Source organism: Allomuricauda sp. M10 (assembly GCF_020782875.1).
In the GTDB taxonomy this organism is placed as follows: Bacteria; Bacteroidota; Bacteroidia; order Flavobacteriales; family Flavobacteriaceae; genus Flagellimonas.
The window spans coordinates 288,131-345,801 of the sequence record NZ_JAJGBN010000004.1 but is presented as its reverse complement, the minus strand read 5'-3'; the positions used below and the strand labels follow the sequence as shown (position 1 = coordinate 345,801).

Annotated in this window: 48 protein-coding genes (2 of these 48 running past the window's edge); 41 read left to right on the top strand and 7 right to left on the bottom strand. The window is 40.5% G+C overall.

Annotated elements, in window-relative coordinates; all coding sequences use genetic code 11:
• Window positions 1-337, bottom strand: partial view of a putative LPS assembly protein LptD gene (locus tag LKX84_RS12770; protein ID WP_228237546.1) — the start only. It extends 2,357 nt beyond the left edge of the window; the window shows 337 of its 2,694 coding nt (coding positions 1-337); it begins with the start codon at window positions 335-337; its stop codon lies off the left edge, out of view.
• A 130-nt stretch (window positions 338-467) separates the two neighbouring features.
• Between LKX84_RS12770 and LKX84_RS12765 the strand changes: the two genes are divergently transcribed.
• The 12 genes from LKX84_RS12765 (at window position 468) to LKX84_RS12710 (ending at window position 15,499) form a co-directional block, all read left to right on the top strand.
• Entirely contained in the window at window positions 468-1,670 is a 1,203-nt protein-coding gene (locus LKX84_RS12765; protein ID WP_228237545.1) for an N-acetylmuramoyl-L-alanine amidase, read from the top strand.
• 66 nt (window positions 1,671-1,736) lie between these two features.
• Entirely contained in the window at window positions 1,737-2,705 is a 969-nt protein-coding gene (locus LKX84_RS12760; protein ID WP_228237544.1) for an MlaD family protein, read from the top strand.
• A complete protein-coding gene (locus LKX84_RS12755) occupies window positions 2,706-4,031 on the top strand; it encodes a (Fe-S)-binding protein (RefSeq protein ID WP_228237543.1) in 1,326 nt (441 codons plus the stop codon).
• A 10-nt stretch (window positions 4,032-4,041) separates the two neighbouring features.
• The gene (locus LKX84_RS12750) at window positions 4,042-4,827 is read left to right on the top strand and encodes a (Fe-S)-binding protein (protein WP_228237542.1); all 786 of its coding nucleotides are present in this window, start codon (window positions 4,042-4,044) and stop codon (window positions 4,825-4,827) included.
• A gap of 1 nt (window position 4,828) precedes the next feature.
• Window positions 4,829-5,311, top strand: coding sequence for an ABC transporter ATPase (locus LKX84_RS12745; protein ID WP_228237541.1), 483 nt, complete (start codon window positions 4,829-4,831; stop codon window positions 5,309-5,311).
• Between the two features lie 91 nt (window positions 5,312-5,402).
• The gene (locus LKX84_RS12740) at window positions 5,403-8,315 is read left to right on the top strand and encodes a glycoside hydrolase family 3 N-terminal domain-containing protein (RefSeq protein ID WP_228237540.1); all 2,913 of its coding nucleotides are present in this window, start codon (window positions 5,403-5,405) and stop codon (window positions 8,313-8,315) included.
• A gap of 29 nt (window positions 8,316-8,344) precedes the next feature.
• Window positions 8,345-9,487: an N-acetyl-alpha-D-glucosaminyl L-malate synthase BshA gene (gene bshA / locus LKX84_RS12735; RefSeq protein ID WP_228237539.1), complete on the top strand. Its 1,143-nt coding sequence runs from the start codon at window positions 8,345-8,347 to the stop codon at window positions 9,485-9,487.
• A 2-nt stretch (window positions 9,488-9,489) separates the two neighbouring features.
• Window positions 9,490-9,951 (top strand): hypothetical protein, encoded by a 462-nt coding sequence (locus tag LKX84_RS12730; RefSeq protein WP_228237538.1) that lies wholly within the window; start codon window positions 9,490-9,492, stop codon window positions 9,949-9,951.
• 114 nt (window positions 9,952-10,065) lie between these two features.
• On the top strand, window positions 10,066-11,238 hold the full coding sequence (locus LKX84_RS12725; protein WP_228237537.1) for an OmpA family protein: 1,173 nt from the start codon (window positions 10,066-10,068) through the stop codon (window positions 11,236-11,238).
• Window positions 11,239-11,376: 138 nt separating this feature from the next.
• Window positions 11,377-13,068, top strand: coding sequence for a carbamoyltransferase (locus LKX84_RS12720; RefSeq protein WP_228237536.1), 1,692 nt, complete (start codon window positions 11,377-11,379; stop codon window positions 13,066-13,068).
• A gap of 4 nt (window positions 13,069-13,072) precedes the next feature.
• Window positions 13,073-14,527 (top strand): MBOAT family O-acyltransferase, encoded by a 1,455-nt coding sequence (locus LKX84_RS12715; RefSeq protein WP_228237535.1) that lies wholly within the window; start codon window positions 13,073-13,075, stop codon window positions 14,525-14,527.
• Between the two features lie 3 nt (window positions 14,528-14,530).
• Window positions 14,531-15,499, top strand: a complete 969-nt coding sequence (locus LKX84_RS12710) for a hypothetical protein (protein WP_228237534.1) — start codon at window positions 14,531-14,533, stop codon at window positions 15,497-15,499.
• Window positions 15,500-15,515: 16 nt separating this feature from the next.
• On the opposite strand, the gene LKX84_RS12705 is transcribed toward LKX84_RS12710, so the two are convergent.
• On the bottom strand, window positions 15,516-16,574 hold the full coding sequence (locus LKX84_RS12705; RefSeq protein WP_228237533.1) for a GNAT family N-acetyltransferase: 1,059 nt from the start codon (window positions 16,572-16,574) through the stop codon (window positions 15,516-15,518).
• Window positions 16,575-16,693: 119 nt separating this feature from the next.
• The gene (locus LKX84_RS12700; protein ID WP_228237532.1) at window positions 16,694-17,305 is read right to left on the bottom strand and encodes a sugar transferase; all 612 of its coding nucleotides are present in this window, start codon (window positions 17,303-17,305) and stop codon (window positions 16,694-16,696) included.
• A gap of 525 nt (window positions 17,306-17,830) precedes the next feature.
• Between LKX84_RS12700 and LKX84_RS12695 the strand changes: the two genes are divergently transcribed.
• The 17 genes from LKX84_RS12695 (at window position 17,831) to LKX84_RS12610 (ending at window position 38,008) form a co-directional block, all read left to right on the top strand.
• On the top strand, window positions 17,831-19,861 hold the full coding sequence (locus LKX84_RS12695; protein ID WP_228237531.1) for a hypothetical protein: 2,031 nt from the start codon (window positions 17,831-17,833) through the stop codon (window positions 19,859-19,861).
• Between the two features lie 170 nt (window positions 19,862-20,031).
• Entirely contained in the window at window positions 20,032-21,147 is a 1,116-nt protein-coding gene (gmd, locus tag LKX84_RS12690; RefSeq protein ID WP_228237530.1) for a GDP-mannose 4,6-dehydratase, read from the top strand.
• A 1-nt stretch (window position 21,148) separates the two neighbouring features.
• A complete protein-coding gene (locus LKX84_RS12685) occupies window positions 21,149-22,237 on the top strand; it encodes a GDP-L-fucose synthase family protein (RefSeq protein WP_228237529.1) in 1,089 nt (362 codons plus the stop codon).
• A 40-nt stretch (window positions 22,238-22,277) separates the two neighbouring features.
• Complete coding sequence (locus LKX84_RS12680) at window positions 22,278-23,603, top strand: flippase (protein WP_228237528.1); 1,326 nt, start codon at window positions 22,278-22,280, stop codon at window positions 23,601-23,603.
• A gap of 120 nt (window positions 23,604-23,723) precedes the next feature.
• Window positions 23,724-25,577, top strand: a complete 1,854-nt coding sequence (gene asnB / locus LKX84_RS12675; protein WP_228237527.1) for an asparagine synthase (glutamine-hydrolyzing) — start codon at window positions 23,724-23,726, stop codon at window positions 25,575-25,577.
• A 171-nt stretch (window positions 25,578-25,748) separates the two neighbouring features.
• Window positions 25,749-26,321: a CatB-related O-acetyltransferase gene (locus tag LKX84_RS18030; protein WP_410548880.1), complete on the top strand. Its 573-nt coding sequence runs from the start codon at window positions 25,749-25,751 to the stop codon at window positions 26,319-26,321.
• Window positions 26,314-27,480: a glycosyltransferase gene (locus LKX84_RS12660; RefSeq protein WP_228237526.1), complete on the top strand. Its 1,167-nt coding sequence runs from the start codon at window positions 26,314-26,316 to the stop codon at window positions 27,478-27,480. Before LKX84_RS18030 ends, LKX84_RS12660 begins: the two co-directional genes overlap by 8 nt.
• 6 nt (window positions 27,481-27,486) lie before the next feature.
• Window positions 27,487-28,662 (top strand): O-antigen ligase family protein, encoded by a 1,176-nt coding sequence (locus LKX84_RS12655; RefSeq protein WP_228237525.1) that lies wholly within the window; start codon window positions 27,487-27,489, stop codon window positions 28,660-28,662.
• Window positions 28,663-28,753: 91 nt separating this feature from the next.
• The gene (locus tag LKX84_RS12650) at window positions 28,754-29,632 is read left to right on the top strand and encodes a glycosyltransferase family 2 protein (protein ID WP_228237524.1); all 879 of its coding nucleotides are present in this window, start codon (window positions 28,754-28,756) and stop codon (window positions 29,630-29,632) included.
• A 6-nt stretch (window positions 29,633-29,638) separates the two neighbouring features.
• Complete coding sequence (gene wecB / locus LKX84_RS12645) at window positions 29,639-30,757, top strand: non-hydrolyzing UDP-N-acetylglucosamine 2-epimerase (protein ID WP_228237599.1); 1,119 nt, start codon at window positions 29,639-29,641, stop codon at window positions 30,755-30,757.
• A 20-nt stretch (window positions 30,758-30,777) separates the two neighbouring features.
• On the top strand, window positions 30,778-31,971 hold the full coding sequence (gene wecC / locus LKX84_RS12640) for a UDP-N-acetyl-D-mannosamine dehydrogenase (protein ID WP_228237598.1): 1,194 nt from the start codon (window positions 30,778-30,780) through the stop codon (window positions 31,969-31,971).
• A gap of 20 nt (window positions 31,972-31,991) precedes the next feature.
• Window positions 31,992-33,050, top strand: a complete 1,059-nt coding sequence (locus tag LKX84_RS12635; protein ID WP_228237523.1) for a hypothetical protein — start codon at window positions 31,992-31,994, stop codon at window positions 33,048-33,050.
• 17 nt (window positions 33,051-33,067) lie between these two features.
• Entirely contained in the window at window positions 33,068-34,078 is a 1,011-nt protein-coding gene (locus LKX84_RS12630) for a polysaccharide biosynthesis protein (protein ID WP_228237522.1), read from the top strand.
• The gene (locus LKX84_RS12625) at window positions 34,071-34,499 is read left to right on the top strand and encodes a dTDP-6-deoxy-3,4-keto-hexulose isomerase (protein ID WP_228237521.1); all 429 of its coding nucleotides are present in this window, start codon (window positions 34,071-34,073) and stop codon (window positions 34,497-34,499) included. The genes LKX84_RS12630 and LKX84_RS12625 overlap by 8 nt, the downstream gene beginning before the upstream one ends.
• Before the next feature lie 5 nt (window positions 34,500-34,504).
• On the top strand, window positions 34,505-35,647 hold the full coding sequence (locus LKX84_RS12620) for an NAD-dependent epimerase/dehydratase family protein (protein ID WP_228237520.1): 1,143 nt from the start codon (window positions 34,505-34,507) through the stop codon (window positions 35,645-35,647).
• A gap of 19 nt (window positions 35,648-35,666) precedes the next feature.
• Complete coding sequence (wecB, locus tag LKX84_RS12615; RefSeq protein WP_228237519.1) at window positions 35,667-36,800, top strand: non-hydrolyzing UDP-N-acetylglucosamine 2-epimerase; 1,134 nt, start codon at window positions 35,667-35,669, stop codon at window positions 36,798-36,800.
• A 5-nt stretch (window positions 36,801-36,805) separates the two neighbouring features.
• Window positions 36,806-38,008: a glycosyltransferase family 4 protein gene (locus tag LKX84_RS12610; RefSeq protein ID WP_228237518.1), complete on the top strand. Its 1,203-nt coding sequence runs from the start codon at window positions 36,806-36,808 to the stop codon at window positions 38,006-38,008.
• A gap of 117 nt (window positions 38,009-38,125) precedes the next feature.
• Here LKX84_RS12610 and LKX84_RS12605 read toward each other — a convergent pair whose 3' ends face one another.
• Window positions 38,126-39,457 (bottom strand): UDP-glucose dehydrogenase family protein, encoded by a 1,332-nt coding sequence (locus LKX84_RS12605; protein WP_228237517.1) that lies wholly within the window; start codon window positions 39,455-39,457, stop codon window positions 38,126-38,128.
• Between the two features lie 157 nt (window positions 39,458-39,614).
• Complete coding sequence (locus LKX84_RS12600; RefSeq protein WP_228237516.1) at window positions 39,615-40,643, bottom strand: NAD-dependent epimerase/dehydratase family protein; 1,029 nt, start codon at window positions 40,641-40,643, stop codon at window positions 39,615-39,617.
• Between the two features lie 384 nt (window positions 40,644-41,027).
• Between LKX84_RS12600 and LKX84_RS12595 the strand changes: the two genes are divergently transcribed.
• The 4 genes from LKX84_RS12595 to LKX84_RS12580 are packed head-to-tail and all read left to right on the top strand — an operon-like array spanning window position 41,028 to window position 47,304.
• Window positions 41,028-42,161, top strand: coding sequence for a DegT/DnrJ/EryC1/StrS family aminotransferase (locus LKX84_RS12595; RefSeq protein ID WP_228237515.1), 1,134 nt, complete (start codon window positions 41,028-41,030; stop codon window positions 42,159-42,161).
• Complete coding sequence (locus tag LKX84_RS12590; RefSeq protein WP_228237514.1) at window positions 42,158-44,104, top strand: polysaccharide biosynthesis protein; 1,947 nt, start codon at window positions 42,158-42,160, stop codon at window positions 44,102-44,104. Before LKX84_RS12595 ends, LKX84_RS12590 begins: the two co-directional genes overlap by 4 nt.
• A 14-nt stretch (window positions 44,105-44,118) precedes the next feature.
• Window positions 44,119-44,886, top strand: a complete 768-nt coding sequence (locus LKX84_RS12585; protein ID WP_228237513.1) for a polysaccharide biosynthesis/export family protein — start codon at window positions 44,119-44,121, stop codon at window positions 44,884-44,886.
• Between the two features lie 42 nt (window positions 44,887-44,928).
• The gene (locus LKX84_RS12580; RefSeq protein WP_228237512.1) at window positions 44,929-47,304 is read left to right on the top strand and encodes a GumC family protein; all 2,376 of its coding nucleotides are present in this window, start codon (window positions 44,929-44,931) and stop codon (window positions 47,302-47,304) included.
• A gap of 6 nt (window positions 47,305-47,310) precedes the next feature.
• On the opposite strand, the gene LKX84_RS12575 is transcribed toward LKX84_RS12580, so the two are convergent.
• Complete coding sequence (locus tag LKX84_RS12575) at window positions 47,311-48,054, bottom strand: tyrosine-protein phosphatase (protein ID WP_228237511.1); 744 nt, start codon at window positions 48,052-48,054, stop codon at window positions 47,311-47,313.
• Window positions 48,055-48,322: 268 nt separating this feature from the next.
• Here LKX84_RS12575 and LKX84_RS12570 point away from each other — a divergent pair, with 268 nt between their 5' ends.
• From LKX84_RS12570 to LKX84_RS12545, 6 genes are all read left to right on the top strand, one after another.
• Entirely contained in the window at window positions 48,323-49,597 is a 1,275-nt protein-coding gene (locus LKX84_RS12570; RefSeq protein WP_228237510.1) for a sensor histidine kinase, read from the top strand.
• Window positions 49,590-50,291, top strand: a complete 702-nt coding sequence (locus LKX84_RS12565; RefSeq protein WP_228237509.1) for a response regulator transcription factor — start codon at window positions 49,590-49,592, stop codon at window positions 50,289-50,291. The genes LKX84_RS12570 and LKX84_RS12565 overlap by 8 nt, the downstream gene beginning before the upstream one ends.
• 61 nt (window positions 50,292-50,352) lie before the next feature.
• Complete coding sequence (locus tag LKX84_RS12560) at window positions 50,353-50,589, top strand: hypothetical protein (RefSeq protein ID WP_228237508.1); 237 nt, start codon at window positions 50,353-50,355, stop codon at window positions 50,587-50,589.
• A 317-nt stretch (window positions 50,590-50,906) separates the two neighbouring features.
• Window positions 50,907-51,518, top strand: a complete 612-nt coding sequence (locus tag LKX84_RS12555) for a hypothetical protein (RefSeq protein WP_228237507.1) — start codon at window positions 50,907-50,909, stop codon at window positions 51,516-51,518.
• 109 nt (window positions 51,519-51,627) lie between these two features.
• Window positions 51,628-52,392, top strand: coding sequence for a hypothetical protein (locus LKX84_RS12550; protein ID WP_228237506.1), 765 nt, complete (start codon window positions 51,628-51,630; stop codon window positions 52,390-52,392).
• A 92-nt stretch (window positions 52,393-52,484) separates the two neighbouring features.
• Window positions 52,485-55,037: a M1 family metallopeptidase gene (locus tag LKX84_RS12545; protein WP_228237505.1), complete on the top strand. Its 2,553-nt coding sequence runs from the start codon at window positions 52,485-52,487 to the stop codon at window positions 55,035-55,037.
• Between the two features lie 133 nt (window positions 55,038-55,170).
• Here LKX84_RS12545 and LKX84_RS12540 read toward each other — a convergent pair whose 3' ends face one another.
• A complete protein-coding gene (locus LKX84_RS12540) occupies window positions 55,171-55,989 on the bottom strand; it encodes an STING domain-containing protein (RefSeq protein WP_228237504.1) in 819 nt (272 codons plus the stop codon).
• Window positions 55,990-56,130: 141 nt separating this feature from the next.
• On the opposite strand from LKX84_RS12540, the gene LKX84_RS12535 reads away from it, so the two are divergent.
• Both LKX84_RS12535 and LKX84_RS12530 read left to right on the top strand, forming a co-directional pair.
• Window positions 56,131-56,796 (top strand): DUF6799 domain-containing protein, encoded by a 666-nt coding sequence (locus tag LKX84_RS12535; protein WP_228237503.1) that lies wholly within the window; start codon window positions 56,131-56,133, stop codon window positions 56,794-56,796.
• Between the two features lie 67 nt (window positions 56,797-56,863).
• On the top strand, window positions 56,864-57,671 hold the 5' portion of the coding sequence (locus LKX84_RS12530; protein ID WP_228237502.1) for a hypothetical protein. It continues 83 nt past the right edge of the window; the window shows 808 of its 891 coding nt (coding positions 1-808); the start codon lies at window positions 56,864-56,866; its stop codon lies off the right edge, out of view.

Genomic DNA, 57,671 nt, shown 5'->3' with positions numbered 1-57,671 from the left:
CAATAACACCTGCCTTCAACTCGGTATCTTGATAATAGATTTCAGCTTCATCATAAAGGTAAATTTTGTTCTCCTTCTGACTCATTTTTACATAATCCTTTGCCTTGTATTTGATTTTGTCCAATAGCAAAGGCTGTTTTTTGGGTACCGAATCCACTTCAACAGAATCGGTTTCTTTGGTTTTGTCAAAAATGTTTGAGGTAAGAATAGGGGCCTGAATGGTATCCTTTACCGCCTTTATGGGCAAAGGTGTAATCTGGTCTTCCTGAGCGCTTAAGGTCGCATAGCCGCATAGAAGAACAAATAGGAAAACTAGAAGATGTTTATTTGGTTGCAACGTGATAAATCCTATTTTTGTGCTAGTTTGGCCCAGTTTTTGGCCTCAAACTTACATATATTTTTTGGTCTACTTATGGGAGATTACCATATTTTTAACCAATACAGGGCACTATAATCAAGCAGTTCTTATGAATAAAAGTCGGTCAGCATTTTTAGTTTTTCTTCTCTTTGTCCTTCCGTTGACATCTTTTACGAAAATCGAAACCAAGATGCCACCGAAGGATCAATTTGTTGTTGTATTGGATGCAGGCCACGGCGGGCACGATCCAGGGAACCTCGGAAATGGCTATTTGGAGAAGGATATCGCCCTCGCCATTGTGCTTAAAGCGGGTGAAGAATTGGCAAAGGATCCTAATATTAAAGTAGTGTACACGAGGAATGATGACACTTTTGTGGACTTGTTTGTTCGTGGGCGAATTGCCAACGAGGCCAATGCCGATCTTTTTGTTTCGGTACACTGTGATTCCCATAATTCTGATGCCAATGGGGCAGGGACCTTTGTTTTGGGACTACATGCCAACCGACAAAACTTTGAGGTGGCTAAAAAGGAAAACTCCGTAATCTATTTGGAAGACGATTATGCCACCCGATATGCAGAGTATGATATCAATTCTCCCGAATCCATTATTGGGTTGACGATCATGCAGGAAGAATTTTTGGAACAAAGCATCCATTTAGGAAAAAAACTACAGGACAACTTTACCAATGGCCTCAATAGAAAGGATAGAAAAGTAAAACAAGCCGGGTTTATAGTGTTACACCAAACCTTTATGCCCAGCGTGTTGATAGAAACCGGTTTTTTGACGAATAAAAGTGAAGGAAGTTATCTCAACTCCAAAAAGGGCCAGCAAGAAATGGGTAAGGCCATTGCCGATGCTGTGCTGTCCTATAGGGAAGAATTGGGAACAGGAGTGGTTACCACACCACCTTCACAACGTATTGAAAATACAGAAGTCGCAGTGAATCTTCCAGAGGAAACCAAAAAGGAAGAAGCTCCGATTAAAGAGGAGCCGAAAACTGTTCCGGTCAAAGTGGAACCCAAGGTTGTGAAGGAAGAGGTCACCCCACCTTCAAGTACGGGAATTGTGTATAAGGTACAAATTATGGCCAGTGCCAAAAACATCCCGTTAAAAAGTGAAAACTTTAATGGATTGGACCAAATGACGAAGGAGCCCTACAAAAATCTATTTCGATATATGTATGGTAACGCCACCAACATGGACGAAGCCAAAAAGCTCAAGGCCAATGCGGATGCCAAGGGCTATAGTACATCATACATCGTTGCCTATAAAAATGGAAACAGGGTGCCATTGACCGATGCTTTGAAGTAGCCATCAGATCAATGGTCTCCTTGTAAAAAATATTCCTAATTTTGTTTAAACTGTAAACCGAATCTTTTGAAACTATCCAGGGAAATCAAGACCGGGATTATTGTAGTCGCAGGAATCGTGGCCTTTATCTTTGGGCTGAGCTACTTAAAATCCTCTCCTCTTTTCGATAATAACAAAACGTTTTATGCCGTATACGACAATGTTGGGGGGTTGCAACCCGGTACCCAAGTGTCCATCAACGGATATAATGTTGGCAATGTGACCAGTATCAAATTTAAGGATGGCTCCGGAAAATTGTTGGTAACGCTTTCCGTGAGCAATGAATTTCAATTTTCGGAAAACAGCATTGCTGAATTGTTCGATACTGGGATCATTGGTGGAAAAGGAGTGCAGATCGTACCCGTTTTTGATGATGCAGCAATGGCCAAGTCAGGTGATACCCTTCAATCCAAAATTAAACCGGGCATTACCGAACTGGTGCAACAAAAATTGACGCCTTTGCAAATGAAGGTTGAAGGAGCGGTCTCCAATGCGGATTCTCTTTTGATGAACTTTAATGAAATTTTGGACGATCCCACCAAAAAGGAACTGAAAGCGACCATTGTATCCTTGAATGAGCTGGTACAAGCTTTTAAAGGCAGTGCTGATAAAATGAACACCCTTTTGGAGAACAACAAAATGCAATTGGATTCTTCCTTGAAAAATGTGAGCCATATCACTTCCAATTTCTCAAAACTATCCGATTCCTTGGTCAATGCAGATTTAGGAAGTACCCTTGCCGAGTTCCAAGGTACGGTCAGCAAGCTCAACGGAATTTTGGCCAAAATTGAAGAAGGGGAAGGTTCTTTGGGCAAATTGCATAAAGATGATGCCCTTTACAATAATTTGGCAGCAGCCTCGAGGGAGCTAGATCTTCTGTTGCAGGATTTCAGGTTAAATCCAAAGCGCTACGTGAATGTTTCTGTTTTCGGGAAAAAGCAAAAGGATTATACCTTGCCTGAAAATGATCCGGCTGAACAAAAAGAAAATCAGTAGATGGAATACGTACCCAACATTCTCTTTGCCATAGCCCTAATTGCTGGGGTGGGTTTCTTTACCCGAAATGTGAAAAAGCTTTCCAGGAACATCAAATTGGGAAAAGATGTGGATGTGAGCGATAATAAGACGCAGCGTTGGAACAATATGATCCGAATTGCCTTGGGACAGACTAAAATGGTAGTGCGTCCGGTTGCTGGGATTATGCACATTTTTGTATATGTGGGGTTTATTATCATCAATTTAGAGGTGCTAGAGATTATTCTTGATGGTCTGTTGGGGACCCATAGATTGTTTTCCTCACTGGGTTCCGTCTATAATTTTTTGATCGGTTCCTTTGAAATTTTGGCCTTCTTGGTCATTGTGGCCGTGGTTGTATTTTGGATTAGAAGGAACATCATCCGATTGCAACGATTCATCAAACCAGAAATGAAGGGCTGGCCCAAAAAGGATGGGAACCTGATTTTGTATATCGAATTGGTGTTGATGACCCTCTTTTTGACGATGAATGCAGCGGATTCCCAATTACAGCAATTGGGAGCAGAACATTATGTTCAGGCAGGTTCATTTCCCATCAGTCAATTTTTGACTCCTTTAATGAGTGGCATGTCCGAATCTGGATTAATGGCCATTGAGCGAACAGCTTGGTGGATGCATATCTTGGGAATCTTGGCCTTTTTGAACTATTTGTACTATTCCAAACACCTTCATATTCTTTTGGCATTCCCGAACACTTATTTTGGCAAGGTGAAGCCGAAGGGACAACTCAACAACCTGCAATCCGTTACCAATGAGGTGAAGTTGATGATGGATCCCAATGCAGACCCTTTTGCCGCGCCAGCAACTTCTGATGCTGCGGTTCCCGAAAAATTTGGGGCTTCGGATGTGATGGATTTGAATTGGGTGCAATTGTTGAATGCCTATACCTGTACCGAATGTGGGCGATGCACCTCGGAATGTCCGGCTAACCAAACAGGAAAAAAATTGTCCCCACGAAAAATCATGATGGACACCCGTGACCGTTTGGAAGAAGTGGGCAAAAACATGGACGCCAACAAAGGCGAATTTGTTCCGGATGGAAAACAACTCTTGGACGATTATATCAGCAGGGAAGAGCTTTGGGCGTGTACCACCTGTAATGCTTGTGTACAGGCATGTCCTGTGAGTATTGATCCTTTATCTATCATTGTGGAAATGCGAAGGTACTTGGTCATGGAACAGTCCGCTGCTCCAATGGAATTGAACAATATGATGTCCAACATCGAGAACAACGGAGCTCCTTGGCCTTACAACCAAATGGATCGCTTAAACTGGGTAAACGAATAAATCGAGCACTATGGGTGAACAATTGAGGGTGAAAACCATGCAGGAGTTTATGGCCGAAGGCAAACAACCGGAAATTTTGTTTTGGGTAGGTTCGGCTGGAAGCTACGATGACAGGGCTAAAAAAATATCCAGGGCTTTTGTAAAGTTGTTGAACCAAGCCAATGTTGACTTTGCTGTGTTAGGTCAAGAGGAAAGCTCAACAGGCGATGTGGCCAAAAGGGCTGGGAATGAGTTTCTGTTCCAAATGCAGGCCATGATGAACATTGAACTGTTGAATGGTTATGAAATTAAAAGGATTGTGACCTGTGATCCCCATTCCTTCAATACCCTGAAAAATGAATACCCAGGTCTTGGTGGCACCTATGATGTTTTGCACCATACCCAATATTTGAAAGAACTTTTAGATCAGGGACGTCTGACCTTGCGAGGAGAAACTTATAAAGGCAAGCGTATCACTTTCCACGATCCCTGTTATTTGGGTCGGGCCAATTCAGTGTATGAAGCACCAAGGGAAATCTTGGCCAAAACCAACGCCGATTTGGTAGAAATGAAACGCCATAAAACTACCGCTTTGTGTTGTGGTGCCGGAGGGGCACAAATGTTCAAAGAACCAGAAAAAGGGAATATGGACATTAATGTTTTACGAACAAAGGACGCTTTGGAAACCAATCCCAACATCATTGCAACGGGTTGTCCGTATTGCAATACCATGATGACGGATGGCATCAAAGCACATGAAAAAGAAAACAGCGTTACGGTATTGGACGTAGCCGAACTATTAGCAAACTCCATTTGATATGTTGGTAGATTTTAACGAATTGCCCGATCATTCCCGAATTTGGATCTATCAATCCAATAGAAGTTTTTCAGAATCCGAGTTGTTGGAGATAGAGCAGAGTATGTCGGAATTTTTAAAGCAGTGGACCGCTCATGGGAGTGATCTGCATGCCGGTTTCGAGATCAAATACAACCGTTTCATTGTTGTTGGTCTGGATCAGACGAATGCAAGTGCATCTGGTTGTTCCATAGATGCTTCCGTACATTTTATCCAAATGTTGGAAAAGAAGTTTCAGGTGGAACTTTTGGATCGCATGAACGTTTCCTTCAAGCAAGGGGAGTTCATCGCATACAAACCTTTGATGGATTTTAAGAAAATGGCCAAGGCAAAGGCGGTATCGGCCAACACCATCGTTTTTAATAATTTGGTGGCTACCAAACAGGAATATCTTGAAAATTGGGAAGTGCCTGCAAGTGAAAGTTGGCATTCCAGATTTGTTTAGGAAGTTCTTAAATTATCTTAATTTCTGTGCATTCCTCGACCAAATGCAATATTTTTATCAGCAATAAGTTCATGTCTTAGACAAGGTATTTATGCGGATAAAGCTCTACTTCCTCCTAATCATATTCATTTGTTTTCAATCTTTTGGCCAAAAAGACCCTTTGGCCACCAAGGATTCTGTGGCACAACAGGCTTGGGTAGAAAACCAATACAATTCCATGTCCCTGCAAGAACGAGTGGGACAGTTGTTCATGGTCAGTATTGCCTCCAATCAGGATAAGGCCTCTACCGATAAAATCAAAAACCTGGTAAAACAAGCAGGGATTGGTGGCGTCATATTTTTGAGTGGAACACCCGTTGCACAGGCCAAACTGACCAATGCTTACCAAGCTGAATCCAAAGTGCCCTTACTGATCGGAATTGATGCTGAATGGGGCATGGCCATGCGCCTTGATTCTACCTATGCTTTTCCTTGGAACATGACCCTTGGAGCCATCCAGGACAGTACTATTGTGGAAAGGGTAGGGCATCAAATTGGAAGACATGCCAAACGTTTGGGCATTAATATCAATTTCGCTCCCGATTTGGATGTGAACAATAATCCACGAAATCCCATCATTGGAAATCGTTCTTTTGGAGAAGACCCGAAAAATGTTGCACAGAAAGGAATCGCCTTCCTAAAAGGATTGGAAGCCGCTGGGGTGTTGTCTTCTGGGAAGCATTTTCCTGGTCATGGTGATACAGAAACGGATTCCCACAAAGCGTTACCTATCATCGATTCGTTTAAGGAAGAACTGGATTCCATTGAGCTTTTTCCGTTTAAAAAAGCTATCGAAAACGGACTCAGTTCCATAATGATTGCGCATTTGAATGTTCCGGCCTTGGAAAGTAGGGAGGGGCATCCTTCCACCTTGTCCAAAGCCATTGTCACGGATTTGTTGCAAAAAGAATTGGGTTTTAAAGGGTTGATTTTTACCGATGCGTTGAACATGAAGGCAGTTTCGCAATTTGCTCCCGAAGGAGAAGTGGAACTGCAAGCATTTTTGGCTGGTAATGATGTACTTCTAATGCCCGAAAATGTGGACAAGGCCAAAGAAAAAATGATGCAAGCCTACAATTCCGGATTGATAACGGAAGAGCGATTGTCCCTTTCGGTAAAGAAAATATTGAAAGCAAAATACAAGGCGGGGTTGAACGATTACAAGCCCGTTCTTCTGGGAAACCTTTATGAAGACCTGAATTCCGTTGAAAATGATGTGCTTTATGAAGAAGCCATAGAAGGTGCCATCACGGTGGCCAAAAATAATTTTTCATTGATGCCCATCAAAAAACTGGATAATAAGAAAATTGCTTACTTACATTTTGGTGATGATTCGGGTTCGGTATTTCTGAAATCGTTGAATAAATATTATAAGGTGACCGAAATTGATGCCAAGAACATTTCGGAATACAAAACGGAACTGGCCAATTATAATTTGGTGATCATCGGCTTCCACAAAAGCAATGCAAGCCCATGGAAGGGTTATAAGTTTTCACAGAACGAACTGTATTGGCTGGAAGAAATATCACATTTACGAACCAGTAACACTATACTGACATTATTCACTAAACCATATGCCCTTTTGGATGTACCCAATATGGATGCCATAGATGGGGTGGTGGTGGCCTATCAAAATAGTGCCATTGCCCAAGAAAAGGCAGCGGAAGTTATTTTCGGCGCCGTTGGTGCAACAGGAAAACTACCGGTTTCTGCCCATACGGAATTCCCAGTGGGAACCGGTGTGGAGTTGAAATCCATTCAAAGGTTGGGCTACAGTATTCCGGAACGAGTTGGGATGAGCACTGAAGGTTTGGCCATGGTCGATTCTATGGTACAACAAGGCATCGATTCCTTGATGTTCCCTGGAGCCCAGGTTTTGGTGGCAAGAAAGGGCAAGATCATTTACAACAAGAGCTTTGGAAAGCCCACCTATGATTCCCAAGATAGCATTACCTCCGAATCTATTTATGATCTGGCCTCCCTGACCAAAATTTTGAGTACCCTGCCCATGATCATGAAAATGGAGGAAGAAGGGAAAATTGAGCTCAATGATACGTTCAAGGACTTAATGCCGGAGTATGCCAGCACTGAACTTAAAGATGTAACGGTTTTGAAGGCCTTGTCCCATTATGGTAGGTTACCTTCATGGATTGCCTTTTATTTGGATACACTGACCAAGGATAGAAAACCTTCAACGGAGTTTTACAGGAACAATCCTTCCGATGCATTTCCATATAAAGTGGCCGATCATTTATATCTCACAAGATCGTACAAGGACTCCATTTATAATCGGATAGGAAGACAGACTTTAAAGGCGAACCGTTATCGTTACAGCGATGTAGGATATTATGTTTTCAAGGAATATATTGAAAAGACCTATCAAAGACCAATTGATGAATTGGTGGATGAGTTTTTTTACAAACCTATGGGTTTACAGAGGACCACTTTCAATCCTTTGAAAAAATTTCAGGTTGATGAGATAGTTCCAACTGAAGAGGACGACTATTTCAGATATCAGCGGATACAGGGCTATGTGCACGATATGGGAGCGGCCATGCAGGGCGGTGTTGGCGGCCATGCAGGATTGTTCAGTACGGCGGAAGACGTGGCAAAGATCATGCAAATGTACCTGCAAGGAGGATATTATGGTGGGGAACAATTGTTGAACGAACGTACTGTCAAAAAATTCAACACCTGTTATTTCTGCAATAAGAATGTACGCAGGGGAGTAGGTTTTGATAAGCCCCAATTGGAGCAAAAGGGACCTACCTGTGGTTGTGTCTCGCGGAAAAGTTTTGGGCACAGCGGTTTCACGGGTACTTATACCTGGGCAGACCCAGATGCCGAACTGGTTTATGTATTTCTATCGAACAGGACATACCCAACTGCTGCCAATAACTTGTTGATTAATTCCGCATTGCGGACACGGATACAGCAGGTGATTTATGATTCCATTATTAACTAGGCTAAGATTAATGCCTTAGATTTGTTTTTATGAAAATTGCGATAGTTTGTTACCCAACATTTGGTGGTAGTGGAGTAGTGGCCACGGAATTGGGGATTGCCTTGGCAGCAAGGGGGCACGAAGTACATTTCGTTACCTATCGCCAACCGGTTCGTTTGGAACTTTTGGGAAACAATATCCATTTTCACGAGGTACACGTGCCAGAATATCCCCTGTTTCATTATCAGCCATACGAGTTGGCGCTTTCGAGTAAATTGGTGGATACCATCAAAATGCACGATATAGAACTATTACATGTTCATTATGCCATTCCTCACGCCTATGCGGGATACATGGCCAAGAAAATGCTTCAAGAGTCCGGTATTTTCATTCCTATGATCACTACTTTGCACGGAACTGATATTACCTTGGTGGGCAAGCATCCTTTCTATAAGCCTGCGGTTACGTTTAGCATCAACAAATCGGATGTGGTCACCTCTGTTTCCGAAGCGTTGAAGCAAAGCACGTTGGAGCTTTTCGATATAGAAAAGGAAATTGAAGTGGTGCCCAATTTCATCGAAATTTCCAAATACCGACCTGAGTATACGGATTGTCAACGATCCATGATGGCAAGGGAAAATGAACGGATTGTTACCCACATCAGTAATTTTAGGAAAGTAAAACGTATTCCTGATGTAATTCAGATTTTCAACAAAATCCAGAAAGCCGTGCCTGCCAAATTGATCATGGTAGGCGAAGGACCTGAAAAAGAAGGGGCCGAACAAATGTGTGAAGACCTTGGGATTAAAGATAAGGTACTGTTCTTGGGCAATAGTAACGAAATTGATAGGATTCTTTGTTTTTCCGATCTGTTCCTATTGCCTTCGGAATCTGAAAGTTTTGGTCTGGCCGCCTTGGAAGCCATGATCAACAATGTAGCCATTATTTCTAGCAATACAGGAGGTATCCCAGAAGTGAATATAGACGGGGTTTCAGGATATTTGGCCAATGTTGGGGATGTGGATACCATGGCAGAAAAGGCCATTGAAATTCTGAAGGATGATGTGGTACTTAAAAAATTCAAGGACAATGCTTTTAAAGTGGCCTCCAAGTTCGATATTGTAAATATTCTTCCGCTTTACGAAGAAATTTATGAAAAGGCCTATAAGTCCCGATTCAAGAATACCTTTTGATCATGGGAAGGATGTTGGTTTTAGGGCTGATCTGTTTTCTTTCGTGCAAGGCACAAAAAGACAATATTAAAGCGGCTGGGGAACCTATGCACGATTTGGTTTTGGTAGACCATGATGACTTCAGTACGATTGCCGATTATGAGGTAAGAATTATCCAAGACCAAAAAAGCCTTCAAAAATTCTACTCCAAAATCAACATGACCCGGAAACCCGGACTGCCGGTTCCCATGGTAGATTTTTCTAAAGATATGTTGATTTTGATATGCTTGGGAGAACAACAAAAAGTAGTGGAACCATTGTTGTCAAAACTTCAAGAAACGGCCGCAGGGATTACTGTTTCAGTACAATTGATTGAAAAACAGCAAATTGAAAATAATACGGTGCAGTCTATCCATTATCCCTTTTATCTGTATAAAATGCCGATAATCGATAAGAGTATCGATTTTCAAAAGGCTGAAAATTAAATACTTGAAAATCATTTTTACTTCTTATCGAAAATTAACGCACTTGGAAGTGCAAAATTCACCTATTGATATTGTTGGTATAGCTTTGTAATCGATAACCTCAAATCGCATACAATGAATATTTCAAAACCTACATTGGCAATCTTGTCATTATGCTTTATTTCTTCCGTTTTAGCGCAGGAAGTGGAACAACTTACCAAAAAGGACAGTATCGTGCAAAGTTATTGGTTGGTTACCTTGGGCACCAACATTGTTGATGATTCCGGAGATGAATTTGGTGAACTTTTTGATCTTAGCGAAGGTTGGAACATGGTGCCGTACCCATCTCGAATCAGTGTAGGCCGCTATTTTAAGAACGGTCTTGGACTGGAAGCGATCGGTACCTATAATAAATACAAGGAAGGAAAGATCATAGACAACGTTGTCAATACAGAAGACATTGATTATTGGGGTATGGACTTCAGGGTCAGCTATGATTTGAACATGATCCTTGGTGAAACCGGTTTTTTTGATCCATATATTGGAATCGGAGCAGGATATACCGATGCCAATAATCAGGGTAGGGGAACATACAATGCCGTACTAGGTTTTAGGACTTGGTTTTCAGATCACTGGGGCTTGGATTTCAGCTCTACCGGAAAATGGGCCATGAGTACTGAAAATGCCACGAACCATATTCAACATGGATTGGGATTGGCCTATCGCTTTGAGGTGGAAAAAGGACTTTCCCGCAAAGGGGAGGAGAAATTGGCCCTTTTGGAAGAATTGGAAAAAGAACAACAAAGGGTGCAAGATTCCATTGCGAAAGCAGAGGAGGAGGCCCGTTTGTTGGCAGAACGTCTACAAAGGGAAAAAGAAGCTGCTGAACTGGCTGCCGCAGAAAAAGCAAAGAAAGATGCAGAAGATGCAAGAAGGACAGCTTTGCAGAGCAAGATCAACGATTTGGGGAATGTGTATTTCAAATTGAATTCTTCTTATCTAACTTCACATGATAAGGAATTATTGGATCAACTGGTCGCAATTATGGAAAGTGAGCCCAATTTGAGCATCAAGATTAGTGCCCATACCGATTCAAGGGGGACAAAAGAATACAATCAATGGCTATCCGAAAGACGTGCCCAACGGACTGTGGAGTATGTAGTGTCCAAAGGCATTTCACAGGAAAGGATTTCCAATGAGGCATTTGGTGAAACACAGTTGACGAATGAATGTGGGGATGGGGTGAACTGTCCTGAGGAAAAGCATAGCAAGAACAGAAGATCCGAGTTTGTGATTGAGGAATATTGATTTTAGTGTGTTATCGATTAAAATTTAATTTTAACGACTATCTGAAGTTGGAACTGAAAAAGATTTTATTTTCAGCAACCAAAACAAAAAATCACTAACCAAAGGGTCTTCCCTTTCAACTAAACACAACACAATCATATGGTCATTTTAGGCTTAAACTATTATTTCCACGATTCTACTGCATGTATAGTCGTGGACGGCAAACTTATTGCGGCAATCGAGGAAGAACGGTTGAATAGAGACAAACACACAAGGGTATTTCCACAAATGGCGGTAGACCGCTGCCTCAAAATAGCAGGTTTAGCATATGAAGACATAGATCACATTGCGGTTTCTATCAAACCAACCCACAACCTAGGTAAAAAATTAGGTCATTTGATGGGTAATCTGAATAGGTTTAAGCCCTTTGTTAACCATGAGTTTGTGCATGCCTATAATAAACAGAAAGGATTTTGGAACTGGTTTAAGTATCACTGGGAAAGCAAGAAAAATGGACCCAAAGTTCATTTTATACCCCATCACTTCAGCCATGCACCGGGGTCTTTTTTTGTTTCCCCGTATGAAGAGGCCGCTCTATTGGGAATTGATGGTTCTGGAGAGTGGGCCACCACATGGTTAGGATATGGTAAAGGAAACAAGGTGGAATGTTTGGGAGAAAGTTTCTTTCCACATTCCTTAGGGTCTTTTTATGAAGCCGTTACTCAGTTTTGCGGGTTTAGGACCAGTTACGACGAAGGAAAAACCATGGGATTGGCCCCTATGGGTGACCCGGAAGTATATAAGGAAGAGGTTGGAAAAATGGTAAGCGTGGATAAGAACGGCCAACTACATTTTGACTTGAGCTACTTCAATTTTCAAAATATGCATTGGAGAAGGCTTTCTCCAAAATTCTACGACATTTTTGGCCCGGGCAGAAAACATGGTGAGCCATTTGAAAAACGCCATATGGATGTTGCCGCTGCTTTTCAAAGGATATTGGAGGACAGGGTGTTGGAGATTTGTGAGATACTTCACCAAAAAACAAAAGCTGATTATCTTGTGATATCCGGGGGTGTATCCCTTAATAGTGTGATGAACGGAAGAATTGTCCGTGAAAGCAAATTCAAGGATGTTTATGTGATGCCGGCAGCCGGTGATAACGGGACTGCCATTGGTGCTGCTTATTATCTTTATAATGGACTTTTGGAAAAAGAAAGAAACTTTGTTCACTTAGACCCTTATGTTGGGACAAGCTATACCAATGAAGAGATAGAAAAAGTGCTAAAAGGAGCAAAACTTCCCTACGAATACCATGAAGATATCTGTGAAAAAGCTGCTTCATTACTGCATGAAGGACAAATCATAGGGTGGTTCCAAGGCAAAATGGAAATTGGACCTAGGGCCCTTGGTAGTCGAAGCATCTTGGCCAACCCAGCCATAAAGGATATGAAGGATAAGATCAATGCAGAGGTAAAGTTTAGGGAAGCCTATAGGCCTTTTGCCCCTTCTGCCATTGTGGAGGCCAAGGATGATTTTTTCGATTTGGAAGTAGAAGCTCCCTTTATGCTAAAGGTTTGCAATGTTCTAAAGGAAAAACAATCCGTGATACCTGCAGTGACCCATGTTGATGGTAGTGCCCGCTTACAGACTGTACGTAAAGAATTGCACCCAAGATATTATGACGTCATTGACAAACTTGGCAAAAAAACAGGGGTGCCCGTAGTTTTGAACACAAGTTTTAACATTCAAGGAGAGCCGGTTGTAGAGTCGCCAGTTGATGCCATTAGATGTTTTTGGTCAACAGGATTGGACAGTTTGGTGATCGGTAATTATGTTCTGACCAAAAAATAAATACATGCTATTTAATTCACTGGATTTTTTCATATTCCTTCCCGTTGTTTTTTTCTTGTTTTGGATATTGGGTAAGGGAAAATCCAAAGTTCAGAATGCTATTCTCTTTATAGCAAGCTACATTTTTTATGGTTGGTGGGACTATCGCTTTTTGTCCCTGATCATATTGTCCACCCTGGTGGATTATTATGTAGGCAGGGCCATTTATGTGACCGATGATGAAAGGACCAAAAAAAAATGGCTCTGGGTAAGCATAATATTCAATATTGGTCTTCTTGGGTTTTTTAAATACTTCGATTTCTTTGTTGAATCTTTTATTGAATCCTTTTCATTTTTTGGAGGCCCGATAGAAAATGTTTGGACATTGAATGTGATATTGCCTGTCGGTATTTCTTTTTACACATTTCAAACCCTTTCATATTCTTTGGATGTCCATAAGGGCAATCTCAAACCCACAAAAGACCTGCTCTCTTTTGCCACCTATGTTGCTTTCTTTCCGCAGTTGGTGGCAGGACCTATTGAAAGGGCTTCGCACCTGTTGCCCCAAATAGAGGGCGTGAAAAAATTTAAATATAGCCAATCGGTTGAAGGTCTGAAGCTGATGCTTTGGGGTATGTTTAAAAAAGTGGCCATCGCTGATTCATTGGCATTGATGGTAGATGACATATTTACCAATTCTGCGGGCTATCCGTCCACAACACTGGCGTTGGGTGCCATATTTTTTGCATTCCAGATATATTGCGATTTTTCAGGGTACTCCGACATAGCCATCGGTACTTCCAAATTGTTCGGTATTGAACTAATGTCCAATTTTAGGTTTCCATATTTTTCCAGAAGTATAGCAGAGTTTTGGCGCCGCTGGCACATTTCGCTCTCTACCTGGTTCAGGGACTATTTGTATATACCTATGGGGGGGTCAAGGGTGAGCAGACCGGTAGCGGTCAGGAATATTTTCGTGATCTTTTTGGTAAGCGGGCTGTGGCATGGAGCCAATTGGACGTTTGTTGTTTGGGGCTTGTACCACGCTCTGCTGTTTCTTCCCTTGTTTTATCTCAACATTAACCGTAACCACTTGGAGGATATAGACCTTTTTAGTTCAGGGAGGAATTTCCTGGTTGAAGGATCCCAAGTATTGGGGACCTTTTTTCTGGTTGTTTTGGGTTGGGTGTTTTTTAGAAGTGAGACCATGTCTGGTGCGCTGAGCTATTTACAAAGAATGCTTTTTGAATTTAGCGGAGGAGAATACCAGCACCCTTTGGGATATAGAATGCTTGATTATTTTGTACTCCTGCTCCTATTCGTCTTATATGAGTATATGATCAGGAAAGATGAAAGAAACCCGTTCAAGTTTAAGTCCCGATATGTCAGGTTTGCACTTTATATCCTAATGGTGTTCCTGTTGCTGCTGTTTTATGACGATACCATGAACAACCGATCGTTTGTTTACTTTCAATTTTAAGCTATGAAGAAATTATTGGGTAAGATTGTATTATATAGTATTTTAATGGTTTTATCCCTTGAAATCCTGATCAGGGCATTCCATTTATACTTTCAGTATCCGGTAGTAAGGCTGAATGAGAATGAAGTGGTCAATTATATACCTGGCCAGGAAGGAGCATTTGTACTTGGAAATCGTAGGATGACCTATTCAAGGTTCCATATAAACCAATCGGGGTTCAATTCTTTTCATGAGTTTGAACCTACCGAAAGGAATCTTGAAGTAGCGTTGATCGGGGATTCTTTCATTGAAGGCCTTCATCAGGATTACGATAATTCAATTGGTAAAAAAATAGAAGACGACCTATCCGGGAAGGTAAAGGTCTTCGAATATGGTTTTTCAGGATATGATCTTGCAGATCAATTACATCTGATACATGAGTTTAAGGAAGATATGGCCTTGATTGATCTAGCCGTCATCTATATAAAGTTCGATGAGGATGTGAGAAGGGACCATTATGAGGTGCAGACCAGGGCAAACTTGGAAAACAGTTTGGTCTTTAAAATCAAAAGAGAGGTCAAGCTACTTTCCTATTTAAATGGTATTGGGCTAATATCGCCCATTACCGATTTGCCCAAACGAATAAAAGGATCGGTACACAAGAATATAGAAATAGCCGAGAAAGATGTGGATTCCGTTGCCAAGGATCAGGAGTATATCAAAAACCTGAATACACTACTGAATACCTACCCTATAGACAAGAAAAAATCTGTTTTTCTTATCGATCGATCCATAACCAGTAAGTCTTTTTTGGATTACTGTGATTCTATGGGCTACAAATATCTGGACTTTGGGAATGCTTTAAAGGCTTCCAGTGAGAATACCGTATTAAAATACGATCCGATGAAACATTGGAACAATCATGGAAGGGATATTGTGGCCAAGGTGATTGCCGAGTATGTGGATTCGTCCGTGCTATCAACCTCCAATTAATTCCTTAAACTTTAAATCAGGGTTTTTTATACAGGGGGAAGAAAGTGTCATTTGGGTCCAATGCGCGTTCTTCTACTGCTTTCTTGACCAAGGTATCATAAACTTGTTGGTTAACGACCTTTCTGCCAGTGTAGAATATACAGTCCTCATCCTTTGGGAAATAGGCTTTTTTGCTTTTATATAGTCCATCATCATCTTTAATACCTCCACCCAGGACATATTTCTTTTTGTTGCTCCCAATGGCCCATTTGATCACTTCAACCCTTAAAAAATCATTTGGCCGGGTGTGGAAAAAATCGGAATCAGTACCCCCTAAGAAAGCATAAACGGAATCCTTATAATGGATATGGAGTTCCGTAGAAACAGGCTGCCCTTCATAATATACCATGCCTATGGTAAAATCTTTCTTGTGGTTCAGCACCAGGTTTTGGAAATATTCAGCAGAAAAGAAGAGGAATTTGGACGCATTGTTCCTTTCCATCGTTTTATGGTAGATTTTATAAAAACTATCCACCAAATCCCTATCCATGCTCTCTTGATCATGCAGTTTGAACGAAAGCCCGGAAGAAATGGCTTTTCTATAGTTGTTTCGCACCTTTTTATCAAATGACTCCCACTGTTCATCAAAACTTTCCTTTAGGCTACCACAAACGTTGGTCAGTGTTTTTACATTTTTGCCAGAATAATTGATGTGATTGTTGGTTAGACTGAACCTGATGAATTCAGTGACAATTTTGTTGTCCATGTACCATTGGTCAATCATTTTCCAATAGGTGTCGATATCAGCATCACTTGTCCCATTTTTGAAGAGAGGACCATTATATCCATAGGGGGAAGTGGCATCCGAATATTCAGTATTTGATATCGGGCTCAATATCATCGGCATTATGGCAACACATTCCTTTTTTTCCAATAGAAAAGCAATAAGTCTATTGGTGGCTGTTTTATGGTGCTGAAGATATTCAATATAATAATAGGGGTTAAGGAACTCATTGGAGACAATTGTCCCATATATGTCCCTGTCCTCCGCTACACTTAAATCGAGAATTTTCAGTTTTGACTGATCGTGGTTCATTTGGTTTTTTGGTTTGAATAGTTGATCCGGTGTTTTTTGGTCGGTTTAATTACTACAATATAGGGGTGCTAACGGAAAGCTTTTGCTTAGAGGTAGCTTATACTGTATGGGCATGATATTTACAGATTGGTTTTGTATGTAATGAAATCTACCATATGTGATTGGGGATCTACCACAATGTCCTCTTGTTTGATCACCTTTTTAAAGGTCATCCGAAATATCTTAAAATCCAATGCAAAGGATCTGTTCTTTACATAAGCTATATCTTTTTCCATTCTTTTGTCCCAGGTCAGATTGTTTCTTCCTGAAACCTGTGCCAATCCTGTAATCCCGGGCCTTACAGTATGCCTAAGTTTTTCGTCCCCAGTATAATAGGGTAGATAGGAGACAAGTAATGGTCTTGGCCCCACAAAGCTCATATCTCCCTTAATGATGTTGATCATCTGTGGTAATTCATCTATAGAAAGCTTGCGTACCACTTTCCCCAAGGAGGTAAGTCTATCCTTGTCCGGTAAAAGATGGCCATCCCCATCTTTTTTGTTGTTCATGGTCTTGAACTTGATGATCTTAAATATCTTTTCGTTCAAGCCAGGTCGTTCCTGGAGGAAAAATGGATTCTCCCCATTGGCAAAGGCCAAAGCCAAACCGGTAAGAAGAGTCACGGGTAAGGTGATTATGAGCAGAAACGTTGAAAGCGAAACATCAAACAACCGTTTAAAAAATGGATACATTCCTTTGTAATGAATTTTATAATTATTTTTTATTGGACATGGTGTTCAAATCTGTTGCATCCCCATTCCATTTATAAAACTAACCGCGTTTTTTAATTTCTAAAAAAGAATTCGATTTAATGCCATTCCTGACGGATGAAACAATACGTTTAGAAACAAAAAATAGATGCTCCCCATTGGTAATAGCGGATTTGGTTTTACCAAATAAGGCACATTTCAGGTAACTTAAATGATATACATAAGGTATCTCCCCATGTCTTTTCATATGAAAAGGGAAATCAACGGAAATGATATGAAGGGGTAACAATTTCATTTTCAGATACAAGTAAAATTGATTTTTTTGTGTGCTTGAAAATTTGGTTAAATGTTAAAATTTGACGTATTTTGTCGATTTTAAGGAAGCCATGACATCCAAAAAAAAGTTTGATGCGTAAAATTCCGTGTATTTCGTCGAAAAAAATGGTTTTTGGACGATTTTACTTTGAGTATACACTAATTTTAAAACATCAAAAATTTTAATCGCCAATGAAAATCTTTCAACCCCACCTACTTAAAATGATGGTATTGGCCCTTTTCCTTGTTTTTTTTACTTCATGCAGCAAAGATAGCGATCTATTTGACGAGTACGTCCTTAATCCGGATGAAGAAGTTGTAGATCCAGGGGATACTGATGGCCAAACTGATCCTGACGGCACCGATGGAAATACTGACGGGAACTCAGGTACGGATTCGGGATCGGGAATCGATTTCACAATTGATACCCCTGACAATCCCGAGAATACAAATAAAATAGAAGGGACATATACCCCAACATCATCTGCGGATGTTTCTGATCCTGCACATGCGAACTTTAAGGCCGTGATTTCAAATTCTTTTGAATGTAATGGGTGTACTTTCGCTGCTGGGCAGACCATTGAACCCGCAGGAGGGGTTATAACAGGTTCCAATATCAATCTTAATGGAGCCTATATTGAAAATACCAACAAACAGGCTTTTGCTCCCAGTGTTACATTTAGTGGTATTTATGAAAGCTCCAGAATAAGTCCAGAAACCTTTGGAGCGGTTTCAGGGGACTCTGGTGATGATACCGATGCTATTGACGCCTTGATAAACAATTGTTCCTTGGCGGTTGGATCTGAAGGAGGCTCTTATGTTAAGAACAAACCATCCTATTACAGGAGATCAGGAACCTTGGACTGGAACATGAATGGAGCGGTAGTGAAAATTACAAGTGCAGCCAGTTTCAATACCGGACAGGTTTCTGTGGATGCCGTTTTTGAAATCACCAATCTTTCCCCCAATATTTACAATGGTGAGTTTGACGGTACCGATACATATGGTAGGCTGTTTTATCTACACGGTCAAAATTACTATAGGTTCAACAAGTTATACGTGCATAATCTGTATGCGTCCTCAACCTATCGCGCCGTTGCGTTTCGTTTTACTATAGATGCTACCTCATCCGGATTTAAATACGGGGAATTTTCCGATTGTGTAATCGATAAAGTGGTGGCCCAAGGAGATGGAAATTATAACAATGCCCCGGCCGGTATTTCCAAAGGATGGTGGTACACCATTTCAGGAATCAATTATGGGGATCCATTTTCGGTTGTCCATAAAAACAATAAAGTAACCAATATTATTGGAGACGATGCCGAGGCCTTTTACGCAATACAAAGCGGAGGATCCCTAGATCATAGTAGTTCATTCACCTTTGATAACGAAGATTATAGGTATTGTACCAGAAGAGCTATAAAAGCCTGTGTGTCCAACGTGGAAATCAAGAACAGTTATTTTGAGGAAATTCCTGAATCATTGTTCGTTTCTCCACAGCAAATGGGGTCAATGATTGACTTTTTTAGTACCCAGGGTAGTAATCTGATTCAGAATATAAGGGTTCATGACAATGTGATCCGAACCGTTCCCGGACATGATGCCCATTATTATTTACTTTCCATGACCGAAGTGGATGATGCCATCATCACAAATAATGTCATTACTATGGAAAGTGTCGGAAACTATGGTGGTGTTCGTTTGGGTTCGAACACTAGTACTTACAGTGGGGCTTTGAAAAATATTCAAGTGTCCAATAACATCTTTAACAATTGTTATGTGAATACTATGAACGAGTATGCTCCAGTAAACAATGAACCAATAAAGGTTGATGGGAACACCTTCAATTTTACATCAACACAGGGTATCGATGTAGCTGCACTCAGGTTTTCAAAAAATAGTGGTACCCATGGCTACATAGATTTTACAAATAATGACATTAATGTGGATATGTCCTCTCCCAATGGAATCAATGGTGTTTTGGCCAGTAATGGGGTAGATGTGGTTGGCGTTACTTTAGAAAATGTAACCGTTAACTATTCCCAAGGAGAGTCCGCCAGACCTTTTGGATATCTTAGGGGCAATTTCAACAATAACGTCATAAAAAACTGTAGTCTGTCCGGTGCAAGTGGTACCAATGCCTTATTGGTAATGGGGAGTGCCTCCTCAGTGGAAATCGTTAATAGCACAGACGCCAGTGGCAATCCCATAACAATCGAATGATTTTGATCACTTATCAACAATAACAAAAGGGGGCTATGCCCCCTTTTTATTTATGTCATTCCTCCATTTGTTCCATATATGGTTTCCTATCCAGAAAAAGTGGCATTTCATATAATATTACTTGCTATATTCTGTTTAATACACATCTTTGTTGTAAAATTTAAAAACTCGTGGCAAAAAAAGCATTGATTACCGGGGTGACCGGACAGGATGGAGCTTACCTTAGTGAATTTCTTTTAAAAAAAGGTTATGAAGTCCATGGACTAAAAAGAAGATCATCCCTTTTTAACACAGACCGTATTGATCACCTCTACCAAGACCCACATGTGGAGAACCGAAACTTCATTCTTCATTACGGGGATATGACAGATAGTACCAATCTGATACGCCTCATTCAGGAAATACAACCAGATGAGATTTATAACTTGGCGGCCATGAGCCACGTGCATGTGAGTTTTGAAACTCCAGAGTATACTGGAAATGCGGATGGACTAGGTACATTGAGGATTTTGGATGCGGTAAGATTACTGGGTCTTGGGGACAAAACTAGGATCTATCAGGCATCTACCTCAGAATTGTATGGAAAAGTGCAAGAAGTGCCCCAAAGTGAAACAACCCCTTTTTATCCAAGAAGTCCCTATGCCGTGGCTAAAATGTACGCTTATTGGATAACCGTAAATTATAGGGAAGCCTATAACATGTACGCCTGCAATGGAATACTGTTCAACCATGAGTCTCCCATTCGTGGAGAAACTTTTGTGACAAGAAAGATAACAAGGGCCACATCACGGATAGCACTTGGGCTGCAGGATAAATTCTTTTTAGGCAATTTGGATGCCCAACGGGATTGGGGACATGCCAAAGACTATATACGTATGATGTGGATGATCCTACAGGCGGATGAACCTGAGGATTGGGTCATTGCCACAGGAAAGACCACCCCGGTAAGGGAATTTGTGCGAATGAGCTTTAACGAAGTGGGAATTGAACTGGAATTTAAAGGAAAAGGGGTGGATGAGAAAGCCTATGTGAAGGCATGTCATGATCCCAAATTCCAATTGGAGATTGGCAAGGAAGTACTCGCTGTGGACCCTAAATATTTTAGACCTACGGAAGTGGACCTATTGATAGGTGACCCAACCAAGGCAAAGACCAAATTAGGCTGGGTTCCAGAATATGACCTGAAAGATTTGGTGAAGGATATGATGCAGAGCGATATAAAACTTATGCAAAAGGAACAATACCTTAAGGATGGTGGATATCGCATTCTAAACTATTTTGAATAGAATGGAATTGGAGGCTAAAATTTATGTCGCCGGTCACCGAGGATTGGTCGGTAGTGCCCTGGTCAAGAACTTGAAGGGCAGAGGATATCAAAACATAGTCACCAGGACACATTCGGAATTGGATCTGACCAACAGTACTGCCGTAGCGGAGTTCTTCGCTCAGGAAAAACCGGAATACGTTTTTTTGGCCGCGGCAAAGGTTGGGGGTATTGTGGCCAATAATACATACAGGGCCGAGTTCATCTATGATAATTTGATGATACAGAACAACATTGTTCATCAAAGTTATCTACAGGGTGTTAAAAAGCTTTTGTTTTTGGGAAGCACCTGCATTTATCCCAAAAATTGTCCACAACCCATGAAAGAGGAATACCTTCTTACGGACACTTTGGAGTATACCAATGAGCCCTATGCCATTGCAAAAATTGCAGGGATCAAACTGTGCGAGAGCTATAACCTTCAATATGGAACAAATTTCATATCGGTGATGCCTACCAATCTGTATGGACCCAACGATAATTTCAATCTTGAAAAGTCCCATGTTTTGCCAGCCCTTATCAGAAAAGTGCATTTAGGAAAGGCATTGGAAAATAATGACTGGGACACCATTGATAAGGATTTGAACCGTCTTCCCATAGAGGGGGTTGCCGGAGATGACCAAATGGACCGAAAGTTACAGATTCTCAAAAAATATGGTTTGGTAAAGACAGAAGCAGGAAAGGTGTCGGTTGAGATTTGGGGGAGTGGAAAGCCAAAACGGGAGTTCCTCTGGTCCGAAGATATGGCAGATGCCTGTGTGTTCATTATGGAAAACAGGGACTTTAAGGACACTTATAAAAATGAGGATATTGAAATTAGAAATACCCATATCAACATAGGAACCGGTATTGATATTTCCATTGCTGATCTTGCAGAACAAATTAAGGTACACATCGGTTTCAAAGGTGTGTTTCAATACAATGCGGATAAACCTGATGGTACCATGGTAAAGCGCACCGACGTTACCAAACTCAACGACCTGGGTTGGAAACACAAAGTGGATATCGCCCAAGGATTGCATCTGATGTATCAATATTATCTGGGCTCTTGATTGAACATGGCCCCATAACGATGATTAACACCAACCACCATTGATAGGTAAGCTAACAACATATTTAGAAAACAATTCAGGTTTTACCAGATACCTGAAAAATACATCATGGCTAATGGCGGAGAAGGTCATTCGACTTTTGATCGCGCTAAGTGTTGGGGTATGGGTAACAAGGTACTTGGGCCCGACTGAATTCGGGATTTTAAGTTACGCCCAGAGTTTTGTTGGGATTTTTGCAGCCTTGTCTTCATTGGGACTTAACGATATCATTATTAGGGAATTGGTAAAATCCCAAGACGACCACAATGTGATCATGGGGTCATCTTTTGGACTTCAGACTTTGGGGTCAACGATAATAATGGTCATAATTGCTATCAGTATCTATGTGAACAACGATGAGCCGCTGACCAATAAGATCATTGTGATTTTGGGACTATTGACCTTCATCAACAGTTTCACTATCATTTCTTCCTACTTTCATAGTGTGGTGAAGAGCAAGTACTTTGCCCTTACCGGGTTGGTTGGGGTGATTATCTCGGCATTGATCAAGATTTATTTAATAGTATTTGAATACTCATTGATCTATTTTGTCTACACACTGGCGTTCGATGTGGTTTTTTTGGCAGTTGGACAAATTTGGTACTATAAAAAGATGGGGCATTCCCTGTTTACATGGAGGTTTTCATGGTCCGTATCGAGAGTATTGCTCAAGGATGCCTGGCCTTTGATTCTCAGTGGTATCATAGTATCCATTTATATGAAGATCGATCAAGTGATGATCAAGGAGTTTCTTGGCAACAGTGAAGTCGGTATATACTCTGCGGCGGTGCGGTTAAGCGAGGCATGGTACTTTATCCCCACCATCATTTGCAGCTCTTTGTTTCCGGCAATCATTAATGCGAAACTAAAGGATGACAACCTGTATATGGACAGATTGCAACGTTTGTACAACCTTATGGTGGTTTTGGGAGTGGTGATCATATTGCCCGTCCTATTGTTCAGTTCTTGGATGATACAGATCCTATATGGAAGTGAGTTTATAGAATCTGCAATGGTGTTGAACATCCATATACTGGGAAGCGTGTTTGTATTTTTGGGTGTTGCAAACCAAAAGTGGTTCATCAGCGAAAATATTCAGGCCTATAATATCATTTGTTTGGGAATGGGTATGATGGCCAATATTCTATTGAATATTGCCATGATTCCCACCTATGGTATAATAGGCGCCGCGTACGCTACATTGATTTCACAGTTTATTGCCTCGGTTTTGGCACCTGTATTTTTCAAAAAAACCAGAAATTCCTTTTTTATGATGGTCAGGGCCCTGCTTTTTGTCCAAATTTTCAAGGACAGAAAGTTGTTATAGGAAAGAAACTTGGGCAGATCGATCTATAATGTGTAATAGCATTGAATTTAATATCCCAATACAATATTGGGTTAGGTATAGAATTAGTAAATCAACCAACAAGAATAAACCTAAAGCAAAATGTGCGGAATTTTAGGAACAGTCCCTGCTACGGAACATAGCCACTTCAAAGGAGCCTTGGATACCTTGACCCACAGGGGCCCAGATAGTTTTGGTATCGAAAATATTGATGACGAGGTATCCTTGGGACATCGAAGGCTTTCCATTTTGGATATTTCTGAAAACGGTCATCAACCCATGTTCCACGAGAGCAGGAGATATGCGGTCATTTTTAATGGGGAGATCTACAATTTCCTTGAAATACAAAAGGAATTGGAAAATTTGGGCCATAGGTTCAGATCAACATCGGACACGGAGGTATTGCTGAAAGCTTACATACAATGGGGGGAAGAATGCGTATTGAAATTTAACGGTATGTGGGCCTTGGCCATTTGGGATACAGAGACCAAACGATTGTTCATGTCCAGGGATAGATATGGTAAAAAACCCTTGTTCTATGCACAAGTGGACGGTAAGTTCATTTTTGCCTCCGAAATGAAGGCCATCTTCCCGTTTATGGACCGGCTTGAGGTATCGGACGATTTTAATTGGATGAAAAAGAACGTCTTTTTCTACGAGGCCACTGAAAAATGTTTGATCAAAGGAATCAAACGGTTTCCAGCTGGGCATAGTGGACATTTTGAAAATGGGAAGTTGTCACTTTATCGGTATTGGAACACGTTGGACCATTTGGTGGAGGTTCCCAAATCTTATGAAGAACAAGTAGAGGTGTTCAGGGAGCTTTTTATGGACTCATGCAAGCTTCGTATGCGTTCAGATGTTACCATTGGCACGGCTTTGAGCGGTGGTTTGGACAGTAGTGCCACCATAGCGGCAATGGCCAATCTGGCAAAGAACAACAATAGTTATTCCAACGATTGGCAACATGCCTTTGTCGCCACATTTCCAGGGACCCCATTGGACGAATCCCATTATGCAAAAATGGTTACGGACCATTTGGGAATCGGAGCCACATACGTGAAAATAGACCCGTTGGAACACTGGGGAAAACTGGAAGAATATTTTTACCTCTTCGAAGATCTTTATATCACGTCGCCTTTACCAATGGTCATGTTATATGGGGCAGTGAAGCGGAACGGGGTAACTGTGACATTGGATGGTCATGGTGCCGATGAGTTGTTGAGCGGCTATCAACAAGGTACGTTGGAGAGTCTTTGGGATGCCCGTTTCAACTTAAGGAATACAAAAGATATCCTTAACATCTACCAGGGATCTATCAATGAGGATGAGGTGCAATATGACAGGGAAGGAAAGCTCAAGGTGTATTTGGATTACATGGCAAGAAAAACGGGTAAAAAGATTTTGGGTAAAAAGATGCCATCCATAGACAATGGACATCCAAATTTCAATAAGTTGGATAATCTATCCCAATATCTATACAGTATGTTCCATGAGAATATCATGCCCACACTCTTGCGTAATTATGATAGATATGCAATGATCAATGGCGTGGAGATTCGGATGCCCTTTATGGACCACAGGATTGTAAGTTTTTTGAATTCTGTGCCGTATTCCACCAAAATTGGGAATGGTTATACCAAAAGAATTGTGCGTGATGCCTTGGATCCGTTCCTGCCCAAGGAAGTTACTTGGCGAAAATCAAAGGTTGGTTTCAGTTCTCCCATTGTGGACTGGATGCAGAACGAACTGTCTGACTGGTTCATGGATACGGTGAATTCCAATTCCTTTTTACAGTCGGGATTGGTTACAGATCCACATCAATTGAAGGATAGGATTACTGCTATTGTGAATAAGGAGAACCATAATTTCTCGGAAGCACAGAAATGTTGGACAGAATTATCTCCCTACATTTGGGAAAAAGCCATATTAAAACGTGAAACTCTTGTTGTTTAGTTTTTCACGGAATAAGCATCGGTAACGGAAGGTTTCATGGTCAATACAATAAAAAAATGGGTGCTATCCAGTTCTTTTTTGACAGGTATCGCAATTTTTTTCAGAAGAATATACCTAAAAAGAACAAAGGCAATAATTTATAAAAAAAATGCATTTATCGGATTTTCCGTGATGTGTGAAGGAAAAAATGGTTTTGGAAAAAATAGTTCCATTGTTTCTTCAAAGATTGGTTTTGGCTCTTATATTGCAGATGGGGCCAGCATATCCAAAACTAAAATAGGCAGGTATTGTTCCATCGGACCCAATGTAAATTGTATTTTTGGTAAACATCCCGCTGATACCTTTGTTTCCACACATCCTGTTTTTTTTGCCGAAAAGACCCCTGTGGGTTATACCTATGCCAAGGGACAATGTTTTCAGGAGTTTGCTACTCCGCAGGAAGGGGGTTATAGTATTTCAATAGGCAACGATGTCTGGATTGGAGCCAATGTATCCCTAATGGATGGAATCAAGATTGGGGATGGGGCCATTATAGCGGCGAACGCCCTTGTGGTAAAGGATGTTGAACCCTATACTATTGTGGGGGGTGTTCCGGCAAAAATCATCAAAAAACGTTTTAGTGAAGACGAAATTACCTTTTTAATGGAAGTTAAATGGTGGGATAGGCCAGAGGGATGGATCAAGGAAAATGCCCATTTGTTTAAAAACATCAAACACTTTATGGATATCTTAAGGCATGAGTGATAAGAATACCCCAATAGTTGTTGTAGCATACAATAGGCCGAGAGCTTTGACCAGATTGCTAAAATCCTTATCAAATGCGGGATATCCCAATAAGGAAATCGATCTCCTTATCAGTATCGATAAGGCTGATCATAACCAAGAAGTCTTGGACATTGCCAATGCTTATGAATGGAATCATGGGAAAAAGGAGGTAATCTATCAAAAAGAAAATCTAGGCTTGAGAAAACACATTTTAAAATGTGGGAACCTCAGTTTGGAATATGGATCGGTTATTGTTTTGGAGGATGATCTTTTTGTTTCCCCCAATTTTTACTTTTTTGTTGACCAGGCCCTGCAATTTTCAAAGAATGAGCCCAAGGTCGGGGGAATCTCTTTGTACAACCATCAGTTGAATGTACATACACGCGATAATTTCTCACCCATACAGGATGGTTTCGATAATTGGTACTTTCAATTTGCCTCTTCTTGGGGTCAGGCATGGAGCAGGGAGCAGTGGTCTGGATTTATGGAATGGTATGATAATGACCCTGACATTGACCATAATAACAATGTACCTGCTTATGTGAGGAGTTGGTCCGCTAAATCCTGGCTAAAGTATAACATAGCTTATTTAGTTGAAAAAGATTTCTATTTCATGTATCCCAAGATATCGCTATCCACCAATTTTAGCGATGCCGGTACCCATGTAGGGAATGACAGTACCATCTACCAAGTACCTTTGGATCAAGGTTTTCAACGGGAATATGTATTATCCACTGTGAACCAATCCAAGGCCGTATACGATGCTTTTTATGAGAACATGCTGATCGAGAAGGTGCTCGAAATTAAAAAGGATGATCTTTGTGTTGATTTATATGGATATAGACGGGCAAGTGAAAAGAGGTATTTATTGTCTTGCAGATTGTTGAATTATAAGATTTTAAAATCATATGGTAAATCACTAAAACCTCACGATGATAATATCATGAATTCTATTGAGGGTGTCGATTTTTTTCTATATGATACCGCGATAGTGGAGAAAAATCCGAATAAATTCAATTTAGATAGGAATATTGAATATAACTTTAAACAACTGTCATATAAATTCGTATTGAGATTGTTCCATAAAATGACTAGGACGAAGGCAAAGAACTTGCGAAAAAAGATTTTCAAAATATAAAGAAGAGTGATTAAAGAGATCCGCAAAATAGGCATTCCGTTTCTTGGACTGTTCTTGCTATACTTGCTCAATCCGTTGGGGCTCAATATTTATATTGGGTATTTATTGGTCCCATTGGTTGTAATACAAAGGGGTTTTTTAATACGAAACCTAGATTTCAGTTTTTTTGTTCTTCTACTGTTTTCGTTGACCTATGCGGCCTATTTTTCATTTGAGCCCAAAGCTGGAAACCAGTACATTGTCATATATGCAGTAGTCCCGCCCATTTTTTATTTACTGGGCAAGTTCTTTGCTTCCAAACTGGCAGGAAACACAAAGAGTTTATTCTATTTGCTGCTGTTCGTTGGAATTATTTTTTCAATATCCGCCATTCTATCGGTGTTTACGGATATTCTTCGTAATGGATATGCTGTAGTGGAAAGAAACTTGCCCAATTTTTGGACCGGAAATATAGTGCCGGCCACTATAATGGGATCGTATTTTTCTTTGATAATGACCATTCCTGCTTTGTTGATACCTCGTGTTAAGGGCCTATCACTGATTCTGAGAATCGTACTGCTACTTGTTTATGTGGTTACGGTAGCTTGCGTTTTGCGTATTGGTAGCCGAACCCAGTTGGGAATCAGCATGATCGCATTGCTACTCTCTTTGATCTATATCATGCCCCGCCAATCCTTCAAACGGAATTTTGTGATGTTTTTGGTTTTCTTTTTGGGAGTGTTCTATTTGTCTACCAAGATCAATTTTGATTTGGATCAGGATTGGTTGTCGGCATATGCCAATAGGATGGAGGACAGTGGTGATTTTGCGTCAGGAGGAGGCCGGACCGATCGTTGGGCAAAATCCCTTGAGAATCTTTTTGACAAACCGTTGGGGTGGAGCGAGGATGAATTTGGTCACGCACACAATCTTTGGTTCGATGTGCTCAGGATAGGAGGCGTACTTTCCTTTTTTCTGCTGATAATTTTTACAACCGGAGCTTACATTACGATATGGAAAGCGGTCCGCAAAAATGCAACGAATTATTTTTTGAACAATCAGATCATTGTCTATGCCTTGGCCTTTACAACAGTGTTCACTTTGGAACCCATTTTGGAGGGGATGTTCGATTTCTTTGCATTTTTCTGCTTTTTTGCAGGGGTCGCCAAATCATATTATACCGATTATCCCTTAATTGAGTAGTATCGTCCAAAATTATCCCCTACTTGGTTACAATACTTTACTTTTGTAGCGTTTTGTATTGTGACGAATCACTAAGCCATTAACCCCAAATATGGACAAAGTTGCCATTCTTCTTACCTGTTTTAACAGGAAAGAGAAAACGATTAAAGCCTTGACCGCCTTGAACAATGCATTTGAGCAATCAAATCATATTGTTCAAATGACTATCTATCTTACTGATGATGGCTCTACCGATGGGACATCGGAAGCAGTTTCAGCAAAATTTCCCTATGTAAAGATTCTCAAGGGTACAGGTGATCTGTACTGGGCGGGAGGTATGCGCAATTCATGGAAAGAAGCAATAAAGGGAAACTATGACGCTTACCTTTTGTTGAATGATGATACCGATGTCTATCCCCATTTATTTGATTCCGTTCAAGAAACCCACGCTTTTTCACTTTCAAATTACGGCTTGGGTGGTGTTTACGTGGGGACCACAATAGATGCCAAAACAAGAAAGGTCTCTTATGGCGGATCGGTTTTCATCAATAAGTTCTTGGCCACATCCAAAAGACTGGAACCACAGGATAAACCTATTCCCTGTGAATTAGGTAATGCCAATATCATGTGGGTTAGCAAAAATGTTGTGGATGAAGTGGGTATATTATCTGAAGGGTATGTACATGGATTGGCCGATTATGACTATACGCTTAAAGCGGTCAAAAAAAACATCCCCGCACTTATAATGCCAGGAGTGGTGGGAGAATGTATCAACGACCATAAAGATCCTTACCAAAGATTTTTTAATCTTCCTTTTAAGGAACGGTATAAAATGTTGTACAACCCCATTGGTTTTGATTTTGTTTCCCAAACCCATCATATGAAAAAACACTTTCCTCTTCGGTATCCCCTTTTTTTGACGACCGGATATTTTAAAGTGGTTTTTCCAAAACTGTACTACCATTTACTATATAAGAACAGAAAGCACTAAAATATGTTGAAAAAAAATCTGATCGTTTTCGGAACAAGGCCAGAAGCAATAAAAATGGCGCCATTGGTCAAGGCATTTCAAGGGTCTGACCATTTTGAGACCAAAGTCTGTGTTACCGCGCAACATAGGGAAATGTTGGACCAGGTATTGGAGTTTTTCGAGATAACCCCTGACTATGATTTGGATTTGATGAAGCCAGGTCAAAACCTCTATGGCCTTACGGCGGCCATAATTACCAGTATGCAACCAGTATTGGAGTCTTTCCAGCCCGATTTTGTTTATGTGCATGGAGATACGACCACAACCATGGCCACAAGTATTGCCGGATTTTATTCAGGTGCCAGGGTCTGTCATGTGGAAGCAGGGCTACGTACTTTTAATAAATGGGCTCCCTTTCCTGAAGAAATCAATAGGAGGGTTACAGGGCATGTGGCCGACTATCATTTTGCTCCAACTCAGACCTCCTATAATAATTTGGTGAACGAAGGAGTGGAAAAGGAGGCTATTGTCATCACGGGCAATACAGTTATCGATGCATTACATGATAGTGTTGAAAGGGTAAAGAGCTTGGATTCAAAAGAATTGCATGAGCTCAAATCAAAAATTTCCAGTGATAAAAAAATCATCTTGGTTACAGGGCATAGACGTGAAAACCACGGTCAAGGATTCATCAACATTTGTCAAGCTTTAAAGGAAATAGCTCAAAAGTTTAAGGACGTGGAAATTGTATATCCCGTACATTTGAATCCTAAGGTCCAAAAACCAGTTTATGAACTGTTGGGTGATTTGGACAATATAAAACTTATCGAACCATTGGCATATCCAGAGTTCGTTTGGTTAATGGATAGAAGCCATTTGGTAATCACGGACAGTGGAGGTGTGCAGGAAGAAGCCCCTAGTTTGGGCAAACCGGTTTTGGTCATGAGGGATACCACGGAAAGACCTGAAGCTGTAGAAGCAGGAACAGTAATTTTGGTAGGGACCGATAAGGAAAAAATAGTATCGGAAGCCTCAAACCTGCTCACTGATGACAAAAAATATGGAACCATGAGTAGGCTTCATAATCCGTATGGCGACGGAAAAGCCTGTAATCGTATTGTTGAATTCATGAAAAATTTAAAATAGTGGCACAGAATAAAGTTACAATGATGGGGTTGGGGTATATCGGTTTGCCCACAGCTGCGTTGATCGCAGGAAACAAGACCGAAGTCAATGGTGTGGATGTAAACCCAAGGGTGGTTGAAACCATAAATAAAGGTAAGGTACACATTGTTGAACCCGATTTGGAAGAGGCTGTATCAAAAGCGGTTAGCGAAGGATATTTGAAGGCAAACCTTGAACCCAAGGAAGGGAATACCTATTTGATAGTGGTGCCTACCCCGTTCAAAGAGAAGAACGAACCGGATATTTCATATGTTGAATCGGCAACAAGGGCCATATTGCCACTTTTAAAAGAAGGGGATCTATATATCATTGAATCTACTTCTCCCATAGGCACTACGGAGAAGATGCGTGACCTTATTTATGGGGAACGCCCCGAGTTGAAAGGAAAGATTTTTATGGCCTATTGCCCAGAACGTGTACTTCCTGGTAACGTAATGTACGAGCTGGTCCATAATGACCGGGTTATTGGGGGTATAGATGAAGAGTCAACTTCCAAGGCAGTAAATTTTTATGCCCAATATGTAAAAGGAGAGCTACATCGAACCAACGCCCGTACGGCTGAAATGTGCAAATTGGTCGAGAACTCTTCCCGAGATGTGCAAATTGCCTTTGCCAATGAATTGTCCCTTATCTGTGATAAGGCAGATATAAATGTTTGGGAACTGATCAAGCTAGCCAACAAACACCCAAGGGTGAATATCCTGCAACCGGGTTGTGGGGTAGGAGGACATTGTATCGCAGTGGATCCATATTTCATTGTGTCCGATTATCCGATGGAATCAAAAATCATTGGCACGGCTAGGGAAATCAACAATTATAAATCGTTTTGGTGTGCCGAGAAAGTGCAGAGTGAAAAATTGAAATTTGAACTGGAAAAAGGATATAAGCCAAAGGTGGCACTAATGGGATTGGCCTTTAAACCAAATATTGACGACCTGCGGGAGTCCCCGGCAAAATACATTGTACAAAAAGTGTTGCAGAACACCAACAATGAAGAATATTACATTGTGGAACCAAATATTGAATCCCATAATGTGTTTAAACTGACCGATTATAAAACGGCCTTTGAAAATGCGGATATAGTGGTGTATTTGGTTGCTCACAATGAATTCAAGGGGCTACCAAGGGATACTTCAAAGAAGATTCTGGATTTTTGTGGGATACTTCAATCCTAATTTGGAAAAGTAATATACCTATGAAAGACGTTCTGATTGTTTTGGCCCAATCCTTGGAGCAGCCTAGAATAGTCAAGAGAATAAACCAAAAGGCCAAAGAATATGGCAGTGTGCATGTTTATGGTTTCACCAGAAATGTACATTCCGTCCAAAACCATAAAGTTTTGGAAGAAAATGCCAATGTAACGGTGAATGTGGCCGGAAAGTTGAAAAATGGAGAATATATCAAGAGAATATTTGTTTTCCTGGGTTTGTTATGGACTTTGTATGTCAAGTATGGTTTTAGAAAAAAGAACGTCTACGTTTTTGGTCTGGACCTGAGAATTTTCTCCTTTTTTCTCTTAAATGCCAAAGTAGATTATGAAATAAGCGATATTGTTTGGCTTTATGATGGAAGGACCAAGCGGAGGATTTTTAGTTCCATAGACCATTTTTTGGCGAAAAGATCAAGAAAGGTGGTTTTTACATCCAAGAGCTTTTACTCAAAATATTACACCAAATCGGTTAATGAAAACCAGTTGGTGGTTGCTGAAAACAAGCTTGAAACTTATGGAAAGGTCCGACCTATTGAAAGCATGCCTGTGGACAAAATAAGGATTGCCTATATAGGGGCTTTTAGGTATACGGAAATAATTGAACGTCTAATTCAAGTTGTATCCAAGAACAATGATTTGGTCTTGAATTTTTATGGGGGTACACATGATGGTTTAATCGAAAAGATCGAAGGTGCTACCAAGGCAAATGCCAATATTTATTATCACGGACCGTTTAAGAATCCAGACGACCTTGAAAAAATATATGGCGAAAACAACTTGAACTTTGTGGTGTACAACAATACACAGGAAAATGAACAAGTTGCAATGCCCAATAAGTTCTATGAATCTGGATTTTTCAACGTTCCCATTGTTTGTGCCACCGGCACATATGTTGGAGAAAGGGTGTTGGAACAGGGAATGGGATGGACAATAGACATTGATTACGATTCGATTTCAGAATTTTTGAATAGTATGACCATTCGGGAATTGGAAACATATCATCAAAAAATAAAAGAGTTGGACAAGGGCCAATTTATCATGTAAAATTTAAACACAATACCATGTTCACAGGTAAAACATTATTGATAACGGGCGGTACGGGTTCTTTCGGAAATGCCGTATTGGACCGTTTTCTCAAAACTGATATAGGTGAGATACGCATCTTTAGTCGTGATGAAAAAAAGCAGGACGACATGCGAAACCGCCTAAAAAACCCTAAGATCAAGTTCTATATTGGCGATGTACGCGATTACAATAGTATAAACAGGGCCATGCAAGGAGTTGATTATGTGTTTCATGCAGCTGCCCTAAAACAAGTGCCTTCCTGTGAATTTTTTCCTATTGAGGCGGCCAAGACCAATGTGTTCGGTACACAGAACACAATAGATGCGGCTGTGGCCAATGGGGTAAAGCGTATTATTTGTTTGAGTACGGATAAAGCGGCATACCCGATCAATGCCATGGGGATAAGCAAGGCCTTGATGGAAAAAGTGGCGGTGGCAGCTTCAAGAAATATCCCAGAGGATTCCACAAAAGTTTGTCTTACCCGTTATGGTAACGTAATGGCCTCAAGAGGTTCCGTGATTCCCTTGTTCGTGAACCAAATCAAAGAGGGAAACCCATTGACGGTAACCGATCCGAATATGACCCGTTTTTTAATGTCTTTGGAAGATGCTGTTGATTTGGTATTGTTTGCGTTTGAGCATGGTAACCAGGGCGACTTGTTTGTAAATAAGGCCCCGGCAAGCACCATTGGGGACTTGGCACAGGCAATCAAAAAAATATTCAATGCCAGCAACGAGATAAAGGTAATCGGAACAAGGCATGGGGAGAAATTATATGAGACCTTGTGTACCCGTGAAGAAATGCAGAAAGCAGAGGATATGGGAGAATTCTATAGGATTCCGGCAGATAACAGGGATCTTAATTATAGCAGGTACTTCTCGGAAGGTGAGACGGATATTAGTAAGATCGAGGACTACCATTCCCACAATACCAAGCATTTGAATGCGAGGGAATTGGAAAACACCCTTTTAAACCTTGACTTTATAAAGGAAGAATTGAATGGCTGACCATAGGTTGATCAAGGGCGATTTGTTTGAAGATGAACGGGGAAAATTACGTTTTGTTAACGCCTTTGATTTGCAAGAAGTGGTCCGGTTTTATGAAATTGCCCCCAAGGATGCTAATGTGATTAGGGCATGGCAAGCCCATCAGGAGGAGAAAAAATGGTTTTATTGCCTATCCGGTTCTTTTGTGATCAATTTGATCCAAGTGGACAATTTTGATTCCCCTTCGGAGAAATTGGCACCATTGAGAATTGAAATTGACGATTCCGTTCCACAGGTACTCTGTGTCCCTGGCGGATATGCAACAGGCATAAAAGCAACTGCTGAAGGTTCAAGACTTCAAGTCTTTTCTAATTTCGGTTTGGAAGAATCCAAAAAAGATGACTTTAGATATCCGATGAAAAAATGGGAGGCAAAATGGTAATTGATATGGGAAAACAAAAAATAGGGATTACAGGTCAGGCTGGCTTTGTGGGCAACCATTTGTATACAACATTATCTTTGAGGGAAGATGTGGAACTGGTACCTTTTGAGCGTAACTTTTTTAACGACAAAAGTGCGTTGGAGCAATTTGTAACGAATTGTGATACCATAGTGCATTTGGCTGCCATGAATCGACATGAAGATCCTAATGTTATTTACAATGCCAACATTGGATTGGTGCAAGAACTGATAGATGCTTGTATCCATACCGGTTCAAAACCTCACATTATTTTTTCATCCTCTTCCCAAGAATCCAAGGACAATTTGTATGGGAAGTCCAAAAAAGAAGGAAAGGAAAAGTTTATGGAATGGGCCAAGGATTCTGGCGCAAAGTTCACTTCCTTGACCATTCCCAATGTTTTTGGACCATTCGGCAAACCGAATTATAATTCGGTTGTGGCGACATTTTGCCACAAAGTGTCCCGGAATGAAAAACCTACCATCCTAAATGATGGGGAAGTGGGTCTCATTTATATCAACGATCTGGTAAAGATTTTTATCGATACCATATTTGGAGAGCAAAAAGGGGAGGTATTGGGCCAAAATAGTTTTGGGGTCGATATTCAGCCCAATCATCTTGTTAAAGTTTCAACTATTTTGGGATTGTTGAACAAGTTCAAATCGGATTATATGGAAAAAGGGATTTTCCCCAATCTGGAAGACCATTTTGAAAAATCCCTGTTCAACACCTTTAGATGCTATATACCGGAATCCCATTATCCAGTAAAGTTCACCAAGCATACGGACCCTCGTGGCAGCTTCGTGGAGATTGCCAGAACCCAAACGTCAGGACAATTTTCCTTCTCTACCACGGTTCCGGGGATCACACGCGGGAACCACTTCCATACACGTAAGGCGGAAAGATTTGCGGTTATTCAGGGAAAGGCCAGAATACAACTCCGAAAAATCGGGACAAACGAAGTAATCAACTACGAACTGGACGGGACAGAACCCGCCTATGTAGATATGCCCATATGGTACACGCATAATATCACCAATGTAGGGGACGGGGAACTGATCACCCTTTTCTGGATCAACGAACCCTATGATCCAGAGGATGCCGATACCTACTTTGAAAATGTTGAATGACTAAATTAAAACACGACCATTGAAAAAACTTAAAGTTTTAACCGTAGTAGGAACAAGACCGGAAATCATTCGCCTTGCTTGTGTGTTGAATGCATTGGATGCCAATGAGGCCATTGAACATACTTTGGTACACACAGGACAGAATTATGATTACGAACTGAACGAGATCTTCTTTGAGGATTTTGGTATTCGAAAACCCGATTACTTTTTGGGTGCCGCAGGTAAAAATGCAACGGAGACGGTGGGCAATATTCTGATAAAGATCGATCCTGTTCTTGAAAAAATTGCACCCGATGCTTTCTTGGTATTAGGGGACACCAATTCCTGTTTATGTGCAATTCCCGCAAAAAAACGGAAGATTCCCGTATTCCACATGGAAGCAGGAAACAGATGTTTTGATCAGAGGGTGCCGGAAGAGACCAACAGAAAGATTGTGGACCATGTTGCCGACATTAACCTTACCTATAGTGACATTGCCCGGGAATATCTTTTAAGGGAAGGATTGTCCCCTGATAGGGTAATAAAAACGGGTAGTCCCATGTTTGAAGTATTGCACCAGTTTAAGGGTAAGATTGAGGCCTCCAGGGTACTGGAGGATTTGGGTCTGGAGAAGGAAAAGTATTTTGTGGTTTCGTCCCATAGGGAAGAAAATATTAACAACCCCAAGAATTTTGAAGGTTTGATGGAATCACTTAATCAAATCGCCGAGGTTTATGATTATCCCGTAATTGTATCTACCCACCCAAGAACACGGAACATGTTGGATTCCAAAAAAATCGAGACACACAAGAACGTCCAATTTTTGAAACCATTGGGCTTTTCCGATTACAATGCATTGCAAATGAATTCCTTCGCTGTATTATCGGATAGTGGAACGATTTCTGAAGAATCCTCCATTTTGAATTTCAGGGCATTGAATATTAGGGAGGCCCATGAGCGACCAGAAGCCATGGAAGAAGCTTCGGTGATGATGGTGGGATTGAACCCGGAACGGATTTTACAAGGGTTAAAGGCCCTCGAAGTGCAGAAAAGAAACCCAAACCGAAATTTCAGGGAGGTTTCCGATTATACCATGCCCAATGTAAGTGAAAAAGTGGTACGTATCATTCTTTCCTATGTGGACTATGTCAATAGGGTAGTATGGTCCAAATGAACAATATGAAGAGAGTTCTTTTTTTGGCTTTGGGTTTCCCCAATGTGTCCAAGGCCAACAACTTGTATACAGATCTAATGCAGGAGTTTGTTCAACGGGGTCACGATGTTTTGGTGGTAGCTCCACAGGGAAATGAACCTAGTGATGGGGTTTGTATGGAAGGCAACGTAAAGGTCCTGAGGGTAAAAACCCTTCCTTTGTTCAATGTAGGTACCATAAAAAAGGGTATTGCCAATGTGCTTTTGCCTTTCCAATACAGAAGGGCAATTAAAAAATATTGTCAAGATCTAGATTTTGACCTCATCGTGCTTCCTACACCGCCCATAACATTGTTAAGCGTTGCTTCATGGTTGAAGAAGAAAAGTGCCGCCAAGGTGTACCTTATTTTGCGTGATATTTTCCCTCAGAATGCGGTCGACCTTGGAATGATGGGACAACATGGATTGTTGCACAAGTTTTTCAGGAAGCAGGAGAAAGATCTATATAGAATTTCCGATTCTATAGGTTGTATGTCTCAGGCCAATGTTGACTATGTTAAAAGGCATAACCCTGAATTGGGCCAAACCAAATTACATATGTTGCCCAATTGGGAAAGATTACCAGAACCCGTTAGTGATGAAGATATTTTGTCCATTCGGGAAAAATATGGAATTCAAGATAAGTTTGTGGTCGTATTCGGAGGTAATATGGGCCGCCCTCAAAAAATGGAAAACATTGTTGCCTTGGCCAATGCGTTGAAGGATAACGAACAAGTATGTTTTTACTTGATCGGAAGTGGCACTGAAAAATATCGGGTTGAACAAATGATAGAACAGTTGGGGTTGCAAAATATCCGCACCATAGATCAGTTGCCCAAAAAGGAATACATTCAAATTTTGGCCGCTTCGGATGTAGGTCTGATTTCATTGAGCGATGAATTCACCATACCTAATTTTCCTTCCAAGGTGCTTACCTATTTTGGATTGAAAAAGCCAGTTCTGGCCTCTTTAGACCTTAGTACGGATTTCGGGCAGATGTTGGAGCAGACCAATTCTGGTCTTTGGTCCGAGGCAGGAAAGTTGGAAGATTTCAAGAGAAACCTACTTTGGTTACTGGAGCATGCCGATGAGTCAAGAAAAATGGGCCAAAATGGGCATCATTATATGAAAATGAGCCTTACCCCGGAAATTGCATATGAAACTATTATGAGGGAAATAGAAAACTTATAAGGGAACGATGGCAAAGCCATTTTCTGGCAATCCCTATCAGACTTATAATGACAATAAAAAAGGGCGACCAAATTGGTCGCCCTTTTTATAATTAGTCAGGATACCAAACCAAAAAAACTAGTTTTTCTTTCCGATCTGATAATAGGTAAAACCTTGGTTTTGTAAACGTTCTCCATCGAATTGGTTTCTACCATCAAAAATAATGGGCTTTTTGAGGGAACTTTTGATCTCTAGAAAATCTGGTGACCTGAATTCTTTCCATTCGGTCAACAGCAGCAGGGCGTCCGCATTTTTAAGTGCGCCATACTTAGTATCTGAATATGATATTCCTTCCAGATCCTTTAAATAGAATGTTTGGGCCTCATGGATAGCTTTTGGGTCATAGGCCTGAATTTTTGCTCCCAGGGACGTCAATTTTTTAATGATATAGATGGAGGGAGCCTCACGCATGTCATCAGTTCCAGGTTTAAAGGATAGACCCCAAACGGCAAATGTTTTATTGGATAGGTCCTTGCCGTAATGGGAAATTACCTTGTCGGCAATGACAAATTTTTGTCGATCATTGACATCTTCCACGGCATTTAGCAATTGAGCATGATAACCTGCTTGCTCTGCGGTTTTTTTCAGTGCCTTCACGTCTTTGGGAAAGCAGGATCCTCCATAACCACTACCTGGATAAATGAAACTATAACCAATTCTACTGTCGGATCCTATTCCTATTCTCACCTTATTTACATCTGCCCCAACAAGTTCACAAATATTGGCCACCTCGTTCATGAACGATATTTTAGTGGCCAACATGGCATTCGCCACATATTTGGTCATTTCTGCTGAGCGAACATCCATGACCAACATACGGTCCATACTACTCCTAAAAAAGGGAGCGTATAACTGGCGCATGGTTTCCGCGGTCTCTTTGTTCTCCGTCCCAACAACCACGCGGTCAGGTTTCATGAAATCGCCAATAGCATCACCTTCTTTTAAAAACTCGGGATTGGAAACTACATGAAATTCAATATTTTCCCCTCTTTTCTGCAGTTCTTCCGCTATTACGGCTTTCACTTTGTCCGCAGTCCCCACAGGAACGGTGGACTTGTCTACGACAATTAAGGGTGTTGTCATATGTTCGCCAATTTCCTTGGCTACTTGAAGCACATACTTGAGATCGGCAGAACCATCTTCTCCCATAGGTGTTCCTACGGCAATGAATGCCATGACACAATTGTGCAGACAATCATTAAGTTGCGTATGAAAATGTAGTGTTTTATTGGCAACATTTCGCGCTACCATGGGTTCTAAACCTGGTTCATAAATAGGGATGATACCATTTCTTAGGTTTTCTATCTTTTGTTCATCGATATCTACACATGTTACAGTGTTTCCCATTTCAGCAAAACAAGTGCCCGTTACCAAGCCGACATATCCGGTACCTACGATTGTTAATTTCATTCTTAAGTTAAAATTTCTGCATACAAAGATGCGATAAACCCTTTAAAACAACTGTTTGTTTTAGATAAACTTTCCATAAAACGGATGAACTGTTTAGCGATAGAAGAGTTGTTGAAATATGGCTTTGACCTTAGTTTTTTTTGGAAAAGGTATCCCCTCAGGATATTTTATAATATTCCCTGTACCAATCGATGAATTGAGCTATGCCAAAATCAATCGGGGTATTGGGGGAATAGTTATAATCCTTGCTCAATTGGGATACATCGGCCCAAGTTTTCTTAACATCACCTGGTTGCATCGGCTTCATTTCCATGATGGCTCTCTTTCCCAATAATGTTTCTATTGACTTGATGAAATCGAGGAGTTTTTCTGATTTATTGTTTCCGATATTATACAAATGATAAAGTTTTTCCGGATCGTAAGTAGTTGTATACCGGTCCTCAATAATGTGCATCAACCCATGAACGATATCGTCAATATAGGTAAAGTCCCTTTCAAGGTCCCCATTATTGAATACTTGGATGGGTGTTCCGTTCAGTATGGCTTTTGTAAATAGAAACATGGCCATATCAGGACGTCCCCAAGGGCCATAAACAGTGAAAAACCGTAAACCTGTCGTTCTAAACCCGAACAAATGGCTATAGGTATGGGCCATCAATTCATTGCTTTTTTTTGAAGCGGCATAAAGACTGATAGGTTGATCTACGGTATCGGAAATTTTAAAGGGAACTTCCTTGTTCAATCCATAAACACTGGAGCTACTGGCATAGACCATGTGTTTTATCTTAAATTTCCTGCAACATTCCAATATATTGAGAAAGCCTACAATATTGCTGTCCACATAAGCTTCGGGATTTTCAAGACTGTACCTTACACCTGCTTGCGCCGCAAGATTACAGACCACATCAAAGTTTCCTTGCCCAAATATTTCTGGAAGTTCCCGTCTATCATCTATTGACTGCCGTATAAACTTAAACTTTGAATATTTGGAGCTGTTGCAAAATTCATTTGGGACATTGGCACAAATTCTATCTATTCCTAATTGTTCCAGTCTGGAAAATTTAAGGTCAACATCATAATAATCATTAATGTTATCCAACCCAATTACCATATGGTTGTTCTCCAAGAGTTTTTTGGTAAGATGAAATCCTATAAAACCAGCAGCTCCAGTAACCAAAATATTCATGATACTCTTATTTTAATATAAATGCCGAATATGGCAATGCTGTAAAATTAAGTTAAATATATGGTTGGCGCTTAGTAATAAACCATTGGATGTATTGGTGGGTTGTTTCATGTGATCAAAGGATTTTAGCGCACCATCATTACGGTGCTTATGTTAATTTATGGAGTGTTTGACATATGGAACTGTATAAACATCCAAGTTTTGTTGGCAATTAAGGTATCTATGTGTACCCAGATCAACAAGCATTTTTTATTTGAACACTTAATCGATTTTTTTTCATCTTGGGCGAATTGTGGGTTTAAATGGATGTCGAGGCCAATTTTCCTATTACTTTTACTTCCGAGTTGTAAAATGCTCGCCTACTTATTTCAACCCAAAACTGAAATGGAAACCACTGTCTTAAAAAAAATATGGCTATCACCTCCCCATATGGGCGAGAATGAAGAAGCATATGTAAAGGAAGCATTCGATTCAAATTGGATAGCCCCATTGGGTCCCAATGTGCAATATTTTGAATCGGCAATCGAGAACTTCATTGGTAACGATGTACATGTAGCATGTTTAAGTTCGGGCACGGCTGCCATCCATTTAGGATTACAGTTGTTGGGGGTCGGCCATGGAGATGAAGTAATTTGTCAGAGTTTTACGTTTGCTGCCACTGTAAATCCGATTACATATTTAGGGGCCTCTCCAATATTGATCGATAGTGAAAGGGAAACTTGGAATTTATCACCCTCACTTGTTGAAAAGGCCATAAAGGAAAGATTGGCCGTGGGAAAAAAACCAAAGGCCATTGTTGCGGTCCATCTTTATGGGATGCCTTATCAAATTGAAGAGATCCATTCAATTGCTCGGAAATATGAAATACCTGTGCTTGAGGACAGTGCCGAGGCTTTGGGAAGTTCATATAAAGGAATCCGATGCGGTGGGTTTGGAGATATCGGAGTACTATCGTTTAACGGAAATAAGATAATCACTACATCCGGTGGTGGAGCCATACTCTGTAGATATCAAAGTACCAAGGAAAAAGCAGTTTTTCTTGCAACCCAGGCAAGGGATAATGCCCCTCATTACCAACACTCTCATATTGGATACAATTACAGAATGAGCAACGTGCTGGCAGGTATTGGAAGGGGACAGATGGAGGTTCTTGAGGAAAGGGTAAATGCAAGAAGAAGTAATTTCCAATACTATAAAGAACAATTGTCGAGTATATCCGGAATTTCATTTCTGGAAGAACCGGATGGTATCTATTCCAATAGATGGCTTACTTGTGTATTGACACCATCCTTTAAAATTAGGGAAACCCTAAGGCAGGCACTTGAAAACGAAAACATAGAATCAAGGCCATTATGGAAACCTATGCACTTGCAACCTGTTTTTGATAAGACCATAGCATACGTGAACGGGGTGAGTGAGGAGCTATTTCAAAAAGGATTGTGCTTGCCAAGCGGATCCAGTTTGCAAGAAGATGATCTTGAAAGAATATGTAACATTGTTAAAAGCGTACTGAAATGATAAAGGAATTCTTTTTCAAAACAGGCAGACGCTACGCTTCAAAGTGGACCGTGTTATGTATCGATCTTTGTATTGTTGCGGTTTCGTTTATCCTTTCCTATTTTATAAGGTTCAACCTAAGTTTCAATTTTGATGTTCAAAGGTTGTGGACACAATTGCCCATTGTGGTAGTGTTGTTCTTTGTGTCATTTATTATAGTTGGAAGCTATAAGGGTGTGGTTAGACATACGGGTATCAAAGATGTATATGCAATTTTTAATGCAGTATGTTTGGCAAGTATTGGGGCCATTGCGATCGTCATGATCAATAGATACTATGACCTGGTTATCGAATTTACCATTCCACTTTCCATCATCATCATCAATAGTTTGATCACATTTTTGGCATTGTCGGCTTCAAGGTTCGTTTTCAAAATTGCGTATGAAAGCTTGATGAACAAAAGTAATGCCCCATTTAAAAACTTGATCATCTATGGAGCGGGCGAATCAGGCATAATAACATATAATACTCTGACGGATCACTCCAAGATGAGGGTCAAAGTTGTTGGTTTTGTGGACAACAACCAGAAAAAAGTTGGTAAACAGATCAATGGTGTAAAGGTATATGACAAAAAAATCCTGACCCAGGAGTTCATAAGGTTCAACAACATTTCCGAAATTATTTTTTCTATACAGACCATCAATCCCAAGCAACTTAGAGCTTTGGTGAATGAGATTGTAGATCTTCCCGTAAAAGTAAAGATCGTACCTCCTGTAGAAGATTGGATCAATGGGGAACTAAAGGTTTCACAGATCAAAAGGGTACAGATAGAGGATCTATTGGACCGACCACCGATCGAAATCAGGAACAGCAAGGTCATGAAAGACTTTGATGACAAAGTGATCATGGTAACCGGTGGGGCTGGATCTATTGGTAGTGAATTGGTAAGGCAGATATGTAAGTACAATTACCGTTCCCTAGTGGTGGTTGATCAAGCAGAGTCGGCCTTGTACGATCTTCAGCAGGAATTAAAGCAGGCTGGGTTCTTTAATTTCATCCCTATTGTTGGTGATATTCGGGATAAGAACAAAATGCGGGTGCTTTTTGAACAGCACAGACCGGATAGGATTTTTCATGCGGCCGCCTACAAACATGTTCCATTAATGGAACAGAATCCGTACGAAGCGGTTAAGATCAACGTTGCCGGAACCAAGACCATTGTAGATCTTGCCATTGAGTATGATGTGGAGAAGTTTGTTTTTGTGTCAACAGATAAAGCTGTCAATCCTACCAACGTAATGGGGGCCACCAAGCGTATAGCGGAAATGTACATTAGCTGTAGGCAACAAGAAGACAAAACAAAATTTATCACCACACGTTTCGGTAATGTGTTGGGCTCCAACGGCTCCGTAATTCCTTTGTTCAGAAAGCAGATAGAGAAAGGGGGGCCATTGACAGTTACGCACAAAGATATTACCCGATATTTTATGACCATACCGGAGGCTTCTCAACTGGTTTTGGAAGCAGGTGCCATGGGCAAAGGTGGGGAAATATTCATTTTTGACATGGGAGAATCTGTTAAGATCATGGACCTTGCCAAGAATATGATCAGGCTTTCCGGACTTCATTACCCTGATGACATTGACATTAAAATTACAGGATTGAGGCCAGGTGAAAAGTTATATGAAGAACTATTGGCCAATGGCGAGAATACCCTCCCAACATACCATGACAAGATCATGATCAGCAAAGTAAGGGAAATAGACTATGCCAAGACTAGGAATATGATCGATGAACTTTGTATTTCTAACCTCTTTTTCAAGGACAATGTGGTTCAATTGATGAAAAGTATTGTACCCGAATACATATCAAACAATTCTGATTTTTGTAAATTGGACAAAAAGAACCCTAAGGAAGATCAAAAGAAAGAGTCTGAAGTTGGGTTTCCTCAATTCAACAACTAAATATGCATATTTCAATGTTTTCAAAAGTTAAATCGGTTCTGATTGCCGTGGTTTTGGCATGTACCTTGTTTTCCTGTTCCCCAACAAAAGATGTAGTGTATTTTCAAGATGCCAGTCAGTTTGAAACCCTGGTAGACGACAATACCTTTACCACCAAGTTCAAAGTGGATGATTTGGTAAGTATCAATGTATCTGTTTTGGATGCCGAGGCCAGTGCGCCGTTCAATCTCTACAGAGGTGCACAAGAGGGCGGTATACGTCCGGAACAAGTGGATTATTTAGTGGACAAGAATGGTGAAATCGATTTTCCTGTTATCGGTAAATTAAAAATTGCTGGATTGTCACCAAGTGAGACCCAAAAATTATTGGAGGGAAGATTATCCGATTATTTGGTGAACCCCATAATTAACATTAGGATCAAAAACTTTACGGTAACCGTTCTGGGAGCCGTTAATAGACCGGGCACCTACCCAGTTAATGGGGAACAAATTACAATAATGGAGGCACTGGGACTTGCCGGTGATATTGACATTAAAGGACGTAGGGACAATGTAATGGTCATTCGTGATTTTGGTGGCACCAAAGTCTACAATCGAATAAACCTAAACCAAAAGGATGCCCTTAAATCCCCGGTTTACTATCTTACCCAAAATGATGTGATTTATGTTGAGCCCAACAAATCGGGAAAAACGGCTTCGAGCTTAGATCAGAGAACCTCAATTGCAGTGTCCATTGTTTCTGTATTGGTTACATCAACAGTACTTCTGTTGACTAGAAGTTAACTTTTACGGCCAGCGTTCCCCAATTTTACAATTCAATAATAAATGAACAACACTAAAGAACTTGATTTAAAGGGCCTTTTACAAGGATATCTTAAGCATTGGAAATGGTTTGCACTGAGTGTGGTCATCTGTGTGGCCTTGGCGGTACTGTACCTGAGATATTCCATCCCTGAATATAGTGCAACGGCTAAGATTCAAATTTTGGAAGAATCCAGCGGGGCTTCTGAATTGAGCGTTCTGGAGGACCTTAATATATTCTCTTCGGGTAAGACCCAAATGGAAGATGAAATAGAATTGATCAATGCCAGGGCCAATTTTGTGCGTATTGTCAAAGATCTTGGGCTAAATGTAAGCTTCTTTGTCATGGGTAATATCAAGGACGCCGAGATTTATAATAAAAAGGAGTTGCCCCTTTCCATAAATTTCTTGTCCAACGATTCAATTATCAGTAATTCAAAGTCATCTTTTTATGTGAAGATATATTCGGAAACATCTTTTGGATTTAGGCAAAATGAGGATACCCCGGAAAAAAGAATTGGATTTGGGGAAAAATTCAACACAGAGGTGGGGGATGTTATCATAACTCCAAATAAGAATGTTGCAAATTTTGAGAACAGGGACATCAGGATTGACATTAATCCAGTGAACGACCTGGCTGATTTTTATAGGAAAAAAGTGATCATCAAGGCAAATGATACTAAGTTTTCAAACGTCATTGAGTTATCGTTACAAGACCCCATAAAGACAAGGGCTGTCGATATCATCAACTCCTTGATCAACATCAACAACACCAATGCGGTATCAGACAAAAAGGCCATTGCGGATAGGACCACAAAATTCATCAACGATAGGATCACTGAAATCTATAGTAATTTGTCATCTGTGGATGAAACCGCCGAATCCTTTAAGGAAAGTAGGGGAATTGCCGATTTGGGATCCCAGTCCAATGTTAACTTTACCCAAAGTGCCGCCAGTGAAAGGCAATTGCAAGATGCCAGCATTCAATTGAACATCGCAAATTCGATGAAAGATTTGATTGGTGAGCAAGATGGTTACGATATCATACCGACGAATGTTGGATTGAGTGATGCAGGTATTGCCAACTCGGCTCAACGGTACAATGAATTGGTTGCCCAAAGAAACCGACTTTTGGAAAGTTCCAATGAGAAGAACCCGGTAATCGTCAAATTGGACCAACAACTGGAAACTTTAAAAAGGGGCATGCAATCAAGTTTAAACAATGTGACCAATAACCTTGATTTGCAGGTAAACAGTTTGAGCAAACAGCTATCACAGATCAACTCAAGGATATATGCGGCCCCAAGCAATGAACGGGCACTTAGGGACATATCAAGACAACAGCAGACCACAGAATCCCTCTATTTATACTTGCTACAGAAACGGGAAGAGTCACAGATCACTTTTGCCTCTGCCTCTCCTAAATCAAAAATTATTGATGCGGCATACGGATCTAAATTTCCGGTATCCCCAAAAAATAATGTTATCTACCTTACAGCACTGATACTCGGTATGTTGATTCCGTTTTCGATTTTTTACACACGGGATTTGTTGGATGACAAAATTCACAATAAGATAGAGTTGGAGAAATTGGTTTCCGATAAGGTGCCTGTTTTGGCAGAATTGCCAAAGATCACTAGAAAGGATAATAAACTTGTATCGGGAATTGACCGTTCCGTCTTAGGGGAATCTCTTCGAATATTAAGGACCAATCTGGACTATTTGCTCAGAAAGAACATTAAGTCACAAAAAGGAAGTGTCACCCTCATCACATCAAGTGTTTCAGGTGAAGGAAAGACATTTTTGTCATCCAATCTCTCCATGGTTTTGGCCAGCACCAAAAAAAGAGTTCTGCTCGTTGGTGCAGATATCCGTAACCCCAAATTGCATAATTTTTATCTGAACAACAATGGAAGGGACACAGGTAAAGAAAAAATAGACAGAAAGGATGTCATAGGATTATCGGAGTACCTTTATGACAAAGGATTAAAAATAAAGGATGTTATCAACCCTACCTTCATCAACGATAACAAAGTTGATGTTGTTTTCTCGGGGAAAATCCCACCCAATCCGGTGGAATTGTTGATGAGTCAACGTTTGGAGGAGTTTTTTGAAGAGGTAAGGGAGGATTATGATTATATCATTGTAGACTCGGCTCCAATGTTGGCCGTTACCGATACTTTGTTGGTAAGCGAGTATGCCGATCAAATTCTTTATGTTGCCAAAGCCGCCGTTACGGAGAAAAAGGTATTGCAATATCCCATCAAACTACTTGAAGAAGGAAAAATCAAGAACATGTCCTTTGTTGTCAATGGGGTGAAAGAGGCAAATCTTGGGTATGGTGGAAAGTATGGCTATGGATATGGCAAAACCGTTAAAAAATGGTGGAGTCTATCTTGATTTTAATCAGAAGAAAGTGTCTATCGTACGTTCCATTACGGGCAATAGCTTGTTCAACACTTTATTGGATAGTTTAACCTCTTTCAACAGGGCAAGTTGTCTAATATTATGAACATCGGTGCCCACAAAATCGATTAGGCCATCCATAAGAAGTTTTTCTGCCATTTTGGTGATATTGCTTCCGTAAGATTCGGGCGCAAGTGACAACAGGTTCAGTTGGAATAGGATTCCGTTGGATTTCATGTAAGGGTATTTGCTATACTTCTGATGGTAATACATGTAACGTTCTGGGTGGGCCAATATGGGAAAATAGTGCTGTTTGGCCACTTCTTCAATGGCCATTTCAAAATTAAAGGAAGGCTGTAAAAAAGACATCTCTACCAAGAGATATTCTTTGTGAAGTGGCATTACCTGCTCCTCAAGGAGAATGTTTTCAAAATTATCATCGATCATGTGCTCGGCAGCAGCTTCCAACGTAGTAACTGACATTCCTCTTTTTTCCAGTTCATTGACAAGCAGGGTATGTGCCTTTTTTATGGTAGCGGGAGTGTTCTCGTAATGGTTGTGCATGATGTGGGGCGTGCAAATGAAGCTTTTTACCCCCAATTCAGAAAAGCCAGCGATCATTGCCATGGAATCTTCCACCTTTTTGGCCCCGTCGTCAATGCCCGGCAGAATATGGTTGTGTATATCCACCAGCCCATGCATGTAATCGGCCAAGTAAACCTTCTTTTGGAAAAAAGTGAGCATGTCTAAAATTTGGATTGCAAAGATAAGGATATGTAAGGGTAAATAATAACATATTGCACTTGTCTTAATAATCCGATAAAAACAAAGGGCCGATCCATTTGGATCGGCCCTTTGTTTACACTACTATATATTTCTTAACTAAACTCAAAGGCTAATTTAAGGGTTAATGAAATGCACAGGGATTAACAATCGATCAAAAAGGTTAATGAAAGATTAATAGGATTAACCAAGAGGTAAATAGCTGCCTTTTTTTTGCTTATTTAGCACCATGCTGACCAAAAGAAACCTGTATGTCCTAGTCTTTGTGGTATCTGTCATTGGCCTTATGGTGGTCCAATATCAATATCTCCGTGTAGGTCTTGGATTGGCGCGGGTACAGTTTTCCGAAAAAATGGACAAGACCAGGACCAATATAGGACAAGAACTCTCTGAAGTGAATTCCTTGACCTATACCTTGGGCAATATGATTAAAAAAGATACTTCTGAGATTAAGATCGGATTGGATAGTTTAAAAAAGACCTCCCAATTTTATCTAAACGATTATATTTCGTACCAGTTGGGTGTTTCCGGGGTGGATGTACCCTTTACCTATAGCTTGTATTCCAGGGATTCCATTCAGTATTTGACTTCGGTCAAACCGCATTTAAAAAATCAGGAAGCGTTGACCTATCCCATAAAACTAAAAGGATATCTTCCCGAAATTTTGGGCAAAGAAGTTATCTTGGAACTTGGTTTCAGTGACCTGAACCGATATTTTATGAGTCAGCTGAAAGGGTTGATCATTCCAAGTGTTTTGTTTTTGTTGGCCATCATTATTGTGGTCATTTGGGTGTTGCGTTCCTTTTATTGGCAAAGCAGTTTGATTACCACGACCAATGATTTCATCAATAACCTGACCCACGAGCTCAAGACTCCTGTTTTTTCCATAGGATTGGCCAGTAAAATCTTGGAAGAGGGGATTTCCGAGGAGAAAAAGCCCGTTGTACAGCTCATCAGGCGTGAAACGGACCGATTAAGGAGCCATATAGATAAGGTATTGGAACTGGCAAGTTTGGAGTCGGGCAAAAAGCTCATGCAATTCAACGAGTTGGATTTTAAACCGGAATTGCAACGCATCTGTGCAGATTTCAAAATATTGGCCGACAGCGAGAACTTGATTTTTGGTTATGAACTACTAGGAGATAAGTATTGGATCAAGGCCGAGAAATTCCATTTGGAAAATGTGATTGCCAATTTATTGGAGAATGCCAAGAAATATTCAGATGACCCGGTTATCAAACTAAATGCTCAAACTCAAAAAGGAAGGTTGTTCATTTCCATTGAGGATAATGGTCAGGGCATCCCAAAAAGTGACCAAAAAAAGATTTTCAGAAAATATTACCGCATAAAGAATGGGGATGTACACAAGGTAAAAGGATACGGCCTTGGACTTTCCTATGTGCAAAAAATAGTGAGGATGCATCGAGGTAACATTTCGGTGGAAAGTGAATTGGGGAAGGGGACCAAGTTCATCCTTTCTTTTAAATTGATCAAAAATGGATAAAAAATACAAATTGTTATTGGTTGAAGATGATACCTCTTTGGGGTACTTACTCTCGGAATATTTGGGGATGAAAGGCTTTGTGGTCACTTGGGCCAAAAACGCACAGGATGGATTGGTGAAAACGGAGACCAATGTTTTCGATTTGGCCATACTGGATGTCATGCTTCCTGATATGGATGGTTTTGAGCTTTCCCAAAAAATTAAGAGCGTTAATCCCGAGCTTCCATTTTTGTTCCTTACGGCCCGTTCGCTCAAAATAGATGTCTTGAAAGGGTTTTCTTTGGGAGCAGTGGACTACCTGAAAAAACCGATTGACGAGGAAGAGCTGGTGGTGCGAATCAATGCACTTTTGGCCAGATTGGTGACCGACCCCGAAGAAGAACCCCAGGTTTCTGAATATAAAATTGGGGACTATATGCTCAACACAGAAAATTTTGAACTTCGTTATAAAGGGGAGCCCATTAAATTAACGGGTAAGGAATTTGACCTTTTGACCTTGCTTGCCATGAACCAAAACCAATTGGTGACCCACAAGGAAATTCTGACCACCATTTGGGACAAAAATGATTACTTCAACAAAAAGAGTCTTAATGTATTTGTGTCCCATTTGCGCAAACATTTGGCAAAAGATGTCAAGATCAGTATCGTAAATGTAAACCGAAGGGGTTTTATGCTTCGGGTCGATGAGAAATAATGTTCCTGTAGGTTGGCTTGGTTTTTGTGGCAATTTAATTAACCAACCAACTGTTTTATAAATGTTCAATTTTCTTCGAAATAAACCGGATTGCCCACCATTGTGCCAACTGGACCAATTGTATAAGCATACGATTTCCAAGTTGCCCATCAATGAAAAGATTGCCTATTGCGAGCGATTGGTAGAAAGTGCACGTTATCAATTGGCCCATGCTTGTCCTAAAAAAGACTTGGGTCACTTCAAAAATCTATTGTCGGCTGCAGAATCAGAACTACTTCAGTTAAGATTACTGGCATAGTCCCATGAATTTATAGGCCCCGTTCAGATAATCGAATTAATTGATGTAGGTGAATGGGAGTCAATTGATGTCGGATATATTTTTGATAAATCTTTTTTGATGAAATTCATGTAACAAATATCCCATTGATCGTCTTATGGAGCAGGTGTTTGCTCATTTCCACCTTTTTTACATCAATTAAAAATCAAATTATGAATAATCGATTAAATTTTTCCCTTCTGGCATTTTTTATAATGTTCATCAGTTTTGGCCAACAAAACATTAACCCGAAGAATATATCAATCAACCTCGATTTGATAAAGGATGAAACCTATACCATGAAGTGGTACATGATACAAGATACCTTAAAGCATGAAATAGGCACAATTGACACCAAGATTCAAAGAAATGGGGAGAATATTATCATCATTACTGATGTGAATTTACCACAATCTACTAAACCTTGGGTGGATAGCACAGTGGTGAAAATGAAGAACTTTTCACCCATTTATCATTCATCCTATAATCAGAATCGAGATATGGCCATTAATTATGGAATGAAAGTTACTGGTTATCATGTTGATCATAAATCTGGAGATAAAATTGAATTGAATGAATCCCCAACGATTTCATTTTTTGATAGTAGCGCCTACTCGCAAGTTATCAGGTTTTTGCCATTGGCAGAAGGTTATACCTGCACTTTGGATATATTTGATTTCAATCCAAATGCCACAACAGGAACAATGGCAGTACATGTAAAGGATGTCTCTTCTGCCCAATTCACTACAAAAACAGGTGAAAGGGAGGTTTGGAAGGTTTATGTAACAGATGACATTAGCGACAACCAAGCCAACATATATTATTATATTGAAAAATCCACAGGAATTCTTTTGCAGCAAGAAGTGGATATAACAGGAAGAAAAATGGTCATGATTAGGGAAGGTATCTGAATTAACAAGGTGTAAGAAGAAAAGTAGCTTTTCGGGAATTTGGAGAAGAACACTTTATCATATCTAGTGAAAAAATCTTAAGTTTAAGGCTGAAATCAATTCCTATATCATGAAAAGATCAATCCTTGCTGTTTTACTTTTTTCCCTATGTTTTCATGCTTTTGCAACAGAAACCAAACTAATGGTCAGGGCCAAGGCCAAGGATGCCAAATTTGTAGGCAGTTCCATTGGAGGGGCCCATATCATAGTAAGGAACAGTATCAATGGTGAAATTCTTGCGGAAGGCATAACCAGTGGCAGCACTGGCAATACGGGATTGATCATGAAAACCCCCATTGAAAGGTATACCCAACTGACCGATGCTGAAACAGCCGGTTTTTTGGCAGTTTTGGATATTGCGGAACCTACTTATGTTCGGATTGAGGTGATTTCACCCATCAATAGGAAAAATGCCCAAGTACATGCCAGCACCGAACTTTGGTTGATACCCGGTAAAGATATTTTGGGTGATGGGGTTGTAATCGAGATTCCGGGTTTTGTGATCGATATCCTTACGCCCAATACACATCAGTACATTCCTTTGGAATCCATTAAATCTACTGGCCTAGACATCAAGGCCAATATTGTGATGATGTGTGGATGTCCCATTGAAAAAGGTGGGGTTTGGGATTCGGAAATCATGGAAGTAAAGGCCATTGTTAAAAAAGACGATAAGGTTTTTGGGGAATTTCCTTTGGATAACCCATCTCGAAACTTGTTTTCCACCAATTTGAAAATTGAAAGTGCCGGTCATTACCAAGTTTTGGTCTACGCCTATAATCCAAAAACCGGCAATACTGGGGTAGATACCATAAATTGCGTGGTCACGGAATAATCTGATCTCATACAGCATTTTTGTAATCGATTCCTGTCATGCGACTTCGGTAAAATTTGGTACCTTTTGGCTCCTAAACCAAATGCTCCAAAATGAAAAGGACCCGACCGATTTCACTTTGCCTCATATTGCTTTTTACTGCTTGCCAAACCACTCCTAAAATGGATCTGCTGGATGTGGGCATTCCACTTAAAATGGCAGAATACCGGCATTCACAGGTTTCCAATGTGGTATATGCCCTTTCTTTTGATATTCCAGAGGAAAAAACATCTCCCATACCTTCAAAATTGGAATTGAAACTGGAGCTGTACGATCTTTCCCATCCGTTATATCTGGATTTCAACGCAGATGCTTCATTGTTGAAGGAATTGGTGGTAAATGGCGAAAAGCAGCCTATTGACCATCAGAAAGAGCATTTGATCATTTCGGAGAATCTGCATAAAGGAGAGAATACCATTCAGATTCAATTCCATGCAGGGGAGTTGTCCCTCAATAGAAATGACGATTTTCTATATACCCTGTTGGTGCCGGATAGAGCCAGTACCTTGTTCCCTTGTTTTGATCAACCCAATATCAAGGCAAAGTATAAATTGGATATTACCGCTCCAAAGGCATGGAAAGTACTCTGCGGGGCTCCTTTGGTCACTAGTTCAATGGAAGGAGATAAAACCCACTACCAGTTTGGTGAAAGTGATCCTATGAGCACCTATCTTTTTTCCTTTGTGGCCGGAAAGTTTGAATCGGTTACCGAGAACCCAGGGATTTTTGATATGACCTTTTTGTACCGTGAAACAGATTCGACCAAGATCAATTTAAGTACAGGGAGGGTTTTTGACATGCACCAAAAATCGATTGACTTTCTCCAAGGATATACCGAGTATCAATTTCCATTTAAAAAACTGGATTTTGCAGGCATACCAGGATTCCAGTATGGTGGAATGGAGCATGTTGGAGCAATTCAGTATAGGGAACCAGCCTTGTTTTTGGATGAAAGTGCCACGGAACGTCAAAAAATGGGCAGAGCCAAACTCATCGCCCACGAAACATCCCATATGTGGTTCGGGGATTTGGTTACCATGGATTGGTTCAATGATGTTTGGATGAAGGAGGTATTCGCCAATTTTATGGCGGACAAGATAGTGAACCCAACTTTTCCGGATATCAACCATAGGTTACAGTTCATGAATTCCCATTATCAAGGGGCTTATGGAGAGGATAGGACCAGGGGAACCAATCCCATTCGGCAAGAATTGGACAACTTGAAAAATGCAGGCAGTCTGTATGGAGGTATCATTTACAACAAAGCTCCGATCATGATGCGTCAGTTGGAGGCAACTATTGGGGAGAAGGAGTTTAGGGAAGGCATTCGGGAATACATCTCCAAATACGCCTACGGAAATGCTACTTGGAACGATTTAGTGGGCATTTTGGACAATAGGACACCCAAAGATCTTCAACAATGGAGCGAAGTGTGGGTAAACCGATCTGGTAGACCCATTTTTACTGAAGAAATCAGTTATGAAAATGATAAGATCAAAACCTTCACCCTTTCTCAAAATGCGGAAGATGGTAGTGATAATATCTGGCTACAATCCTTTGAAATCACTTTGGTATATCTAGACAGTACTTTGACAATTCCGTTCAGCGCGGAGGCACCTTCAGCCAAAATTGAAAAAGCCATAGGTCTTAAAAAGCCGGAAGCCATCATCTACAACTCCAATGCGTTTGGTTATGGTGTATTTCCCGTAAAAGTGAACGAGTTGGTTTGGATTCCCAAATTAGAGGATGAAGTAGCTAGGGGGTATGGGTATTTGAATGCATATGAAAATGTGTTGACCGGCAATTTAGAGCCTAAAGTGGGATTGGATTTGTTCATCGGCGGTGTACAATCAGAGCAAAATGAATTGGTACATGGATTGCTGTGTGGGCAGATCAGCAGTGTATTTTGGAGTTACCTTTCACCCGAGGAAAGAACACAGTTTCAGCCTATACTTGAAACTATGCTTTGGAAAGAACTGACCAAAGAGAACCATGCTGCCAATATCAAAAAGAACATTTTTGGACTGTGGAAGGGAATAGCCTATTCCGAAGATGCCAACAAAAAATTGTACCAAATCTGGAATAAGGATCTACAAATACAAGATCTAAAACTCAACAAGGATGATTACACGGGTATGGCCATGACGTTGGCCTTGTATGAACACCCCAAAGCAAATGAAATTTTGGAATCTGCCAAGAAATCGTTGGACAACCCAGATCAATTAAAACGGTTTGAATTTTTGACTCCTGCGCTTTCTGCGGATGCATCGGTAAGGGCTGAATTTTTTGAATCTTTTGAGGAGGCCAAGAACCGTGAAAAGGAGGCTTGGGTTTTGGCCGCCTGTGGGTATATCCATCATCCATTGCATCAATCAACAGCCATTGAACAATTGCCACTGGCATTAGATTTACTGGAAGAAATACAGAAAACTGGCGATATCTTTTTTCCAAAGCGATGGCTAAGCGCTACTGTTGGTCAATATCAGTCGGCCGAAGCCTATGAACTGACAGAAAAATATTTGACTGACCATCCTAATTTGAATAACTCTTTGAAGGGCAAACTTTTACAGGCAACCGATGATTTGTATCGCTACGTAAAGCACTAATAGAGACAACAAGTTGGGTAATTAGAAGTTCTTAAAACCGAAATCGATAGACCAAGTATTTTGTGACTGGAATTTTTGTTTGGAATGCTTCATAAATTCAATCCATCAAATAATCAAAGGAATCATAACAAGATCAAGATTGGTTATTGTTGATATTTGCAGGGTCGGTATTTTCCAAAAAATGAAATCGACCAGAGCCAACAATTTTTATATTGTTGCGTATTGCATCAAACTCAGGTTTTTCCAATATCTTTTTCATTTGAGCACCAAAGTTTGAAATATACTGCTCGGATAGTTCCGCTATTTCCTTGTCCGGATAGCTATTCTTATTTGTACTGAGTTTATATTCTATAGCCTTTTCCAAAGTTAGAATAGTAGTTGGAAAGTCAAAATATTGAGTGTTCTTGCTATTCTTTTTCTTTGCGGTTCTGTAGTCCATTTTTCTTTTCTCACCAGAAAATAACAATTCAACTGTCTCAACCACATATTGCTTATTGGAAAGTTCGGTAATGACCTCATCAATAGAGCTGGATTTAAGTTCGTTGATATGTTTTGGTATATACACTAAGAACTCAATGGCATCGGGGTTTGTCTGTTCTTTTCTTAGTCTTCTTACAACGGGTGCCAAATAATTGTAGATATAGCCATATGCAAGGGCATACGCAATGGAAAGCTCTTCATCTGCAAGTTTGTCACCCAGACGTTTGTTGAGCCATCCCCCAAAAATTGCAACGATGGAGTAAAATAGTCCTAAAAATGCCAATAGGGGCTCAAGGTTCATGGATGAGTTATAGAGCCATAGGGCAGCAAACAATACACTTGCCACCAATATAATAACCGACAACCATTGAAAAAGGGATTGGATACGATAGAGGCTACGGTTGGTTATTAACATCGATAGAACTGGTATAATCGATTGATTGTTATGTAAATATAGTCGATTTTTCCTCATCTTAATTATATTGGTTGTGTGACTTTTGTTACAATTTAATCATTCTAAATAGCTGAAAATAAACGATTTAGTGATAAAAATCATTGTTCTTCCCACCTCTTGAAAATACCTTTAGTACCATAAGTTTTAAATACGAGTACCATGAAAAAATTTTGGTTAATGGTGTTGGTTGTTCTAGGAACAGCCACACTACAGGCACAGGATAGGGACAGGGATAGGATCCAGGATCCCGATCAAGATCGAGACCGATTAATGTTGGTCGATGGCGACGTATTGCAAATACGTGACCGAGACCAAGTACGCTTACAAGACCCCATTACTTTGGCAGACGGAACGGTGGTCAATTTAAATGGAACCTATGTGACCCCAGATCGCGACCGCTTACGTTTACGTGACGGGGAATGTTTGGACAATGACGGCATCAAGTATCGTAACGAGTACCAATACCGCTACAAAATGATGCAGGATGATCAAGGGTTGACCAATGCGCAAATCCAAACGAGGAACCAAAACAGGTACCAAGTAATGCTCATTGATGGTGAACTCTACCAAATCAGAACCCAATCCCAAAACAGGTTACAACAACGATTGGAATTGGCTAACGGAACAACCGTTAACCCTGATGGCACCTACATGAACCAAGACCGCCAACAGCTAAGGCTGCAAAACGGGGAATGTTTGAACATTGACGGTGTCAAGTTCAATAACATGTACCAACATCGTAAAATGATGCTCCAAAAAAACATGATGAACATGAAATCCAAAAAGGCCAATCTTCAAAAGAAGAAAGCCGGACAGATCATGTAGTTGTATTTTGGTTTAGGACCATGCCGTCTCATTGCGGCATGGTCCAACAACTTTAAAATGTAGAGCCATGAAACAAAGTGTCTATTTCGTTTTGTTTATGCTATTGGGTCTATGGGGAGCATTTGCCCAAAAAACAAGCAAACAAAACACCGCTGAGGAAGAATCCTATGTTCTTGTAGACTTGAGCTATATGAACGATGCCATTTTTATGGGCCGTAGGGATTCCATTGCAGCTCCCTATCTGTTGCCTTCCATTGGTTACTATGATAAATCGGGTCTCTTTTTCGATGCTACAGCTTCTTATTTAACAAGTTCAGCCGAACAACGTGTTGACTTGTTCTATATATCAGGAGGGTATCTTTTTGATGGTAAAAAATGGAGTGGGGGACTTTCAGGAACCGCATACTTTTACAATCAGGATAGTTACAATGTGCAATCTGAAGTGGTGGCGGATATTACTGGATTGCTCAGTTATGATTTAAAATTGTTGGAGCTTTCCGTTTATGCCAGTTCCTATTTCAATAAAAATAGTTCTCCCGACCTTTTCTTGGGATTCATGGTGGACAAACCCATTTACGCCATGAACAGGAAACTACTTATCGACCCCAAATTTTCAGTCTTTGCCGGGTCACAATACTTTTATCAAGAATATTATACCACAAGCCGACTTGGGAACCGAAAAGGTCAAGGCAACGGTCAAGGAGGTACAACCACCACAGAAGTGGTCACCAATGTGGAAATAGCCGAAGCTTCAGAATTCAACGTGCTTAATTTGGAATTTGGTCTACCCGTACATTACCAACATAAGCACTTTATTTTCTCGTTTACCCCCACTTGGGCATTTCCGCAGACACCTGCCACCCTTACCACGGATG

Excerpts from the sequence above, each read along its gene's own strand:
- LKX84_RS12765 (WP_228237545.1), top strand. The coding sequence starts at position 468 with ATGAATAAAAGTCGGTCAGCATTTTTAGTTTTTCTTCTCTTTGTCCTT.
- LKX84_RS12755 (WP_228237543.1), top strand. The coding sequence starts at position 2,706 with ATGGAATACGTACCCAACATTCTCTTTGCCATAGCCCTAATTGCTGGG.
- LKX84_RS12750 (WP_228237542.1), top strand. The coding sequence starts at position 4,042 with ATGGGTGAACAATTGAGGGTGAAAACCATGCAGGAGTTTATGGCCGAA.
- LKX84_RS12745 (WP_228237541.1), top strand. The coding sequence starts at position 4,829 with ATGTTGGTAGATTTTAACGAATTGCCCGATCATTCCCGAATTTGGATC.
- LKX84_RS12740 (WP_228237540.1), top strand. The coding sequence starts at position 5,403 with ATGCGGATAAAGCTCTACTTCCTCCTAATCATATTCATTTGTTTTCAA.
- bshA (WP_228237539.1), top strand. The coding sequence starts at position 8,345 with ATGAAAATTGCGATAGTTTGTTACCCAACATTTGGTGGTAGTGGAGTA.
- LKX84_RS12730 (WP_228237538.1), top strand. The coding sequence starts at position 9,490 with ATGGGAAGGATGTTGGTTTTAGGGCTGATCTGTTTTCTTTCGTGCAAG.
- LKX84_RS12725 (WP_228237537.1), top strand. The coding sequence starts at position 10,066 with ATGAATATTTCAAAACCTACATTGGCAATCTTGTCATTATGCTTTATT.
- LKX84_RS12720 (WP_228237536.1), top strand. The coding sequence starts at position 11,377 with ATGGTCATTTTAGGCTTAAACTATTATTTCCACGATTCTACTGCATGT.
- LKX84_RS12715 (WP_228237535.1), top strand. The coding sequence starts at position 13,073 with ATGCTATTTAATTCACTGGATTTTTTCATATTCCTTCCCGTTGTTTTT.
- LKX84_RS12710 (WP_228237534.1), top strand. The coding sequence starts at position 14,531 with ATGAAGAAATTATTGGGTAAGATTGTATTATATAGTATTTTAATGGTT.
- LKX84_RS12705 (WP_228237533.1), bottom strand. The coding sequence starts at position 16,574 with ATGAACCACGATCAGTCAAAACTGAAAATTCTCGATTTAAGTGTAGCG.
- LKX84_RS12700 (WP_228237532.1), bottom strand. The coding sequence starts at position 17,305 with ATGTATCCATTTTTTAAACGGTTGTTTGATGTTTCGCTTTCAACGTTT.
- LKX84_RS12695 (WP_228237531.1), top strand. The coding sequence starts at position 17,831 with ATGAAAATCTTTCAACCCCACCTACTTAAAATGATGGTATTGGCCCTT.
- LKX84_RS12685 (WP_228237529.1), top strand. The coding sequence starts at position 21,149 with ATGGAATTGGAGGCTAAAATTTATGTCGCCGGTCACCGAGGATTGGTC.
- asnB (WP_228237527.1), top strand. The coding sequence starts at position 23,724 with ATGTGCGGAATTTTAGGAACAGTCCCTGCTACGGAACATAGCCACTTC.
- LKX84_RS18030 (WP_410548880.1), top strand. The coding sequence starts at position 25,749 with ATGTGTGAAGGAAAAAATGGTTTTGGAAAAAATAGTTCCATTGTTTCT.
- LKX84_RS12660 (WP_228237526.1), top strand. The coding sequence starts at position 26,314 with ATGAGTGATAAGAATACCCCAATAGTTGTTGTAGCATACAATAGGCCG.
- LKX84_RS12650 (WP_228237524.1), top strand. The coding sequence starts at position 28,754 with ATGGACAAAGTTGCCATTCTTCTTACCTGTTTTAACAGGAAAGAGAAA.
- wecC (WP_228237598.1), top strand. The coding sequence starts at position 30,778 with ATGATGGGGTTGGGGTATATCGGTTTGCCCACAGCTGCGTTGATCGCA.
- LKX84_RS12635 (WP_228237523.1), top strand. The coding sequence starts at position 31,992 with ATGAAAGACGTTCTGATTGTTTTGGCCCAATCCTTGGAGCAGCCTAGA.
- LKX84_RS12630 (WP_228237522.1), top strand. The coding sequence starts at position 33,068 with ATGTTCACAGGTAAAACATTATTGATAACGGGCGGTACGGGTTCTTTC.
- LKX84_RS12625 (WP_228237521.1), top strand. The coding sequence starts at position 34,071 with ATGGCTGACCATAGGTTGATCAAGGGCGATTTGTTTGAAGATGAACGG.
- LKX84_RS12620 (WP_228237520.1), top strand. The coding sequence starts at position 34,505 with ATGGGAAAACAAAAAATAGGGATTACAGGTCAGGCTGGCTTTGTGGGC.
- LKX84_RS12610 (WP_228237518.1), top strand. The coding sequence starts at position 36,806 with ATGAAGAGAGTTCTTTTTTTGGCTTTGGGTTTCCCCAATGTGTCCAAG.
- LKX84_RS12605 (WP_228237517.1), bottom strand. The coding sequence starts at position 39,457 with ATGAAATTAACAATCGTAGGTACCGGATATGTCGGCTTGGTAACGGGC.
- LKX84_RS12600 (WP_228237516.1), bottom strand. The coding sequence starts at position 40,643 with ATGAATATTTTGGTTACTGGAGCTGCTGGTTTTATAGGATTTCATCTT.
- LKX84_RS12595 (WP_228237515.1), top strand. The coding sequence starts at position 41,028 with ATGGAAACCACTGTCTTAAAAAAAATATGGCTATCACCTCCCCATATG.
- LKX84_RS12590 (WP_228237514.1), top strand. The coding sequence starts at position 42,158 with ATGATAAAGGAATTCTTTTTCAAAACAGGCAGACGCTACGCTTCAAAG.
- LKX84_RS12585 (WP_228237513.1), top strand. The coding sequence starts at position 44,119 with ATGTTTTCAAAAGTTAAATCGGTTCTGATTGCCGTGGTTTTGGCATGT.
- LKX84_RS12580 (WP_228237512.1), top strand. The coding sequence starts at position 44,929 with ATGAACAACACTAAAGAACTTGATTTAAAGGGCCTTTTACAAGGATAT.
- LKX84_RS12575 (WP_228237511.1), bottom strand. The coding sequence starts at position 48,054 with ATGCTCACTTTTTTCCAAAAGAAGGTTTACTTGGCCGATTACATGCAT.
- LKX84_RS12570 (WP_228237510.1), top strand. The coding sequence starts at position 48,323 with ATGCTGACCAAAAGAAACCTGTATGTCCTAGTCTTTGTGGTATCTGTC.
- LKX84_RS12565 (WP_228237509.1), top strand. The coding sequence starts at position 49,590 with ATGGATAAAAAATACAAATTGTTATTGGTTGAAGATGATACCTCTTTG.
- LKX84_RS12560 (WP_228237508.1), top strand. The coding sequence starts at position 50,353 with ATGTTCAATTTTCTTCGAAATAAACCGGATTGCCCACCATTGTGCCAA.
- LKX84_RS12555 (WP_228237507.1), top strand. The coding sequence starts at position 50,907 with ATGAAGTGGTACATGATACAAGATACCTTAAAGCATGAAATAGGCACA.
- LKX84_RS12550 (WP_228237506.1), top strand. The coding sequence starts at position 51,628 with ATGAAAAGATCAATCCTTGCTGTTTTACTTTTTTCCCTATGTTTTCAT.
- LKX84_RS12545 (WP_228237505.1), top strand. The coding sequence starts at position 52,485 with ATGAAAAGGACCCGACCGATTTCACTTTGCCTCATATTGCTTTTTACT.
- LKX84_RS12540 (WP_228237504.1), bottom strand. The coding sequence starts at position 55,989 with ATGAGGAAAAATCGACTATATTTACATAACAATCAATCGATTATACCA.
- LKX84_RS12535 (WP_228237503.1), top strand. The coding sequence starts at position 56,131 with ATGAAAAAATTTTGGTTAATGGTGTTGGTTGTTCTAGGAACAGCCACA.